We start from the raw sequence: 55308 nt of genomic DNA on the forward strand, positions 1-55308 counted from the left end.
CTGCCCGGTGACCCTCGGCATGCTTTTGGTGATGTGCCGCGAACTGGGTGGCCGAGGTCTGCCACTCACTCAGCATCGCCGGCAAGGCGGCGGCGGCCTTGCTTGCCCCGAGCGCTACTCCGCCCGCGCGGGACTGCGCTTGCGAGTGCGCTGCGGTGAAGGACTCGGCGTGACTGCTCAGCGATTCCGCGGTCACCTGCAACTGGGCCGGGTCGACCCGCAATGCCTTTGCCATGAGATCTACCCCCTAACCACACGATTCTAGGCCCGCGCCGAACCGGTCCGAGACACAAATGCGGCGCGGTACCGTCGACCCCGTGGAGATCCTGCGCACCCCAGACGACCGCTTCGCCGATCTGCCGAGCTATGACTTCGAGCCGCACTACGTCGAGGTCACCGGTGCCGAAGACACCCCAGTACGCATGCACTACGTGGACGAGGGCTCGCCCGACGGGCCGGTTGTTCTGCTGCTGCACGGCGAACCCAGCTGGTCCTATCTCTACCGGCACATGGTGCCCGTCCTCGTCGAGGCGGGGCTGCGTGCGGTCGCCGTCGACCTGGTGGGCTTCGGCCGCAGTGACAAGCCATCGCGGCGCACGGACTACACGTATCAGGCGCATGTGGACTGGGTGCGGGCCGCCATCGACGGGATCGGGCTCACCGATATCACCCTGGTGTGCCAGGACTGGGGTGGGCTGATAGGACTGCGCCTCGTCGGGGAAGAACCCGACCGGTTCAGCCGTGTGGTGGCCGCCAACACGTTCCTGCCGACCGGTGATCGGCCGGCAGGCAAGGCGTTCCTGGCCTGGCAGCAGTTCAGCCAGCAGACGCCGGTGTTCGACGCGGGTGCCATCGTCAACGGTGGCTGCACAACCGCCTTGTCCGAGGACGTCATTGCCGCCTATAACGCACCGTTTCCCGACGAGTCGTTCAAAGAGGGTGCCCGCCAGTTCCCCACGCTGGTGCCCACCAGCCCGGACGACCCCGCCACCCCGGCCAACCGGGCGGCCTGGGAGTCGTTGGGGCGCTTCGAGAAACCCTTCCTCTGCGCGTTCTCCGACTCCGATCCGATAACCCGCGGTGGTGATCGGGTGCTGGCAACGCACGTTCCCGGCGCTCGCGGCCACGAGCCGGTCACCATCACTGATGCCGGGCACTTCCTGCAGGAGGACAAGGGAGCCGAACTGGCTGCGGTCGTGGTGGCCTTCGTCGAACGCACGACATGACCGTCATCGCCATCACCGGCGGGGGCCGCGGCATCGGCGCCGCGACGGCCCGCGCCCTGGCCGCGCGTGGTGCGCGGGTGGCCATCGGTGACATCGACGCGGCGGCGGCCGCGGCGTTGGCCGAGCAGCTGCCCGGCGCCGTCGGCCTGCACCTCGACGTCACCGACCCGGCGTCGTATCGGCGGTTCATCGATGAGGTCGAAGCTGCCCTCGGACCGCTGGACGTCCTCGTCGCCAACGCCGGGGTGATGTGGGTCGGGGCGTTCGACGACGAACCCGTGACCGCGACGCGCCGTCAGATCGCGGTCAACTTGGAAGGTGTCATCACCGGATTCCGGCTCGCCGCCCCGGCGATGCGGCACCGGCGCTCAGGACAGATCGTGGTGGTGGCCTCGGCGGCCAGCAAGCTGGCACCCGCCGGTGAGGCCACCTACGCGGCGACCAAGCACGCGGTCTACGGCTACTGCACCGCCGTGCGGGAGGAACTGCGTGGCACCGGCGTCGACGTCAGCGTGCTGATGCCGACCGTGGTGGCGACTGACCTGGCCGCGGGTACATCGAGCGGCAAGGTGGCGCTGCTGACTCCCGCTCAGGTCGCGGCCGGGGTGCTGAGCCTGATCGACAGCCGCCGACCGGAACTGTTCCTGCCCCGTAAGGCGGGCTTGGCGGCGCTGGCCCTGGCCGTCACACCGGCCCGGTTGCGTGCCGGTCTGCACCGGTTCCTGGTCCCCAACCAGGTCAAGCTCGGCCGACTTGCAGAGCGCCGCGCCTACCAGTCCCGCACCCTTGACGCACCCGACTCGGGGGACTGACTGCCGCTACGTTGGAGCCCGTGACCGTTTCCCGGCAGACCTGACCGGAACCGAACGCGCCGTACTGCTGGTCCTGATGGCACAAGCGCGACCCGTGCCCAACCCCGAAATGATCGCGCTGGGCCCAAAGCTGGAGAAGGCCGGCCGCGACAACCTGAACGCACTCGGGCTCATCGAATCCGACCGCAGCACCGGCAGATTCGTGCATGAGCTCACCGACCGTGGCTGGCGGCTGTGCCGCGACATCCTCACCGCCGGGGCGCCCCCGCGCTCCACCGGACCGGCCAAGACGCTATACACCGTCCTGGCTGCCTTCGACCGCCATCTGACCCGCGCCGATCTCAGCCTCGCCGACGTGTTCGGGATACCGGCACCGACCGTCGACGACCTTGTCCGCACCGCCTACGCGAAGCTGGCTGCGCGACCGGGTGCCTGGGTGGGGTTGACAAGCCTGCGCCACGCGATCGGCATACCCCGCCAGGACCTCGACGCCGCGCTGCACGCGCAGTACCGCACCGGCGCCATCAGCCTGATCCCCGAGGAAAACCAGAAAGTCCTCACCGCCGCCGACCGCGAGGCCGCCGTCCTGATCGGCAACCAGCCCAAGCACCTGATTAGCATCGAGGATTGATGCAGGAGGCAGACCGCGAAGCGCTGGCCGCGCTTCGCCTCACGTGGGCACCGACCAGCGACGACCTGTGGCGCCCGCAGTCTGTCACCCACGTGACCGGCCTCAACGAGCCCGCTGCCGACGACGTCATGGAAGCCTTCGGCGACGCCCTGCGCGACCCGGACAGCGCACCCCTCGGCGTGGCCATCCGTGGTCAGGCGGGCTCCGGCAAGACGCACCTGCTCGGCCAGATACGCGAACGCGTCCAAAACGACGGCGGCTTCTTTTTCGTTGTGGAACTACTCGACGCGGCCAGCTTCTGGGAATCGGTGCGCAGCGGCATCCTGGAAAGCCTGGGCCGTCCGGGCGTCGGTCGCGAGACGCAACTCAAGGATCTGCTGTGGGAGCTGTCCTCCATCGCGCACGTGTCGCGCGCCGAGCGGCGGGCCATCATCGGCGACGACGACCTCGAGCCAGACACCCTCGACCGGTTCGTCGACACGTTGGCCAAGGCACGCCGTGACGTCCGCGACTGCCACCAGACGCTGCGCGCCCTGGTCTTACTGGCCGCGACCGACTTGACCGCCCGCGATATCGGTGATGCGTACCTGCAGGCCAGCGATGAGGACGACGGAGCCGAGGACCGCAGGATGTGGCGGTTGAAGGGGACCAGCCCGTCGGCTCAGCAGTGTGTGCGCGACATCGCCCGCCTCACCGCGTTGGCCGGCCCGGCGGTGCTGGCGCTCGACCAGATCGACACCCTGCTGGCGCAGTCGTCGACACGCACCGGGGATGCTGCCCAGTCGAGTGATGGTGTGCTGGAACAGGTTGCGCACGGTTTGATGACTGTGCGCCAGACTATGCGGCGCACTGTCGCCGTGGTGGCGTGTCTGCCCTCGGCGTGGGAAGCCATCCGGGACAGGGCCACTGCCAGCGTGAGCGATCGGTTCCGAGTCACGACGCCGCTGGCCCCGCTGCCCAATGGCGACCTGGGGCGGGCCATTCTGGAACGCCGGTTCGCTGCCGGTTACAGCTCGGTGGGTTTCACACCGCCGTACCCGAGCTGGCCCATTCTGGCGTCCGCGTTCGACGACGCCGCCGGCTACACCCCGCGCCAGCTGCTGATCCGCGCCGATGCCCATGTGCGCGAACTCCTGCGCCGCGGCGCGATCACCGAACTCGCGCACCTTAGCGACTTGGTCGCACCGATGCCGGAGCCCGCCAAAGAGATTCACGACACCGCTCCGCTCGACCAGAAGTTCGTCGCCTACCGAGCCAGGGCGGTGCCGGCCGCCGCGCTGGACCCCGATGGCGAAGACACCGCCGTTCCGGCGCTTCTGCATGCGACCCTGACCGCCTGGGCGGTCGAACAGGACGACGATCAGTCCTACATTTGCGATCCACCGCCCGGGGCACATGTGATGCTGCATGCCCGGCTGCGCCGGACTCTCGACTCGGCCACCGACGACGAACAACATTGGGCGTTCCGCGCGATCGGCTCGACGAATGCGGTCGCCGCCCAGAACCGGATCAAGAAGGCCGTCAGCGCAACGGGTCTGGGAGCCGGCGGCGATCGGCGCCGGCTGTTCCTGCTGCGCAACACCGCCTGGCCCAGCGGACCGAAGACGGCGGCCGCGGTCGCCGATTTCGAACGTGCCGGGGGACGCACGCTGGCATTGTCGGATGACGACCTGCGCACCATGGCCGCGCTGCAGGATTTGATCCAGGAGGACGACGCCGGTCTGGCGGCCTGGCTGCGCGTGCGCCGGCCCGCACACAGCATCACCGTGTTACGCGAAGCGCTCGGCGGTGACGAACCGGCCAGCGCACCGATCGACGTGGAGCCGACGCCGCAGCCGGAGAACACGACTGCGATGGCGACATCCGACGAGCAGATCCCACTCGGCGTCGACGTCCGCACCGATGCGACCCTGTCGGTCGAGTTGGCCGCGCTGCGCAAACACGTGGCGATCTTCGCGGGCTCCGGCTCGGGTAAGACGGTGCTGATCCGCCGCCTCGTCGAGGAGGCCGCGCTGCGCGGGGTGTCCTCAATTGTGTTGGACCCCAACAACGATCTGTCCCGGCTCGGCAGTTCCTGGCCGGAGCGGCCGGCGGGCTGGCATCCGGCAGACGACCAACGCGCACACGACTATTTCACGAATACCGAAGTGCTCATCTGGACGCCGCGGCGGTCCACCGGCCGTCCGCTAGCCTTTCAGCCGCTGCCCGACTTCGCCAGCGTGCGTGATGACCATGACGAATACCACGACGCCGTCGAGGCCGCGTGTGCGGCGCTGGAGCCCCGCGCGCAGATCGCCGGCTCGACCGCGAAGGCAGCCCGCTCACGTGCGGTACTGCGAGAAGCGTTGCTGGACTACGGCCGTCAGCCTGTTCCTACCCTGAGTGGGTTCATCGACATGCTCGAAGACCTGCCCGACGATGTCAGCGGGCTGGCCGGCGCGGAGAAGATGGCCAGCGAGATTGCGCAGAACCTGCGTGCCGCGATGGTCAACGATCCGATGTTCGGGGGAGCGGGTCAGCCGGTGGACCCGGGTGTGCTGCTCACTCCGTCCCGCGGCTACCGAGCCCGGGTGTCGGTGATCAGCATGATCGGCCTGCAGTCCGACGAGCAGCGCCAAGGTTTCGTCAGCCAGCTGCAAATGGCCTTGTTCGCCTGGATCAAGCGCCATCCGGCTGCCGATCGGCCTTTGGGCGGCCTGTTGGTGATGGACGAGGCGCAGACGCTGGCGCCGGCCAAGGGCGTCACAGCCAGCCTGCGCAGCACGCTGGCGTTGGCGTCGCAGGCGCGTAAGTACGGCCTGGGTCTGATCTTTGCCACGCAGGCACCCAAGAGTCTGCACAACCAAATTCCGGGCAATGCCACCACGCAGTTCTACGGGCTGTTGAACTCGCCGGCCCAGATCGACACTGCCACCGAAATGGCCCGCGCCAAGGGTGGATTGGTGCCCGATATCAGCCGACTTCGGGCCGGGAACTTCTACGTGGCGACTGAGGGGGAGGCGTTCCACAGGATCGCCGCCCCATGGTGTCTGTCGTACCACCCGTCGAGCCCGCCGTCGGCTGAACAGGTGCTGGGACTCGCCCAAAGACGATGAGACCGGTCGTTGCAGGTCGTCGGGGTACTTCAGCCTTTTTCCTGCTGGCCGTTAGCTTTTCGCTATGCCGATGTGACGTCCAGCGACCATATGTACACCGAACCCTGACCGGGCACATAGCTCGGCCTTAAGGTCGGTAGCAAAACTAACTTTCAGACGTCCCTGGACGGCGTCGCGTCTGAAAGGAACCATCCGACATGAGATTTGCGAAAGTCATTTCTGCAGTAGGGATTACCGGAGCGCTCGCGATGGGTGTCGGCACCGGTGTCGCCAGCGCCGACCCGTACTGGGGGCCGCCTGGACCGCATGGCCCCGGATGGAACCGAGGGCCCGGACCCGCAGACTGGCATCACCCCGAATGGGTCGGCTGGAACGACGGTTACCCCGCACCGGGCTGGCGTCCGCCGGACGGCTGGGAACCGCCCGTGGACTGGAACAACCCCGGCGGTTGGGCTCCGCCGGCGGATTTCCACATGCGCTGCGGCGGTCCGCTGTGGAATCTGTTCCACCCGATCCCGTGCTGGTGACCCCTTAGACCTGCTCCTTGTTCTGCCGCTCGCCGTCCGGCGGGCGGCAGAACGCTGCGGCTAGGGATTAACGACGAGTGATGCTTCGGCCCAGTAGCCGCCCATCCCGGAAGGAATGGCGAGTACGCCGATCGTGCGCTCGACCTCACTTTGTCCGGGGCAGATCTGATGGACGGTCATGTCGAATCGTCGTGTCTCGTGGGGGCTGAACCACGGAAGCTTCTGTACGCCCTGGTCACCGCGATCGGTAACCGAGGCTACCGTGTAATGGCATCCCGAGGGCGGCGTCGCGGCAATGATGTTGGCGTTGATTTGCGCATTGTCGGCGTCGGCATCCGGAACGGCGCTGGCGTTGCGCAGTAGCGGCACATTCTTCGGGTCGTGCGTGTTGAGACCGGCGACGATCGATTCGGCTGCCTCCTGCTGACGCTCCGGCGTGTAGTCCTTCATCGTGTTGACGGAGTCATCATCCGCTGATAGATAGAGCGCAATCCCCGCGGCGGCGACAGCCGCAACTATGGAAACGTCGATCAAAGCGGCTCGGCGTGCCGTCGGCCCAGGCATTCCTGTCATTCCCCCGGATCAGTCAGGTACACAAACGCACGCTTAGACAGCGTTTTTCCCGGTTTTCAGGCGCCATTCGCGAAGCTGCTCGGCGATGTGATTCAGTGACGGCTCGTCTCCTTTAGCCACAGCGATGACGAAATCGAAACGATCGTCCTCCGGCGCGGCCAGCCACTCTGCGTTGATCGCGAGAAATGTGCGGCACGCCGTCCATGCCAACCGCTTATTGCCGTCCACCAGCGCGTGATTGCGTGCCAGTGAGTGCATCAACGCCGCCGCCTTGACGAACAGGTCCGGGTAGGCGTCCTCGCCGAAAACGGATGTCCGCGGACGGGCCAACGCGGACTGTAGCAACCCGTAATCGCGAACAACGACCTCGACACCGATGGTGCGTCGGGCGATCTCGAGAAGGTCTTCCAGATCGAGGTACTCGGTCATGCGTCCTTGAGGCGCTCGAGGACGGTGGCTTCTTCGGTGAGGACTCGATCGAGGGCGGCATCGACCTTCGCCTTATGGGATCGCCGGGCGATGTACTCGTCGATCGCGTCCAGGGCCACGGCTTGCATCGACCGCCCTTCTGCGGCGGCTTGTCGACGTAGCGCTTCGGTCTGCTCGTCACTGGTGCGCAGAGTCATGCCCATGGCTTGATGATACCGAAGTGATACCACTCGCGGCGGCAGATTTTCAGCAAGGTTCGGTTGTCGCTCGAAAGTCGCTCAGAGGCGGGCATTCACCACATACCCACCGGGCCACAGACCCGGCCTACCCCTCCGCCGCCACCAACGACCGCAACTTCACCGACGGGTTGTCCCGCTGGAAGCCTTCCAGCCGCCACTTGGTGGAGAACAGCACCAGCAGCACGCCGTCGGTCCGGGTCAACACCTCCGAGGACACCTGCTTGTTCATGAACTCCAGATCCGCAGGGTCCAGCACGCGGGCGACCTGATAAGGCAACGGCTCCAACGTAATCGGCGCGCCGATCTCGGTCGCCATCCGGTGGGTGGCGACCTCGAACTGCATCGGACCGACGGCGGCCAGCACGGGCGCCTGCTCACCGCGGCGGTCCGAGCGCAGCACCTGCACCACGCCCTCTTGCTCCAGCTGCTCGATGCCCTTGCGGAACTGCTTGTGCTTACTGGGATCCTTACCGCGGGCCACCGAGAAGTACTCGGGGGAGAAGCTCGGGATCGGCGGATACTGCACCGGCACATCGACATACAGCGTGTCACCGGGACGCAGTGCCCCTGCGTTGGCCAATCCGATCACATCGCCGGGCCACGCGTTCTCCAGCGTGGAGCGCTGCTGACCGAACACCGACTGCGCGTACTTGGTGACGAACGGCTTGCCGGTTCCGGCGTGGGTCAGCACCTCACCCCGCTCGAATGAGCCCGAGCACACCCGCGCGTAGGCGATCCGGTCCCGGTGCGACGAATCCATCCCCGCCTGCACCTTGAACACGAACGCGCTGAACGGCGCATCCACCGGGCGACGGACACCGTCGACGTCCACCGCGCCATTCGGCGGGGGCGCCAATTCGACCAGCACATCCAGCAGCTGGTTCACGCCAAAGTTCAGCGCCGCCGAGGTGAACAGCACCGGCGACGACTCGCCACCGAGGAACGTCTCGCGGTCGTAATCCGATCCGTCGGCGGACAGCAGCTCCGATTCCTCCACCGCGGTATCCCAGTCATCCCCGGCGGCGTCGTGCGCGTCGGCGGCCGCGATGTGCTCCTCGGGCGCCGCGGTCGCACCACCGGCGGTGCGGGTGAACCGGATGAACTTGTTCGCCCGCCGGTCCATCACCCCCTTGAAATCGCCGGCGATACCGACCGGCCAGGTCAGGGGAGTGGTACGCAGTCCGATGCGCTCGTGGATCTCGTCCATCAACTCCAGCGCGTGCCGCCCGGGCCGGTCCCACTTGTTGATCACGGTGATGATCGGGATGCCCCGGTGCTTACACACCTGGAACAGCTTCAGCGTCTGCGGCTCAAGACCTTTGGCCGCGTCGATCAGCATCACTGCGGCGTCCACGGCCGTCAGCACCCGGTAGGTGTCCTCGGAGAAGTCGGCGTGCCCCGGGGTGTCCAGCAGGTTGATCACACAATCGCGGTACGGGAACTGCAGTGCCGTCGACGTGATGGAGATGCCGCGGGCCTTCTCCATGTCCATCCAGTCCGACACGGTGGATCGACGCCCGGCCTTGCCGTGGATCGCCCCGGCCTCGGTGATCACCCGCGCGTGCAAGGCCAGCGCCTCGGTCAGCGTCGACTTACCCGCGTCAGGGTGGCTGATGACGGCAAACGTGCGACGACGGGCCGCCTCCGCGGCGACGCGGCCGGCGGTACGGGTGTCCAGGGCATTCTCGGTCATAACGCTCTCGATGGTATTTGCCCAGCAAGGGAATCAATAATCGAGCGACTCGACGCGGTTAGCTGAATGACCGGATCACTGCACAACGACGCGATGTTCTGTCACGATACAGCCGTGAAGAAACGGCGTTGGCGGATAATCCTGAGTTTGCTGATTGTGCTCGTGATCGCCGCTGTGGCAACGGCCCCGTGGGCCTTCCGCACCTACGTCGAAGGCGCTCCCGACCCCGCCTTCGCGCTCCAGCCGGGCGCCCAACCGGCCGCCACCGATGTCAACGGCTCCTGGACCGTGCAGCAGGGTTCGCAGGCCGGCTACCGCGCCGAGCAAAAGCTGTTGTGGCAGACGGTGGACGTCAACGGCCGCACCTCCGACATCACCGGTCATGCCGAGGTGACCGAATCCCGGCTGGTCTCCGCGGAATTCACGGTCAACGTGGCATCCATCGCCTCGGCCCACCCCGGCCGCGACGAACGATTCCGCGGCCCCGACGTGATGGACTCCGCAAAGTTCCCCACCGCCCAGGTCACCGTCAGCGCACCGGTCGACCTCACCCCGGTTCCCGACGACGGCCGCGCTGTCGCGGTCGACGTGCCCATCCACCTGACCCTGCACGGTGTCAGCCGCCCCGCGTCCGCGCACACCACCATCGCGCGCAACGGCGACCGGGTCGACGTTGCCGGGGCCATCCCGGTCCGGTTCTACGACTACAACGTGTCCCCACCGAAGCCGTTCGCGTCACTGCTGGCGGTGCAGCCGGTCGCGACCATCGAGTTCCTGGTGCATCTCGCCAAGGCCTGACGCTAGAACCGCAGCCAACCGCGCCTGGCCGGCCTGTGCCGGTCCGCGTATGGCCACGGCTGGTGCCGCTCGGGCACCGCGGCGGCTCGCACCTCTTTGAGCTGCGTGCGCAGGAAGCGTCGCACCTCGTCCAACGCCGGGTCTTCCCAGCGGTTGACCGCCTCGATCGGGTCCTCGGTCAGGTCGTACAGCTCCCACTGATCGTCGAGCACATCGCTGCGGTACCGCTCGCCGCCGCGTCCGCTGAACGCCAGCTGCCGCACCCCGGGCTCGGTCCAGGTCCCCGGATCGTCGAAGGTGCGCACCAGCTTCCACAGTCGACCCTGGTACCGGCGAACCAAGCCCTCGAAGTTGCCTGCCACATCCGCGGGAACCCGGATGCGCAGTGGGGCAGGGGGATTGGCCACCGCGCCGATCGCCCGCGCGGCCGCCGACGCCCCGCTGTCGCCTTCCAACACGTTGTCGCGGGTCAACAGGTACACCGCCCGGTCGTCGTCGGCCGGGCCGCCGTCCACCACGGGCATCAAATTGCGCCCTGGCAGCGGATGCACCTCGCTGAACGTCTCGGCCAATACGTCGGCGACGGCAGGCACGTCGACGCCCGCCGCGCCCAGCAAGGTCGGCACCAGGTCCACATGCGATGTCGGCGCCTCGACCGTCCGCGCCGCCGTTGCGCCGGTGCCGATACGCGCGACCACGAACGGCACCCGGGTGGCCTCGTCGTACAGGTTGAACCACTTCTGGTGCAGCCCGCCATGGGCGCCCAGCAGGTCACCGTGATCCGAGGTGCGCACCAGCACGGCATCGGTCGAGCCTGCGGTGACTGCGCGGCGCACCCGATCCAGGGGTCCGTCCACCTCGGCGTGCAACCGGTAGTACAGGTCGCGGTACTCCTGCGCCTTGCGGCGATAGGTCCGCTCGATGGCGGCGGCCGGTCCGTACCCGGAGTAGTAGGCCTCCCGGAACGCCGCCTGCGCGGCCGGCTTGGACCGCAGATCCTCCTCGGCCGTCGGCGCGGGCGGCACCGGAGGCGGGTCCAGCGGGGACGGTTGCAGGGGTGAACGTCGCGCCCACGCCGGAAACAGCACGATGTCATGCGGATTGACGAAGCTGGCCACCAGCAGGAACGGCCTCAGCGCCGCCGCGTCACCGGCGCGGCGGCGGGCGTACCGGTCGTCCAGCCATGCCACGATCCGGTCGGCGAACAACGGGTCCCGGCGAAAACCGCTGTTGGCCAGTCCCGCCCCGTGCGGCTCGGGGCCCACCCACCCGGAGAACCCGTACGGGCCCAGCGGGTCGGCATCCAGGTAGCGCTGGACCGCGGCCGGGTCCACGACGCCGGCATCATCGTTGGTGGCCAACGGCTTTCCGGTCTTCGGATCGGTCAGGTCGGCATGCGAGATATGCCATTTCCCGTCGTAGTGGGTGTCATAGCCGGCGGCGCGGAACCAGTTTCCCAGCGTCGGCACCTCGCCGCGGCGCAGCCAGCGCAACCTCGAATCGTCGTACCGCTTGCCGATGCCGTCGGTTTGGGTGACCCCGTGCAGATCCGGGTACTGCCCGGTGAACAGGGTGGGCCTGCTCGGCACGCAGGCCAGCGACCCGGTGTAGTGCCGGGTGAAGCGCACCCCGTGTTCGTCGAACCAGCGCCACCCGGCCAGCGTGCGGTGCCGCCACTGCCGCAGCGCGTCGGTCTCGTACGGCGGCGCGGCGCGTTCCTCGTCGGTCATCAGGATCACGATGTCGGGCCGCTCGGTGCTCATCTGTGAATTCTCACATCGGGCGCCCAGCCTGGTGGGGCAGAATTGCCGGATGTCGACACCGCCGCCCGACCCGGCGACCCGACGGATCCCTCGTCCGCCGCGCCCGGAGGGGCCGACGCAGCGGATTCCGCGACCCGACCCAGCGACCGAACGGATGCGGGCCCCCGAACCCGCCACCGAGAAGTTGGCGTTGCCCGGCCCGCCGCCACCGCCGAAGAAACGCAACAAGCAGACCATCGTTCTGGTCGCCGTCATCGTGATCGCCGTACTGGTCGGCAGCCTGGCCGGCGCCGAACTGTACGCCCGATACAAGGCGGCCGACGTGCTGTCCGATATCACCGACTGCCTGGTGCAGGACGGTGCCGACGTGTCGTTCTCGGTGAATCCGCCGTTCCTGTGGCAGTACCTGTCCGGTGACTACACCAAGATCTCGGTGGCCACCGCCGGTAACCGGGTGCAGGAGGCCAAGGGCATGACCGCCGACGTCACGCTCAGCGATATCACGCTCAAAGACTCCGGCGGTTCGAAGGGCACCATCGGCGCGCTCGATGCCACCCTGTCCTGGACGTCGGCCGGGATCAAGGACACGGTGGCCGAGAACCTGCCGGTGGTCGGCAGCCTGGTGACGGCCGTGCGCACCGACGCGGGCGCCGGAACGCTGATCCTGGAAGCCGCCGGCGGCACCACCGTCACCGCGCAGCCCGCGGTCGCCGACGGCAAGCTGAACCTGAACGTCACCGATGTCACCGGCCCGTTCGCCAAGGACACCGTGCAGTCCGCCCTCAACGAGCTGACCACCAAGCTCAACGACAACTACCCGCTCGGTATCAAGGCCGACAGCGTCCAGGTGACCAGCACGGGTGTGGTCGGCAAGTTCTCCAGCCGGGACGCGACGATCCCGTCCGGGCAGACGAATTCCTGTTTCGCCGACCTGTAGGAACGGCTACAGGATCCCGAGGATGTCGTTCTTCAACGCCTCGGCCTCGGTGCCGAACACCGCCTGCACGCCGTTGCCGACCTCGATGACCCCTGCCGCGCCAAGGCTTTTCAGCCGCGCCTGGTCGACCTTGGCCGGGTCGGCCACCTCCATCCGCAGCCGGGTGATGCAGGCGTCGACGTTGACCAGGTTTTCCCGACCGCCGAACGCGGCGATCACCTGCTCGGCTTTCGAGTCGGGCCGAGCATCGGTGCGAGCGTCACCCCCCGCGTCCGTCACGACGGCGGTCGCCGACTCGGCGCCTTCACCCAGGTTGGCCTGCTCCTCGGCCTCGAACTCGGCTTCCGGCTCGCGGCCGGGGGTGCGCATGTTCCACCGCGTGATGGCGAACCGGAACATCAGGTAGTAGACGACGAAGAACACCACGCCCATGCCGATGAGCAGCGGGATGTTCTTCGCCGCCGGCGCGGTGCCATAGAGCAGCAGGTCGATCAGCCCCGCCGAGAACGAGAAACCCAGATGGATATCGAGTAGGTAGGCGATGGCCAGCGACAGGCCGGTCAACACGGCGTGCACGACGTACAGCGGGAACGCCACGAACATGAACGCGAACTCCAGCGGCTCGGTCACGCCGGTGAGAAAGGCCGTCAGTGCCGCGGCCGACAGGATGCCGACGGCCACCTTGCGCTGCTTCTTGTCGGCCACGTGGATCATCGCCAACGCCGCGGCCGGCAACCCGAACATCAGGATCGGGTAGAACCCGGAGGTCAGCAGCCCCGCGCTGGGGTCACCGGCGGCGAACCGGGTCAGCTCACCGGTCACCGTGTTGCCGTCAGGAGTCTGGTAGTCGCCGTAGAGGAACCACACGTACGAGTTGGGGATGTGGTGCAGGCCCAGCGGGATCAGCATGCGATTGGCGAACCCGTAGACGAACGCTCCGAACGCGCCGGCGCCGCCGATGAACTTGCCCAGCCCGGTCAGGCCGGCGTCGAACAGCGGATAGAAGTAGCTCAGCGCGAACCCGATGAACAACGAGGCCAGCGACACCACGATCGGGACGAATCGCCGCCCACCGAAAAAGCCCAGATACGAAGGTAATTGGATGGTGTGGTAGCGATCGAACAGCCAGGCCGTGACCAGGCCCACCACGATCCCGGCGAAGACGCTGTAGTTGATCTGTGCCTGTTCGCCCGATTTGTCCAGCACGCCGGCCAGCACGATCGGCGACATGGTCTTGAACACCGCCTCGACCACCAGATAGCCGACCACGGCGGCCAGGGCGGTGGAGCCGTCCGCTTTGCGTGCGAACCCGATGGCAACGCCAACGGCGAACAGCAGCGGCAGATTTGCGAATACCGCATCGCCGGCGGCACTCATCGCCTTGAAGAACGCGCCGATGACCGGCGCGTCGATCCGCCCCAGCAGGTCGGGTTGGCCCAACCGCAGCAGAATGCCCGCCGCGGGCAACACCGCGATGGGCAGCATGAGGCTCTTGCCGAGCCGCTGCAGTTGCGCAAATCCTGGAACCCGCCTGCTGCGACCGGTTTTCGTCGACTGGCTCATTCGGCGCAGCTTAGACGAGAACCGGCGAAGCCAAGCCCCGGTTGGGCCATCCTCGTAGGGTTGGTAACCATGACGACACATGTGCACGCCCCGGTCGCCGGCCGGGTGGTCGCCCTCGACCAGGTTCCGGACCCGGTGTTCGCCCAGGGGATGGTGGGCCACGGCGCCGCGATCGACCCGCCCCACACCGTCATCGAGGCGCTGGCCCCGGTCACCGGCACGCTGATCAAGCTCATGCCGCACGCCTACATCATCATGACCGACGACAACGTCGGCGTTCTGGTGCATCTCGGCCTGGACACCGTCGCGCTGGGCGGGGAAGGCTTCACCACCCACGCCACCCAGGGCGACGCCGTCACCGCGGGCCAGCTCATCGTCACCTACGACGTGCCCGCCGTCGTCGCCAAGGGGCTCAACCCGATCGTGCCGGTGGTGGTCATGGACGAACGTGAGCCAGGGCGTATCACCCAGCGCACCGACGGCGAAATAGCCAGCGGCGCAGTGCTCTTCGCGGCGGCCAAGTAATGGAAGTCGTCATCGAGGCGGACCCGGCCACACTCGGGACACTGGCCGCCGACGCCATCGGCGCACTGCTCACCGGCAAACCCGATGCGGTGCTCGGCCTGGCCACCGGATCGTCGCCGCTGGTCATCTACGACGAACTGGTCGCGCGCTGCGACGCCGGACAACTCAGCTTTGCCCGGGCCCGCGGATTCACCCTCGACGAGTACGTCGGGCTACCCGCCGAGCATCCGGAGCGGTACCGCAACGTCATCGACACGGTGTTCGTCTCCCGCGTCGACTTCGCCCCCGGCGCGGTCGCCGGACCCGACGGGCTGGCCGGCGATATCCCGGCCGCGTGCGCGGCCTACGAGGCCGCGATCACCGCCGCCGGCGGCGTGGACCTGCAGATCCTCGGCATCGGCACCGACGGTCACATCGGTTTCAACGAGCCGGGCTCATCGTTGGCGTCGCGTACCCGGATCAAGACGCTGACCAGGCAAACCCGTGTCGACAACGCCCGCTTCTTCGACGGCGATGTCGATGCCGTGCCCACTCATTGCCTCACCCAGGGGTTGGCCACCATCATGGCCGCCCGGCACGTCATCCTGATCGCCCGTGGTGCGGCCAAGGCCGAGGCGGTGCATCACCTGGTCGAGGGGTCGGTGTCGGCGATGTGGCCGGCCACCGTCCTGCAGCACCACCCCCATGTGACCGTGCTACTCGACGATGCCGCGGCCCGGCGCCTGCAGCTGTCGGATTACTACCGCGAGGCCTACCGGTCCAAGCCGGCCTGGCAAGGTATCTGAGTGCTGATCGCCGCCGACACCCTGCTCACCGGTACCGATCTGCTGCGGCCGGGCTGGATCGAGACCACCGGCGACACCGTGCGGGCCGTCGGCGCCGGAGCGCCTCCGGCACCGGCCGACCACAGCGCCGCCGTGGTGGTGCCCGGGTTCGTCGACACCCACGTGCACGGCGGCGCCGGCGCCGACTTCTCGGCGGGCACCCTGGCTGCCACCACCGCCGCCGTTGCGCTGCACCGCAGGCACGGCACCACCACGCTGATCGCCTCCCTGGTCACCGCCGCGCCCGAGGACCTGCTGCGTCAGGTCACAGCACTGGCCGACCACACCCACGCCGGACTGATCGACGGGATCCACCTGGAAGGGCCGTGGCTGTCGGTCCAACGCTGCGGAGCCCACGATGCCTCGCTGATGAGGGACCCGGATCCGGTTGAGCTGCAACGCATCCTGGATGCCGGCGCCGGGGCGGTCAGGATGGTGACGCTGGCCCCGGAGCGGGGCGGGGCGCTCGACGCCATCGGCCGGCTGACCGATGCCGGTGTGGTGGCGGCCGTCGGGCACACCGAGGCCGGCTACCGGCAGACCCTGGCCGCGATCGAGGCCGGCGCAATGGTGGGCACCCACCTGTTCAACGCGATGCGCCCGATCGGCCATCGAGCGCCCGGCCCGATCATCGCGCTGCTGGAGGACCCGCGGGTGACCGTCGAACTGATCACCGACGGGGTGCACCTCGACGCGGCGATCTACCGGCACGTCTGCCGGACCACGAACCGCGTCAGCCTGATCACCGATGCGATGGCCGCCGCCGGCAACGCCGACGGCCACTACCGGCTGGGCACGATGTCCGTCGAGGTGGTCGATGGGGTGGCGCGGGTGGCCGGCACCGACACCATCGCGGGCAGCACCGCCACCATGGATGCGGTATTCCGGTTCGCCGTCACGCACAGCGGTCTGGACCGGGACGCCGCGCTGCTCCAGGCGGTTCGCCAGGCGACTATCAACCCGGCACGCGCACTCGGGTTGGCCCGTCCCGGTCTGGTGAAGGGCGCACCCGCGGATGTGGTGATGCTGGATGCCGGCCTCGTGGTGACCGGGACGCTGTACCGGGGTGAGTGGGTGCTCAGCCCTGACGACGGCGCCGCCGCCGATAGCGCCACACCTTGACCGCGAGGTAGACACCGGTGCCGATCAGCACCATGGTGGGACCACCGGGGGTGGTGGCGCCGTCCTCGGAACTCGGGATATGCCGGGGAGTCGGTGGCTGGGGATCGTCGGGTTCGGTCAGCGTCAGCTCCTCGATTGCCGTCGCGGCATCGCTTGCCGAACCGTTCATGCTCATTGCGCCGATCATCCTCATGCCAGTGCCGCCACGCTGGCAACGGCTACGACTGTACAGAGTCTCGGTTACCGGCGCGTAGCGGTGACGCCGCGACAGGCCCGGCGGGCACCGCTCACCACCGCATCCGGCAGGGCATGATGAGACGATGCCCGAACGCAATGTGCTCGGCGGCCCGCTGGAACCCTGTGGTACCGAGCCACTCACCGGCTTCTACCGGGACGGCTGCTGCTCGACCGGTCCCGAGGATCCCGGCCTGCACTCGATCTGCACGGTGGTGACGCGCGAGTTCCTGGAACACCAGCGTTCGATCGGCAACGATCTGTCCACTCCGATGCCCGAATACCGCTTCGCCGGACTGGTGCCCGGTGACCGCTGGTGCGTCACCGCCCGCAATTGGCTACGCGCCTACGAGGACGGGTACGCCGCACCGGTGGTGATGGCCTGCACCCACGAACGCACCCTGGACGTGGTGCCGCTGGAGGCGCTCGCCGAGCACGCCGTCGACGTGCCCGACGACGCCAGCGACCTGTAACCGGCCGCCGACTCAGAGGCGTTCGCGCACCGCCGCCGCCGACTCGGCCGACAACACCCGGGCGGCCAGCGCGCCCGCGTGCGCGGCGTCGACGGCGCGCACCGCCTCCTTGGTCGCCGGAATGGCCGGGGGAGTGACGCTCAGAGCCTCCACCCCGAGCCCCACGAGCAACCCCGCTGCCCGTTCGTCGGCGGCGAATTCGCCGCACACCGAGACGGCGGCCTGCCCGGCGGCACCCCGGCAGGTGGCCGCGATCAACTGCAGCACCCCCGGATCGAAGGTGTCACCGAGCGCGGCCACCGCGTCGTTGTTGCGGTCGGCGGCCATCGTGTACTGGGTCAGATCGTTGGTGCCGATGGAGAAGAAGTCGACGTGCGGCGCGAAGGCGGCGGCCTTCAGCGCGGCGGTGGGTACTTCGACCATCATCCCGACTTTCAGGTCGGCCGGTGGTCGTGGACCCGTGCGGCCCAGGGCATCGTCGAGCAACCGGCGCGCCGCGAACAGTTCGTCGAGGGTGGCGACCATCGGGAACATCACGCTGACCGGGGTGTGCCGGGCCAGCGTGGCGATGGCCAGCAGCTGCTCGGTGAACAGGTCCGGATGTGCCAGCGACATCCGCACGCCCCGCACACCCAGATACGGGTTGCCCTCCGCAGGCAGCGGCAGAAAGTCCAGCGGCTTGTCCCCGCCGACGTCCAGCGTGCGCAGCGTGATCCGGCGCCCCTCAAGGGATTCCGCGATCTTGCGGTAGACCGCGAGTTGCTCTTCGGTGTCGGGGGCCTGCCTGCGACCCAGGAACAGGAACTCGGTGCGGATCAGGCCGGCGAAATCGGCGCCGTGGGCGGCGGCCGCTCTGGCATCGTCCACCGAGCCGAGGTTGGCGCCGACGCCGATGCGCACCCCGTCGCGGGTGACGGCGGGCTCGGCCGACCGGGCGCGGGCCGCTTGCCGGCGTGCGGTGAGTGCGGCGACCTTGGCCTCGAACCCGGCGCGGACCGCGGCGTCGGGGGCGACGATGTACTCACCGCGGTTGCCGTCGACAGCGACCGTGGTGCCCTCGGCGATGTCGAGCACCGGGGGGCCGGCCCCGACGACCACCGGGATACCCTTGGCGCGCAACAGGATCACGTTATGTGCCTGCGGGCTGCCGAAGGCCAGCAGCACCGCCGCCACCCGGGCCGGATCGAGTTCGGCGGCTTCGGCGGGGCTCAGATCGGCGGCCACCAGCACCCCGCTGACCTGTTGCGCGGTGGCGGCACTGCCCAGCAGTACCCGCAACACCTGATCGCCGACGGCCTGCACGTCGGCGGCGCGGGCCTGCAGGTACGGGTCGGCCAGCGCGCTGAACTCGGCCGCCAGCTCGGTGACCGCCGCCGACCACGCGGCGGCGGCGTTGTGGCCCTGATCGATGCGCTGCTGGGTGGCGCCGAGTAGGGCGTCGTCGTCGAGCAGCAACAGGTGGGCATCGAAGATGCCGGCTTCGGTCTCACCGACATCGCGCGCGGTCCTGGCCCGCACCGTCGTGACGACCCGGCGTACCTCGGCGATGGCAGCGTGCAGCCGCCGCCGCTCCGCCGCCGGGCTCTCGCCGGGGCCGTCCGGCACCACGATATCGCCGGTCCTGGCCGAGCGGGCCGGTCCGATGCCGAGTCCTGGGCCCGCGCCGATCGGCCGGTTGCGAACCGGCTCCGAGGTTACTTCGCTTGGCGCGCCAACGGTTTCGTCGAAATCACGGGCGGCCAGCGCAAGGATGTGTTCCAACGTCTCGGCGGCCTGGCTGCCCGATACCCGCACCTGCACCTGGTCACCACTGCGCACCCCCAGCGTGGCGATCTTGGACAGGCTGGCGGCATCCACCCATGCCGAGTCGGTGCGCGGATTGCGGATACGCGCCCGCGCATCGCGACGGCGCACCTCCTGGGCCAGCCGGGCGGCCGGGCGGGCGTGCAAGCCGTGCGGGTTGGCGACCACGAAGCTGCCCGACAGCTCGTCGGCGGTGTCGGCGCCGGCGGCCTCCGGCGCGGGGGTGGCGGGGCCGAGGTGGGCGATCTTGGCGGTCAGCGCGCCGGACGCTTCGGCGGCGATCTCGGCGGCCGACGCATCACCGGCGGCCGCGACGGCGGCTACCACCAGTCCTTCGACGAGCGGGGCGGGGCACAACACCACCCGCTCGCGCACCTCGTCGTCGAGCAGTTCCAGGGCGAGTTCGGCGGACAGCACCGCGCTGCCCAGGTCCATCAACACCACGGTGCCGTCCCCGGTGTCGGCGTCGGTGACGGCGTCGACGATGTCGGCGGCGTCGGTGCCGAAGGTGGTGTCGTCCAGACCCGCCGCGACGGCGATCCGGATCTCCTTGCCGTGCACCATCTCCTGGGCCAGGGCAACGGCGGCGCGGGCCAGTGGGCGGCTGTGCGAGACGACGACGAGCCCGACCGTCATGTGCCCACCACCGTCGCCGCCGCGGCCATCAACAGCGCCGCGGACGCCGCGCCGGGATCGATATGCCCGACGCTACGCTGCCCGAGGTAGCTGGCCCGGCCCTTGCGGGCCACCATGGATTCGGTCCCGTCTCGGCCCTTTTCGGCCGCGGCGGCCGCGGCGGCCAGATCACCACCGGATTCCAGCGCCTCCAGCGCCGGCGCCAACGCGTCGAACATCGTCTTGTCCCCGAGTTCGGCGCGACCGCGCTGCACGACACCCTCCACGCCGGCGCGCAATGCGGCGGCGAATCCCTGGTCCCAGGCCGGGCCCATCCGCAAGAAGAAGGTGCCATACAGCGGCCCGCTGGCCCCGCCGACCGATTTCACCAGGGTCATGCCGACCTGCTTGCACGCCGCCGGCGCATCGGCCGGCGGTGCCTCGTCGAGGGCGGCGACCACCGCGGTCATGCCGCGGTCCATGTTGATGCCGTGGTCGGCGTCCCCGATCGCGGCATCGAGATCGCTGAGGTGCTGCGCGTTCTCGGCGATCAGTCGCGCGAATTCGCGCACCCAGGATTGGAATTGGGCCAGATCCATGCTCAGCATCCTCTCCGCAGCGCCGGGGTGTTGACGGGGTGATCCCACAGGCGCAGCAGTTCGTCGTCGGCCCGCAGCAAGGTCACCGAGCAGCCGGCCATGTCCAGGCTGGTGATGTAGGGCCCCACCAGCGACCGGGCGATCCGCACACCCGCCTTGTCCAGAATGGCCGCGAACTCCGCGTACATGACGTACAACTCGATCAGCGGGGTGGCGCCCATACTGTTGACGAACAGGATGACACCGTCCTCGGAGGCGAAGTCGAGGTCGGCCAGGACGGGCTCGGCCATCTGCTCGGCGATGGCGCGGGCGGGCTGCATCGGGATGCGCTGCCTACCCGGTTCGCCGTGGATGCCGATGCCGATCTCGATGTCGGTGTCGGGCAGGTCGAAGGTCGGATGCCCGACGGCGGGCACGGTGCACGATGTCAGCGCCACACCCATGCTGCGGGATGCCGCGTTCACCCGGCGGGCCACCTCGGCGACCTCGGCCAGCGGTCGGCCCAGGTCCGCTGCGGCCCCGGCGATCTTCTCCACCAAGACGGTGGCCCCGACCCCGCGCCGGCCTGCGGTGTAGGTGCTGTCCTGCACCGCGACGTCATCGTCGACGATCACCGACTCGACGGTGACACCTTCGGCGGCGGCGAGTTCGGCAGCCATCTCGAAGTTCATCACGTCGCCGGTGTAGTTCTTCACGATGTGCAGCACACCGGCACCGCCATCGACGGTCTTGGTGGCCTCCAGCATCTGATCGGGCACCGGGGAGGTGAAAACCTCACCGGCGCAGGCTGCGTCGAGCATGCCCCGGCCGACGAAGCCGCCGTGCAGCGGCTCGTGCCCCGAACCGCCGCCGGAGAGCAGGCCGACCTTGCCGGCCACCGGGGCATCGGCGCGGTAGATGATCCGGTTGGCGTGATCGACGCGCAGCTCCGGATGGGCGAGGGCGATGCCGCGCAGGGCTTCGGCGATGACATCGGCGGGATCGTTGATGAGTTTCTTCATGCTGGGGTCCTCAGGCGGCTGCGTTGGTAGGGGTGGACGGGCTGGCCACCGGCGCTGGGATGGCGTCGGCGCGGGTACGCGAGATGGCGACGTAACCGAGCGCGGCGAGTGCACCGGCGAGCAGTTCGGCGGCGACATAGACCGGCAGCTGGTGCCAGGCGACCGAGCCGCCGGCCAGCTGCTGGACGAGCATCGGGCCGAAGGTGCGGGCGGGGTTGATCGAGGCGCCGGTGGTCGGGGCGACCGGAATGATCGCCGCGAACACCACCAAACCGATGGCGACACCGGCGAAACCGGCCGGGGCCTTGCGGTGTATCACGCCGAAGACGGTGAACACGAGAATGAACGTACCCACGAACTCGGCGAAAAACGCCTGTACCGCACTTGTCTGCGCGGAATAGGTGGCGATGCCCAGCCCGGCGTCGCGGGCGGAGGTGCCCAGCACCCCGAGGATCGCGGCGGCACCGGCGGTGGCGCCCACCACCTGGGCCGCGATGTAGGCGGGTACTCGCGACCACGGGAACTGGCCGGTCACCGCCAGTCCGATCGTCACGGCGGGGTTGATGTGGTTGCCGGAGATGTGACCGAGGGCGTAGACGGTGGCGACCACGACGGTGCCGAAGGCCAGCGAAATCATGCCGAGATCGGCCATGGTGAACGGTGCGTCCCCGTTCACGATGATGGTGGCCGGGACCGCGCCGACACCGATGAAGACCAGGAAGGCCGTGCCGAGCGTTTCGGCCGCCAGTTTCTGCCAGAGCGAGGGCTCGTCCATATCGCGTTCTCCCTTGAACGATGGCAGCTGATCGCTGCGACTATCTCGGACGTCATTCGATAATGTCGAATGTGATGTGGACCATACGCTTATGCTTCGTGGTGCACAAGAGGTCTGACCACGGACGAGAGGGGCCGCGATGATCCAGGCGGTGGATCGAGCGTTGCGCATTCTCACGGTCCTGCAGGGTGGGCGCCGGATGAGCCTGGGAGAGATTGCCACCGCCATCGAACTGGCACCCTCGACGGTGCACGGCCTGGTCCGCACCCTGCTGGCGCACGGCATGGTGCAACAAGAGGTCGACTCGGGCCGCTACCGGCTGGGGCCGGCCACCCTGAAGCTGGGCAACGTGTACCTGGAAAGCCTGGAACTGCGCTCCCGCGTAGCCATCTGGGCCGAAGGGTTGGCCCGGCGCACCGGATGCGCGGTGCGCACCGGCGTGCTGTTGTTCGACGAGGTGGTGGTGGTCGCGCATGAACCGCGACCGGACGGCACCCGGCAGATGCCGGAGGTCGGCATCGTCATCCCCGCCCATGCCAGTGCACTCGGCAAGGGGCTGCTGGCATTCCAAAACGACTACACGCCAAAGAATTTGCGGAGCATGACGGGGGAGACCGTCACCGATGCCGATGTGCTCGCCGACCAGCTTGCGCAGACCCGTCGGACCGGTATCGCGACCGAGGTCGAGGAAGCGGTGCTCGGTGAATGCGTGACTGCCGCCGTGGTTTTCGACTCCTCTGCGGACGCGATCGGGGCGATCGGCCTGGTGGTCCCCACCGGTCGCTGGCCACTGCAACCGGCCGATGTCGACGCGCTGCGCGATACCGCCCGCACGGTCTCGCGTGAACTAGGCGCGCCGGTGTGGCCGCCGCGCGGTTAACCCGAGCGCCCGCCCCGGGACGCCACGAAGCGCAGCAACACCGGGTCGGTGGAGGTGAAGCGGTCTACCTCCTCGCCGCCGGCGTAGCTCACCTGAACAACGCGGGGTTGGGTAGGCTCGGGCCTCAAATGATCGAGACTGACGAGGCGCTGCCCATCCTGCCGCGCGAGTTGACCACGATTACCGACGAGGTCCGCGCCGTCGCTGCCCCGCCGATCCCGCAGATTGCCGAGCCGTACGGGGTCCGGCTGGCCGACCCGGACGCCGACGCCGAGCTGATCTCGCGGTGGATGAATCAGCCGCACCTGGTGCAGGCCTGGGAGTACGACTGGCCGCCGGAACGTTGGCGGCTGTACCTCAAGGCCCAGCTCGCCGGCTCGTTCTCCCGCCCGCTGGTCGCAAGCCGCGATGGCGAGGATGTCGGCTATATCGAAATCTATCGGGCGGCAAAGGATTCCATTGCCACGTGCTATGACGCCGACCCGTACGACCTGGGCCTGCATGCCGCCATCGCCGATATCAACCTGGTGAACCGGGGCATCGCCGCGCTGCTGCTGCCCACGCTGCTGGTCGATCTGTTCGCCGGCGAGCCGCAGTGCCGGCGGGTGATGTTCGACCCGGATCACCGCAACATCGCTGCGCGCCGGCTGGTCGAGTACGGCGGATGCACTTTTCTTGGCGAGCATCAGATGTCGAATCGCCGGATGGCGCTCTACGCGTTCCCTCGCACCCCGGACGATATCCCGTCGCACCGATAGGGTCAGTGAGCCGGCACCGCTGACCGCCTAGCCTCACCCGCCGTGCGCGGCCAAGTCCGTCGCACCGCGCCGGCGGCCACCGTCGATGCTCACCAGGGCCGGAACCAATTCGCTGGTGACCAGCCCGTGCCGGCCGGTCACCTCGTCGACGATCTCGAAGCACGCCGCGATGCGTGCCGGAGTATCCACCACCACCGTGGTCACCGGTACCCGGCGGCTGAGCTGAAACAGCTTGTCGCCGTACGGTTCGTGATCACCGTGGAAACCCCAGACGCCGCGCAGCACGGTGACTCCGCTGACAACCCGGCGGTCTCGAAGTCGGGCCACCAGCGCCCGGTGCACCGGCACCTCGCCGTGCGGTGCCATGGTGTTCTCCGCGGTGTGGATCATCAGCTTCTGGTACAGCGGCCGTCCTGCGGCGTCGGTCGCCGGCAGCGGTTCCGGCGTCGCGAGCAGCCGACCGTCGCGCTTGCACACCTGGGCCCGCTCCACCGTCATGGTCGCGCCGGGCACCAGCCGCTGCAGCTCGGGCGCGGCGGCGGCCACCTGGTCTCCGGTGCCGGGGGCGATGATCATCACCGGCACATCGGTGTTGGTGCTGAAAAAGCGGGCCCGCCTGCGCTGGCCGCCCGCGGTACCGTCCACGCCGAGGAACGCGGCCGCCCCGGCGAAACCGTGCGCGTGCAGGATGTCGCAGACGGCACGATGGGACCCGGTGCGCTTGACGTACACGGTCAGCTTGGCGTGCTCGGGTGGCGGTGCGCCCACCAACTGTGCCCGCTCCAGCGTGACGATGCCCCGGCTGATCATCGACACGGCCTGCTCGGTCAGCCCGGTGATGCGTTCGGCGCGGTCCACGGCAGCCACGGCCACCGGCAGGTCTTCTGACAGCGACAGCGTCAGGTCGCTGCGCAATTCGTGGCGCGGACCGTAACCGGCACTACCGCGCAGCACCACGCTGGTAGCCACCCGGTGCATTCCGAACAGGTCCAGTAGTTCGTCGGCGACGAACCGGCGCCGGCCCCGTAACCGCTCCCCGAAATACGCGGTGAGCTTCAGGTACTCGGTGCTCACAGCGCGGCTCCCATCGTTTGGCCCAGCCACGCCGCCGCCAGCCCGAGTGCCATGCTGATCACGATATTGGTGGCGGCCGGCCACATCTGGCGTTCCTCGGCGAGACGCTGGGTCTCCAACATCCACGTCGAGAACGTGGTGTACGCGCCGACGAACGCGGTGCCCGCCAGCAGGGCGGCGTGCGGGCTGAGGGCGAGCCCGCCGATGAAACCGAGCAGCCAGGCGCCGCTGATGTTGACCACCAGCGTCCCCACCGGAAACGGCCTTGACACCCGTTGCTGCACACGTTTGTCCACCACGAACCGGCAGACCGCGCCGACGCCGCCGATCAACGCGACACCGATCCAGAGTGCGACGACGCTCATCGGACCCGCGCCCGCCGTACCAGCGCGGTGGTCACGTGCATCGCGAGCAGTCCGACCGCGATGCTGGCCACCGTATAGGCGGCGGCCAGCGCGTAGAACCGGTGCTCCAGCATCGCCACCGTTTCCACTTGCATGGTCGAGAACGTGGTGAGGCCACCGCACAACCCGGTGCCCAACAACGGCCGCCGGTAGGCCGATGTCGGCAACCGCTCCAGCAGCCGGGTGGTGAAGAAGGCCAGCAGCACGGTGCCGATGATGTTGACGATGAACGTCGGCCACGGCCAGTGCCCGGGCGGCACCGTCAGTACATGACCAAGCCCCGCCCGGGCCAGCGTGCCCAAGGCGCCACCGGCGAACACGGCCGCCAGTTCGCGTCGGTCGAAGCCAGTCATGCCGCTCAGTATGTCGCCCGCCGCTCGGAACGTTATGTTGGGCACACCATGACTGCTGTGCGGATCTGTGTACTGGGCCCGATCCGTGCCTGGGTTCAGGGTGCGCCGGCGGACAGGAGCGAAGCGACCGGGGAATTCAGGCCGGTCGACCTCGGCGGTCCCAAGCAGCGCGCCGTGCTGGCCCGGCTGGTGCTGGCGCACGGTCAGGTGGTGTCGGTGGACCGACTGATCGAGGACCTCTGGGAAGGCGAACCGCCACCGAAAGCGTTGGCCGCGCTGCAGGCCTACATATCTCATCTGCGCCGGGTGCTCGAACCAGGACGGCAACGCCGCGCCGCGGCGCAGGTGATCGTCAGTGCCGCACCAGGTTACTGCCTGCGGCTACCCGAGGATGCCGTCGACGTTTGGGCGCTGGAAGCCAAAACCGTTGCCGCCGAGTCACGATCGGACCAGTTGCAGGATGCCCTCGCCGGGTGGGTCGGCGACCCGTACGCCGAGGTGGCCGACACCTTCTGGGCGGCGCCTGAGGTCGCCCGGCTGACGGAGCTGCGACTGTCGGCCATGGAGTCCTATGCCGGCGCCCAGGCCGCGCTGGGGCAGCACGCCGTCGTGGTCCGGCTGCTGGAACCGCACGCCCGCGACCACCCGGACCGGGAGACGGCCGCATGTCTGTTGGCCTCCGCGCACTACCGCGCCGGACGACAGGTCGCCGCGCTGGACGTGTTGCGTCGCACTCGCGAATACCTGACCGGTGAACTCGGTCTCGAACCCGGCCGCGCCCTGCGCGACCTGGAGCGTGACATCCTGCGCCAAGCCGATCACCTCGAGCCGATCGCCGTGGCTCCCGTCGTGCTGCCGGCCGCCGCGACGCCGGCGCCGACGATGTCCCGGACCCGTGGGCGCGCAGGCGAACTCGCCGCGATCGCCTCGGCTGCCACGGCGGCCTGCCGGGAGGGACTGAAGGTGGTGTGGATCGGCGGTGAGGCCGGGGCGGGCAAGACCACGTTGGCCGACGCCGCCGCGGCCGCCCTGCACCGGTCAGGGTGGCTGGTGACACTCGGGCGGTGCCCCGAGGTCGACGGTGCGCCGGCGGGCTGGGCCTGGACGGAGGTGCTCGGCACGTTCCGCTCCGGGTTGGACCCCACCGAGGCCGCGGCACTGGCACCGCTGTTGCACGACGCGGCCGCAACAGCGCCGGAAGGTGGGGCCTTCTGGCTGGCGCACACCCTTGCCCGCGTCCTGGGCCGGGCCGCGTCCGGTCAGCCGCTGGTCGTCGTGCTCGACGATCTGCACCGCACCGACGGCCTGACGCTGGAACTGCTGCGCCTGGTGTCCGACCGGCTCGGGGCCCAGCCGGTGCTCGCGGTGGGCACGTACCGCCCGTCGGAATCCGGCGCCGAACTCGAGATGGCGCGCGCGGCACTCGCCAATGTCACGGCAGCGCATCTGCATCTCGCCGGACTCGACGACGCGGCGCTTGTCGAACTCGCCGCCGACTGCGGTCTGCCCGCGATGACGGCCGAAACCCTGAAACTGTTGCGGGACAGGACGGATGGCAATCCGCTGTTCGTGCGGGAGATGGCCCGCCTGATGGCCGCCGAGGGCCCCGCTGCCGCGTACGAAGGTGTCCCGGCCGGCGTACGCGATGTGGTGCGCCGCCGGCTGGCGCGGCTGCCCGGGCAGACCGCCACTGCGCTGCGCCAGGCCGCGGTACTCGGCCGGGAGGTCGAATTGGACCTGCTGGAAGAGCTGGCGCACAGCGGCGACGAACTGCTCGACGCGCTGGAACCCGCGGTGTTGGCCGGCTTGCTCGATGAGCCGGCGCCGGGCCGAATCAGGTTCGCGCACAGTCTGATCCGTGACACCCTCTACGACGACACCTCGTTACTGCGTCGTACCCGACTGCACGCCGCGGCGCTGGACATGCTGCGCGGCCGCGGCGCGGACGCCGCCACGCTGGCCTATCACGCGGTGGCCGCTGCCACCGCCGAAACTGCCGATTCAGCAGCAGTTTTCGCGACCGCCGCCGCTCGTGAGGCCGACGCCATGGGTGCGCCGGGCGAGGCCGCGCGGCAATGGCGGGCCGCGGTACGGATGCTCGAGCTGGCCGACGCGGAACCGGCCCGCGCTGTCCCGGCGCGCTGCGGACTGATCTCTGCCTTGGCACGCGCCGGTGACGCCATCTCGGCGCGCGAGGAGTTGAACCGGACCGTCACCCTTGCCGCCGCCGACGACGCCCTGCTGGTGCAGGCGATGACCGCGCTGGACAGCCCGCTGGTGTGGCGGTTGCGCACCGGTGACCACATCGATCCGGTGATCGTCGATCCGCTGCGTCGGTTGCTGACCCTCGACCATCCGCCGCACCTGCGGGCGCGGCTACTGATCACGTTGTTCAAAGAGGTGGAGGGCGCCGACCACGCGACGGCGATGGCGGCCAGCGCCGAGGCCCTCACCTTGACCCGTGCACTGTACGAGCAGGACCCCGACGCGCACGCCCGGTTGCTGTGCGCCGCCCTGAACGTGCGGGCTTTTGCTTGTCTGGGACCGGATCTGGCCGACGAACGCGACACCGTGTTCGCCGAATTCCTGCGCACCGCACAGGACTGCGGTGCCGTCGACTATCAGGCCGTGGGGCACTGGCTGCTGTTCTTGGCGGCGTCCGGTCGATCCGATCTGGCCACCGCACTGCACCACGTCGACCAGGCGGTGGCCCGGGCGGCCACCGGCCAGCTGGCCTACCTGCTTGGCGTGCTGGACGCCTACTCCGCGCAGCTGACGGTGTTGGCCGGACGTCCGGACGAGGGCGAGGCCCGGTATCTGGCCGCCGGGGCCAAGCTGGCCGAACACGGGGTGGCCAACGGTGTGCTGGTCGGTCTGGTGGGCCGGGTCAGCGCCGCGCTGACCCGGGGCGATCTCGGGCCGATGGCCGACGAACTGTTGGTGCTGCACCGCACGGTGTCCGCGACCATGGCCGAGGGAACGGTGCTGGCCCTGATGGCGGTGGGTCGAACGGCCGAAGCGCAGGAGGTCTGGTCGCAGCGTGTCCCGCTCGAGCGCTCCTATTACTGGGTGGCGATGGCCACCTTGCGGGTGCATGCCGCGGTGCGGATCGGTGACCTGGCGGTGGCTCGCGCGGTGGCCGAGGAGCTCAGGCCCTACAGCGGGCGGATGGCCGGGCTGGACAACGGCACGTTGTTGACCGGTCCGGTCGACGCGGCGCTGGCCGCCCTGGCCGACGCGGATGGCGACGCCGATGCGGCGGCCCGCTATCGGGCCGCCGCGGCGGAGCTGACGCGCCGGCTGGCCGCCGAGGCTGCCGCCCTGCTCTAAGCGAAAACCCGTCGCTCGAAGCGGTTGTGCCGGCGCATCATCAGCTTGATGAAGGCGATCAGCAGCGGGTTGGCCGCGGCCGCGGCCGCCGCAAACTCCTCCGCGGTCGCCACGTTCATGACGCGCGGTCCGTCGAACGACATCTTGCCCGCCCGCTGCGCGGCCTTCTCGACGACCGCCCAGTCGGCCACCGACACGTGGTCGCGGATCACCGCGAACACCGTGCGCTCCTCATCGGCGATGTGCTCACACACCAGCTGGTGCAGGTCGGCCAGGGCGGCCGCCAGCGGCGCCGCCGTGGCCGCCCCTGGCGTCTTCCGGAAGGCGGTCGACAGCGCCCGGATGCGATCGAGCCGGGGGTCCAACGCCGCATGGTCGTCTATCAGCTCGGACAGATCGACGAAGCTGCCCGCCGACGCCGTGACGATCGGCCACAGCACGTCGTCCTCCACGGTGTGGTGATGGTGGATGGAATCGCACAGCAGCCGGATGTAACGGTCGACGTCGTCGGGGTGGGCGCAGGTGTGCCTGCCTTGGGCGACGGCGTCCAGCAGCGCGGCCAACCGCCCGATGTCGGTGCTCATCGCGCGGTGGGCCATCGTGATACCGGACAGATCGGGGACGGCGGTCTGTTGGGCTGATCGTGCGGAACTGTTCATGTCGGATACGTTGTCGCGCCGCACTTGTGACACACTTGCGGCAGGCTTGCGGCAAGTACGCAAGAATCGTGGGCATGGCTGCCAATCCACGTGCCGGTACCCCGGCCGACCCGTCCGACCTGATCGACATCGCACACGTGGTGACGGCGTACTACACCGTCGTGCCCGACCCCGACGATGTCGCCCAGCAGGTGGTGTTCGGGACGTCCGGGCACCGCGGCTCCAGTCTGGACGGGGCGTTCAACGAGGCGCACATCGTGGCCACCACCCAAGCCATCGTGGAATATCGCGCCGCGCAGGGCACCACCGGACCGCTGTTCGTCGGCCGTGACACGCACGCCTTGAGTGAACCGGCGTGGGCGTCGGCGCTGGAGGTACTGGCCGCCAATGACGTGGTCGCGATGATCGACACCGCCGACCGCTACACGCCGACCCCGGCCGTCAGCCACGCCATCCTGACCTTCAACCGCGGGCGGGAGGGCGACCTCGCCGACGGGATCGTCGTCACCCCGTCGCACAACCCGCCCCGCGACGGCGGCTTCAAATACAACCCACCCAACGGCGGACCGGCCGATACCGATGCCACCGGATGGATCGCCAAGCGCGCCAACGAGATCTTGCGCGGCGGCCTCAAGGATGTGAAACGGGTGCCCCTGGCGCGCGCGCTGCACAGCGCGCAGCGACACGACTATCTGAACGCCTATGTCGAGGACCTGCCGAATGTGGTGGATCTGCATGCCATCCGCACGCAGGGTATCCGGATCGGCGCCGATCCGCTGGGCGGGGCGAGTGTGGACTACTGGGGTGCGATCGCCGAGCGGTACCAACTGGATCTGACGGTGGTCAATCCGCTCGTCGACGCCACCTGGCGGTTCATGACGCTGGACACCGACGGCAAGATCCGGATGGACTGCAGCTCGCCCAACGCGATGGCCTCACTGATCGCCAACCGGGACAAGTATCAGATCGCCACCGGCAACGACGCGGACTCCGACCGGCACGGCATCGTCACCCCCGACGGTGGGCTGCTCAACCCGAACCATTTTCTGGCGGTGGCCATCGACTACCTGTACACCCACCGGTCGGGCTGGTCCGCGGACACCGCCGTCGGCAAGACGGCGGTGAGTTCCTCGATCATCGACCGGGTGGTGGCAGGCCTTGGCCGCAAGCTGGTCGAGGTGCCCGTCGGCTTCAAGTGGTTCGTCGACGGATTGATCAGCGGCTCAATCGGATTCGGTGGCGAGGAGAGCGCCGGGGCATCGTTCCTGCGCACCGACGGTGCCACCTGGACGACCGACAAGGACGGCATCATCCTGGCGCTGCTGGCCTCGGAGATCCTGGCGATCACCGGGTCCACCCCGTCGCAGCGGTACACCGAGCTGGCCGACAAGTACGGGGCGCCGACCTACGCGCGCATCGACGCCCCCGCCGACCGGGAGCAGAAGGCGCGGCTGGCCAAGCTGTCGGCCGAACAGGTCACCGCGACCGAGTTGGCCGGTGAGCCGATCACCGCCAAGCTCACTGCCGCACCCGGTAACGGCGCAGCGCTCGGCGGGCTCAAGGTCACCACCGAGAACGCATGGTTCGCCGCGCGGCCGTCGGGTACCGAGGACGTCTACAAGATCTATGCGGAGTCGTTCAAGGGAGCCGAGCATCTTGCCGAGGTGCAGCAAGCGGCCAAGGAGTTGGTGAATACAGTCATCGGGTGAGTTCTTCGGAGGGCGACTGCGGACGCGAGGAGCAAATCGAGCACTGTACGGCGCCCCAGAAGCCAAAGCTGCCCGCTGAGGTCTGGGTACTGATCACCGCCAACGCGGTGATCGCCCTCGGGTACGGCGTGGTCGCGCCGGTGCTGCCGCAGTACGCCCGCGACTTCGGCGTCAGCATCAGTGCCGCGACGTTCGTCATCACCGCTTTCGCGTTGATGAGGCTGTGCGCGGCGCCGGCATCCGGCATCTTCGTGCAGAGGCTGGGGGAGCGGCGGGTCTACCTGACCGGCCTGCTGATCGTTGCGGTGTCCACGGGAGCGTGCGCGTTCGCGCAGACGTATTGGCAACTGCTGGTGTTCCGCTCGCTGGGCGGGTTCGGGTCGGCGATGTTCACGGTGTCCTCGCTCGGGCTGATGATCCGGATTTCCCCGCAGGATGCCCGCGGCCGGGTGGCCGGCATGTTCTCCAGCGCATTCCTGGTCGGTTCGGTCGGCGGCCCGGTGCTGGGTGCGCTGACCGCGGGGCTGGGGTTGTCCGCGCCGTTCGCGATCTACGGGGTGGCGCTGCTGGTGGCCGCCGCGGTGGTCTGGGTCAGCCTGCGGCATTCGCCGCTGGCGGCGCCCGCCGAGCGGGACGGGCCGACGGTGACGGTGCGCATGGTGCTGCGCAATCGGGCCTACCTGGCGGCGATGTTCTCCAACTTCGCCACAGGCTGGTCGGTGTTCGGGTTGCGCGTCGCCTTGGTGCCGCTGTTCGTCACCGAGGTGCTCGACCGGGGGCCGCGGATGGCGGGGCTGGCGCTGGCGGTGTTCGCGGTCGGCAATGTCGCGGCGGTGATCCCCAGCGGGCACCTGTCCGACCGGGTGGGCCGCCGGGTGCCGTTGATCACCGGTCTGGCGGTGTCCGGGGTGGCCACCCTGCTGGTCGGGCTCACGTCGTCGTTGACGTTGTTCATGGCGGCCGCGTTCGTCGCCGGAGCGGCCGCCGGGGTGTTCACCTCACCACAGCAGGCCGCGGTGGCCGATATCGTCGGCAGCAAGGCCCGGGCCGGCACCGCGGTGGCCGTCTACCAGATGATGTCCGACGTCGGCTCGATCATCGGATCCCTGGCCGTCGGGCAGATCGCCCAGTACGTGTCGTTCGGCTCGGCGTTCGTGATCAGCGGTGTCATCCTGCTGGTCGCGGCGCTGGGGTGGGTCTTCGCGCCCGAGACCCGCGGGATGGCCGCCCAGGAGCACACCCCGGCCCGTCCGTTGGGCCCGGAGGCGGGTGGCGAGCTCCCGTGACCAGCGGTTTTGAACCAGGGGTACGAGTGGTGTACTTTCGGTGAGCACAAGTTACGGGGCTATGGCGCAGTTGGTAGCGCACCACACTGGCAGTGTGGGGGTCAGGGGTTCGAATCCCCTTAGCTCCACTCCTGGAAAACCCGCTCCGGCCTCGGCCGGAGCGGGTTTTTTCGTGAGCGTCGTCGCGAATGTCGGCCCCGGAAAGCTCGTGCCGAGCTCGGCGGGATCAGATTCGGCGAGAGGCCTTCGCGTCTGCGATAGAGGGCCTGCCGGGTGCGCACCGCACCGGTGATCGAGATCGATGCGGCTACGCAATGCCTGAAGAGGTTAGGCCGCCGCGGACAGCGCGGCGACGCTCGCCGCTGCGGTGGCGGCCGTCTGCCGTTCGGCGGTGATGAGCGTAAAGGTACTGGCCTGCCAGGCCCGCATGAATGTGTCGAGTGGCACCGCAAGTCCCTGTCCCTCGCGGGGGGCGCTGTCGTTCAAGTACACCGTGTTTCTGTCGAGGTCGACCGCGAGCACGATGACGCTGTGATTGCTTTGCTGGATACCGCTCAACGGAGTCAAGTCATAGCCCAAGTACTTGCGCAGGTATCCGTTGTAGAGCGTGGTGTTGTGGATGGAGACGATTGCGCCCTGGCCGTCGCTGAGCGCCGCTTCGAGATCGTCGAGTGCCAACGCGCCCTGACTCTTCGTGTACTGCGTCATGTCGGCGTTGAGACCGTACATGTTGAGTAGCTTGACCGCGTCGACGTTGTTGGTGCCGTAATGCCCGCCGGTCTTTCCGTCGCCGTCGCCGACGAAGATGGTCTGGTTGGCGTAGGTGTCGCTGGCCGTGGAACGGGCCAGATTCAGGATGGCTTCTTCGGTGGGCATCGAGCCGGTGAGCTGACCGACCACCCCCGCAATGGCCATCAATGAGCAGGAAGCCTTCTGTCCCTGATAGATCCAGTAGGGCAGGTTGGCGGCGTAGTTCCCGAACTGGGTTTCGTTGGGGGCCGGCGGACCGGTGACGGTGTTGGTCAGCGGACCGATCCCCAGGGCACTGGCCAGGTCATTGCCGAAGTCGGTGAGGTTGCCGGCGATTCCTTGGATCTGATGGACCACCAATGCGGTGACATTGACAGCGAAACCGCCGAGCGCACTGCCCAGCTGGTCGAGCCTGGGCAGCGACCACACCAGCCGCGTCGGCGCCGATGGGGGCACCACCACCGGAGTTCTGGGTGTGGCGTTGAGTGCAGCGCTGATCAGCCGATAACTCTTGCTCTGCCAGGCGGATTGGAAGTCATCGAGGCTCATCGTCATGTCCTGCCCGTCGGCGAGCGTCGGGTCGTTGAGCCGCACGGTCCCGTTGGCGGTGTCGACTCCCAACACCACCACCGACTTCCAATACGTACCGCTGAGGCCGGTGGCGGGGCCATTGATGACCGCCATCATGACCTTTCCCGGGTCTTGCAGGTTTTCAGCCAAGTCGTTGAGCGCCTTCGAGAAATCGCCGTTGGGGTAGTACGTGCTGATGACACGGACCCCCTTGTCTTGCAGAAGCTCGAGGCTGTCGTTGAGCCAGACCGTGTTGCCGGGCTCGTACATCTTCTGACCGTTGTTGAACTGGCTGTCAGTGTTCTGCGCCGTGTTGATGAATCCCGCCAGATTGACGACGGTCCCGGTCAATTGCGCGTAGGCCATGGCGATGGTGGCCAGGGCCGCAGTGTTGATATCGCTCGACGTCCAGTACTGCGCGTCAGCGTTGGGTGTGCCATACGAACCGGGCGCGGTGATGACTTGTTCGTGGATGCCGAAGATGCGTGCCAGATCGGCGCTGAGTTGGGCCAGATTTCGTTGTACACCGGCGATCTGATTGACCACGATCTGCGCGATGTTGGCGGCGAAGTTCTGCACCTGGGCGATGACATGTTGCGGCGTCGGCAGCCCCCACGATGGGGTAGCGGAAGCGGAGGGGCTCAGGGTCATCGAGCTGGCAGTGGACAATGCACGCGGCGTGCCTGGCTGCGCTGACGCGCTCGCCGCGGCGGTCGATGGATGAGCCGCGACGGCTGCTTTCGTCACCGGCGGGGCAGTGGACGACGAGGGACTGGACGACGAAGGACTGGACGTCGGCGGATTGGATGTGGAGACGCTCGCCGAGGGTCCGGTAGTCGGGGATCCGCCGGTGGTGCCCGATCCTGAGATCGGTGCCGGTTCCGACGAGGTGGGCGCCGTAGTGTCCGTCGACGTCGGAGCCGCCCCTCCGTCGCTGGTGCTCGGTGATGATGACGACACGGGCGTGGTCACATCCGAGCCACTGGTCGCGCCAGTGGTTGGCGCAGATGTTGCTGCGGACGAATCGGTGTCCGGGTCCGTGGAACTGGCTGAGCCAGGTGCTGAGGACCCGGTGCCGGGTGGATCGGGATTCGACGCCGTTGCAGCAGTGGCGGCGCTCTCACTCTGGTCTTGGCCCGAGGCCGCCTTCTGAGGCGATGACGATGACGTGGGTGCGGAGTCCGTCGACGACGAACTCGCGCCGGTCGAAGCGGTGGTCACCCCGCCGCTGACCTTGGTCGGCGGGGACGTCGAAGAGGCTCCCGCGCCCGCCGCACTGCGGCTGTTGGGGTCCTCAGCTGACGGATGCTTTCTGGTGGGCCGCGCGCCGGCTTTGCTGGCATCGCCGGCGGGCGAGCTACCAGCAGCTGAGCTGCTCGCGGCGGAGGATGAACTGCTCACCGTGCCGTGGGAGCCGCTCGAGGACGTGCTTGACGAGCCTGCCGAAGACGGTTCCGAACCTGTACCACTGTCTGCAGTGGCCAGAGTCGCTGCACCGAGCGCGCCGACGCTCATTCCTAGAGCTATCACGGTTGCGCTCAACCACATCCGCGCAACGTGCCCACGCCGAGGTGCCGCCTCGCAATGGCGATCCGATGTGCCCATGCCTGCCCCCGTCGACGGCTCGCCCGATCTCGTCAGTAGCCGTCGAAGAAATTGACGCCCATGAAAATCGCGCTGAGGCGCAAGCTTAGGTCAGCTCTGCAGATGCCGCTGGCTAATCACTTCACTTGTCCGTGGATGCGCCCGCCATGCAAACCACGTCTTTGTATGGCATGAGCCAGGTGAACCCTTGGTGGCCACCCCCACCGTCGCTGAACGTCCTGTGCTGGGTTGTACTCGATCGAGTCTGATGTCAACGTCGGCTGAAGTTGCAGCGGACCATCATCTCCAGTCCCACTTCGTCCCCACTTGTGTGGTGGTGGATGTAACCGATCTTGGCGACACCGAGCGCCGCTCTGGAGAGCGCGTGGGCTGACAGGTCGTGGAGGGGATCACCGTTCAGCGCGCCTTCGACGATGATCCTGACTCGCACCGAGACAAGGCCGCGGCACAGCGATACGACCAATGGCGCACCGACTTGACGGGAAACCGATATCAGAGAACCGCAGGCGATCGAAACGGCCCGCGCGAGACCGTCGGTGCTCGCGTCCGACAGTCCAGCGGGGCCGCCGAAAGCGCGCACAACTACATCGATCAACGGCAAATTGAGTGTGTGCCCAGCGAAATTGAGTTCGAGTGACTCGGTCCACGGCGGTGCCGGTTTGGTGGTCATCGCCGCCGCAGAGGTGCGGGCATCGATCGATCCTGCTGTGCCACGGTTGCGTTGCCGCCCTCTCTCGTGCAGCGGACTCCTAAGTCTTGCTGTGTATTGGCCAGCGCAAACTTTCCGTGTGCGCCGCTGAGATGACACCGTCGGCCCAACAGGTAGGTGCCGCGGCTGTCGCCGCTCGAGCGCTCCGTGCGAGAACGAGTACTGCTATCTCTTTGGATGTCGTACTGGGGACCACGAGAAGCCTTGCGCTGCAGACCTTTCCCATGAGCGAGATGAGGCGCGGACGGCGAGAACCTGTCACCGGTCCCTCGCCCGTCGCGATGGCGTGGAGTGCAGCGGCGCCTTCGCCCGCTCGCCAGTTGATTGCAATGTCGGCGATGGTGCCGAGCCTGGGCTCCAGTGCAGACACCAACTCGACGAGTTCGCCGGCTACGGCGCTGCCTCGCGGCCACCACGCACCATCGATACCCGACCCGAGGTTCGTGGCGAGTGTGAGCCGCACCGCACGCGGTGTTCGGCGTCCGACCTGTGTCATCGGCCGCCAAACTGTCGTCCGAGCCCTGGTGGGTCTTGCTGGTCGGAGAAGTCGAGCCTGGTCAGGTCAACGCAACCAGTACTGGCCGCTGTGACAACGGTCTGGCAAGGGTGAGAAAAGATCTCTGCGTTCATCGCCTGACTAGCTCCACGTCGCTGACAGTGCTGCCGGCACAAGGGATAAAGCATCGTTTCGCCCGATCTCGGCGGCGGCTGTGGGCAGCGTGAACGAGAGCGTAAACCGCACGGGGTGGGCTGCTGTGTAAGCGAAGCTTTGGTGGCGGTGCGCTCGACTGCACATCGTTATCCGCAGGCGTGAACGAGTCTCCCTCAGCACCGCCATCATGTAGTCCAACCGCGCAGCGCATTGTGGCGAGGGCTTCCGGTGGACCGGTTGTCGGTGGCACCACCAGCAGGATAATGCGAGCACCATGCACACCCTGCACTTCGATGGTGGCGGGTGGCTGGTGCCGATAGCCGTCCAGGCGCACCAAGTCGTCGTGCACATACACCTTACGGGGCTCGACGACCCATTCACCGATCCGGTAGATGACTCGGCTGATCGAACCGAGTCGCGGTGTCAAGGCCTCCAGTAGATGCGGCAGTTCCGTAACGAGGTCATCGCTGGCTGGCCACCAAGCGCCATCGACGAAGCCGGATGTTGGAGACTTGGGCTTGAGCATCAACCGCGAACGCGGCTGCTCGTCAGCGGAATCGGAATGGTTGATATCGAGAAGGACATGTTGCTGCGTCACACGGACGCTCCTGTCTTTGGCTCGGAAGAAGCCACAAAGTTCCAGATCTGCGATGACACGGTGTTCGAAAGCGCCTCGTGTGCAAAGGACCGCCGATACGACGACCATACCCTGTCGGCCCGGTACACGACAGCCGGCGATGTGTGCAAGTCACCGGATCATTGGGTAAGCGTGGTCTGACTCAGGTCAACCCTCGGTGGCCGCCCGCCAACGCTGAACGTCCTGTACTGGGTGATAATCGAGTCTGGAAAGCGATATCGCATGCGATATCGCTTTCGGAAGGGGACCGCCCCGAGTCCTGCCGGGCGACATCCGGACATGTCAGGCGCTGCTGCGCCCTTCCGTGCTTGGAGACAAGGACTTTCACGCAGGCGGTGCCGTGGTCCGCAGAATCGGCCAACAGATTTCGGTGGCGGTGAATGCCGTGGGAGCGGACGGTGTTCCGCCGATGTAGTGCTCGCGGATCGCGCCCTGGTGGCTGATCAGGTGCTCGTTGACGTGGGTCCCCAGCGCTCCGTAACTGCGGTCGATACCTTCGTCGTGGCCGCCGGGGTGCGTGAGCACCGCGTACTCGGCCGCGGGCAGCACCTCGGCGTGGACGCCCTTCGGCGGGTCCGAGGATGGCGGCGCTGCGATGAACAGCTTGGCCTCGCCGCGCGCTTCGAGAAACAGGGCTCGGTCGTAGAGGCCCCCCAGCACGACCGCGGCACGGGCGCTTGCTGCTGTGGCGACCGCGTCATACAACGCCCTCAGCGCGGCGGCGAACCAGCCGTCGATCTCCGAGGCGTCGATGACGGAGCCGACGGACCACACGGCCAGCGCTGGCTCCTGGCGCACCTCCACCTCGGCGGGGGTGCGCCCGGGAGAGAGCAACTCGCGCAGCGCGCTCACCGTCTCGCGCGTCTGCTGCAGCTGCATTTCCATCTGTTCGAGATGCGTCGTGATGATCGCGGCGCGGTCCGCCGCGTCGTCGGTGCTCAGCAGCGCTTTGATGTCGGGAATGGACATGCCGAGCGATCGGAACCGGCGGATGATGTGCGCATGATCGACCTGGCCCGTGTCGTAGAACCGGTAGCCGGTGTGGGAGTCGATGTGGGCCGGTTCCAGGATGCCGATGTCGTGGTAGTGCCGTAGCGCCTTCCTGCTCAGGCTGGTCATCACCGCGAAGTCACCGATCGACACCCGTGCGCCCATCGCGTCCTCCTCTGTCCTCGGCCGCGCGTGAAGCGGTGAAGCCATCCTGCAGTCTCCCCCTGGGGCAAGGTCAACATTGCGGCACGCGCTTGACCTTCCCGTTGGGGGAAACCCCATCGTGGGGCCATGACCACCACCGAATGGGATGCACTCCCAGACGCCGTAAAAACCTTCATGGCTGCACTCGACGTTCGAGACGTCGGCCGGGCGCTCGCCACGCTCACTCCCGGTGCCGTGGTGACCGACGAAGGCCACGACTACACGGGGCATGACGAGATCGGGACCTGGATGGCCACCGCGGCCACCGAGTACACCTACACCACGGCATTCACCGGGTCGACCAGCACCGACGTCGGCGTGGACCTCACGCAGCATCTGGAGGGCAACTTCCCCGGCGGGGTCGCCGACTTGAACTACCGGTTCACCCTCGGCGGCGGCTTGATCAGCCGGGTGGTGATCGAGCCATGACCAAGCGCTGGCTCGTCACCGGGGGGACGCCCGGTGGCTTCGGAGTGGCGTTCGCGGAGGCGGCGCTCGAGACGGGCGGTCGCGTGGTGCTGACGTCCCGGCGTCCGGCAGAGCTGGCATCGTGGGCCGACGAATACGGCGACCGCGTCCTCGTCATCCCGCTCGACGTGACCGACGCCGTGCAGGTCTCGCGGGCGGTGCGGGTGGCCGAGGAGCACTTCGGCGGCATCGATGTGCTGGTCAACAACGCCGGCCGCGGGTGGTTCGGATCGATAGAGGGAATGGACGAGTCGTCAGTGCGGGCGATGTTCGAGCTGAACTTCTTCGCGGTGCTGTCGGTGACGCGTGCGGTGCTGCCGGGGATGCGTGCCCGCGGCGACGGATGGATCGTCAACGTGTCGTCGGTGGCCGGGCTGGTGGCGGCGACCGGATTCGGTTACTACAGCGCGACAAAGTTCGCCATCGAAGCGGTCACCGAGACGCTGCGTGCGGAGGTCGCCGGACAGGGCATCTCGGTGCTGGCGGTCGAGCCGGGCGCTTTTCGCACCAACGCCTACGCCGGCTTTGCCGATGAACCTGTCACGGAGCCGATTCCGGAGTATCACGCCATGCTGGAGCGGGTCCGCGCCACCTTTGTCGAGATGGACGGTGTGCAGCCCGGCGATCCGCACCGCGGGGCGCGGGCGGTGATCGCGGCCATGGCGCAGGACCAGCCTCCTCGGCGACTGGTGCTGGGCAACAGTGGATTCGACGCCGTGACGGCCACGCTCGAAGGGGCGCTTGCCGACATTCGGGCGAACGAGTCCCTGTCCCGCAGCGCAGACTTTCCCACCGGGTAGGACTTGCGTAGAACCCGACTGGGAACCGTATTGGACGCACGATGTTTGGGGATATTCGGTTGCTTCAGCGCTGCGCGTCGCCTTGACTGAAGAGATGCACGAGGGGGAGAAGCTACTATTGCTCGGTGCCGCGTCGCGGCGGCAGCCGGTGCGATCACCGGAACTACGCGGGTGGGAAGCGCTACGCCACAGCGCGTTTGGCTCCATATGGAGCCGGCATTGCGCTCATGTCGAGGTTGCCGGTGGCGCGGCGTGGGTGCTGCGCGCGGAGGCCACACGGTAGCCACCCCCACTGGTCGCGTGGGACCGCCTATGGCGGCGCCGGCATGAACTCTGATTATGGTTGCGATTTCACGGAATTGGAGATTTCAGCCCGCTCGGCGGCATGAACGGCGGGCACCCAGGTTTTCTACAGGTTATTTGCCTGTTGCGCACCGCTGGCGCCATATATGTGCGTAACCTGGGTGAATCTGCGACGCTGCGAGCTTCGCTGACCTCGCCTCACATCAGCACCACATGCCGGGGTTCGTGGCCGTTGCGGAGGAAGGGCGCAATGAAACGGCTGGTAGACGCATTGACCACCTCGGTGGATCCGGCGTCACTGATGTGTCGCGTCGCCGAGCAAGCGTGTGCCTTCATGGTCAATGCCGACGGTGCTGCAATCAACCTGCTTCGTGCCTCCGACAATGCCTTTGTGACCGTTTCCGCCAGCGGCGTCCTATCGCCTGCTCTGGGCTTCGTCATCGCCATGGACCACAGTTTGCAGGGCGTTGCGGCGCAGGAAAAGCGACCGCATCTGGTGGACGACGCGTTGATCGACACCCGGTTGGCTCCGAAAGTGCGGGCACTCAACAAGCAGTGGGGCACCCGGTCATGGGCGGTGATTCCGTTGATACGCAACGGTGCAGCGATGGGTTCTCTGATGCTGGCTGCCAGAGCGCGGGCTGCTTTCACCGCGAAGGACATCGGCCCGATGGTTGTCGTCAGCGACTTCGTTTCGGCCTTGATCAGCAGCCAGTCCGAACTCTCGACGCTGCTGACCCATGCGATGAACGATGACCACAAGCATGCGCAGGGCGCCTTCCCGGCTCGATTCGTCGCATCGCTCATGGTGCCGGAGGCGGTCGAGGCCGAAAGCCACCAGATCCGACTGGACGAGCTGCTCGCGCACCCGGAAGCTCTTCGAGTAGCGTTCCAGCCCATCGTGCACCTGACGAGTCGCAAAACCATCGCCTACGAAGGGTTGGCACGGTTTCCCACCTTGTCGGAGTTGACTCCGGCGCAATGGTTCGGCACGGCGCGGCGCCTGGGGCGAGGTCTCGACCTGGAAGAAGCTGCGCTGCACGCGGTATTGGCCGGCGCGGGCAACATCCAGGCTGATTGTCCGATCGCGGTCAACCTCAGTCCGACCGCGGTGCTCGAAGAACGAATTCAGGACTTCTTGATAGCCCAAGACCGTAAGCTGATCATCGAGATCACCGAACATGAGCCGTTTCCCGATGACCTCGCCGTGGGGCTGAAGCGCCTGCGTGAGCGGGGGATGAGCCTGGCTGTCGACGATGCCGGTGCCGGTTATGCCAGCTTTACCCAACTGCTGCGACTTCGTCCCGACATCATCAAGATCGACGGTGAGTTGACCGCCGACATCGACAACGATCCCGCGAAGCGGGCGATCGCCACCGCGCTCACCTCCCTGGGTGCTGAGATGGGCGCGCAAATCGTCGCCGAAGCAGTGGAGACGACCGGTCAGCTCCAGACCCTGATTCATCTCGGTGTCGAGTACGGCCAGGGCTTCGGCCTCGGTCGGCCAGAACACGCGCAGAAGTCCTGCCGGCGCAGATTGTCGTGATTCGAGTGTCGGCACATCCGATACCTAGACAGTCGCCGGTGGCGTCCAGAATTCGTTCATCGGCTGGGCGTACGCGTCGTTCGCGGTGAGCGTCGGCAAGCCGAGGGAATCCTCGATGGTGCGCAGCAGGCTGTAGTGGTTGGCGTAGCCGTCGACCGTGAAGTTGCCGGTTCGCATCCCAGCCGTCACCGCGCCCGGTGACGGGATGACGATCGTCACCACATGGTTGCCCTCGTTGGCGAAGCCGAGGGAGAGGTTGTTGCTGTCTTCGTCGAAGGTGAGGAAGATCGCGCTCTTCTGAGTGGAGTCTTGCCAGACAGTCGAATTCACGATTGTCGAGACGGTGTCCCGGATGAACGCGTCGCCCGCCTTGATGTTGTACTGGCGGTTGGTCAGCAGGCTGGCGACATAACTGAGGACGCCGCCCACCGAATTGACCGGGCCCTCCATATTGTTGGCTTCGTTAGCGGCGAACCAGACGAAGTTGGGCGTGGTATCAGCCGATTTCAAGTCCTTGTCCAGTTGGGTCAGCGGGAACAGGTGCGCCGCGGCCCGGGCCGGATCGTCGTAGATGTCGTGGTAGGCGAGGAAGGGCAGTTGGTCGGGCGCATAGTCGGCGGTTTCCACGTACGGGCCGGCCGCAGACATGCCCTGCGCGTACCCGGCCCATGTCTTTTTGGCGGTCTCGATGTTGTCGGCCAGGTTGTGCTGGTCGATGCAATCGGTCGGGCAGTTGTAGTTGAAGCCGAAATCCGAGCCCCCGAGGATCGGGTAGTAGTTGGGGTCGCTGGGGTGAGTCAGCGCGTAGTAGGCGGTTGCCGCACCGTAGGTGTCGAGGAGGCTGTTGATGTACGGGGCGTTCGGACTTCCGACGACGTCGCGATAACCCTTGTTTTCCATGTACACCATGAAGACGTGGTCCAGCGCGCCGACGGTGGACGCCGGGTGAGCGGGCGGCGCGGGTGCGGGCAGTGCGGCGCCGACGGTGAACGACAGGTCGTCGGCGTAGGCGTTGTTGTAGCCCAGCGCCGCGGGGTTCGAATCCTTGAGCGTGACGACGACCCGCGCCGAGCGGGCGCCGACCGGGATGACGCCCGACGTATCCCGCGCGAGCAAGCCGGTCTGCAACCACCGATCAAGCGCCGTGACGGGGCCGATCTTGCCGGTGCCCAAGGGGGTTCCGTCGTCGGCCAGGAACTGCTCGGTGATCGACGCCGCAGACGGGTCGGTCGATGCGCCGCCCAGCCGCCCGCTGAGCGTGAACGGCACCGCACCGGCGTCGATGCTCGGCGCCGCCGCTGCGAGGTCCACGGTTTGCGACAGTGTCGACGTGCCCACGTTGCCGCCGCCGAAGAACTGGGTGTCGGTGGGTGAGGGCCGCACGCTGGGGTAGCTGCCCCACACCGGGCCCGGCGTCGACAGGGGCCAGGCTGTGCGGCGCTTCGCGCCGTATTCGATGACCGTCGGGGTGCCGGTTACCGACCAGCCGGGAATGGTCACCGAACTCGTGCCGGACAGCGACGGATCACCGACTTCGGCGCTCGGGTTCACCAACAGGTTGGGACTGGTCACCGACCAGGCAGGCGTGACGTGAGGTGGGAAGAGATTCTGTTCGACCTCTTTGCGCACCCACGCCAGCACCGTCCACACCACGGGGGACTGCGGGGGAACGTGCGACGGCAGCGTCGAAACCAGCGGTCCCAGGGCCGCCTTGATGAGTTGCTTGGCGGCGGTGACCACGGCACCGACCAGCGTGGGCGGATGCGACGGTGCCACCGCCGGCGTGGCCGTCGGCGCCGCGGTGGCCGATATCGCCACCGCCAGATGGGTGGTGGGCGCGGGTGCCGACGCGGGCGTGATGTCGGCGGGGCCGGGATCGGCCGGTGGCTTGGTGGCCTTCTTGAGCGGGTGCGTCGACGAGGTGGTGGTGGTCTGGGCCGGCACCGGCTTCTTCGGGGGCGGATCGGCAACGGCGGGGCGATGTTTGTGTGTCGCGGCAGTGTGGGCCACGGCGGTGGGCGTCGTGGCGTCCGGGGACGCCGGGGTTGCGGACGGCGCCGGGGTTCTGGAGAGTGAAGCATCCGCGGCCGGCGCGGAGTCAGAGACACCCGGGCTCGTGGATGGCGGCTCGGCCGACGCGACCCAGTCCGGCATCGTCACGCCGACGCCCACGCCGAGAAATACCGCCAGTGCCCCGACTCTGCCGATGTACCGTGAGCAGTTCATCGAGGCTCCCTTCGCAAGGGCCGGACCGCGTGACCACCCCGGAATGTGACGTCAGGCTAGTCCCCTGGGGTTGCGGTACGGAGGCATATCAGCGGGTTGATATTCGATGCGGCGCCGGTGCGCACCTGCGCGTCCCAGCCTTTAAGGTTGAGCCGCAATCCTGCACCTTGGCGTGGCACCGCCGCCACGCCGCCTCGACCATGGATCGGCGGAGATCATCAGCATCCTCATCCGCGAGGTGGGCACCCACCTCGACGTGGACATCACCGAGCCGGCCGCCCTGGAGTTCCAGATCGCCGTGGCCCCACACCCGGGCGCTGAGGTGTCGGAGTCACTGACGTTCGTCTTGAACGGGCAAACAGTCTTCGCCACCGAGATCACCGGCGTGCACGGCAATCGCATCCACAAACTGGACGTCGGGGTGGGCAGTCTCACCGTCGACTACGCCGCGACCATCACCGGCCGGGGCCACCCCGCTCCGGTCACCGACTATGACCTGTCGCAGTACCTGCGACCGAGCCGCTACGCCGAATCGGACAAGTTCTTCGGTTTCGCCGGGTACGAGTTCGGCCGATACACCGACACCGCCATGCTGTTGGAGGCCATTTCGTCGTGGGTGGGGGCGCGGTTGCGCTACGTGCCGGGCAGCAGCGATCCCATCGACGGGGCCGAGGACACCCTGCTGGCCGGTGCGGGCGTATGCCGCGACTACGCGCACCTTGTCGTCGCGCTACTGCGGGCCGTCAATGTCCCGGCGCGCCTCGTCGCGGCGTATGCGCCGGGCTGTGTACCCATGGACTTCCACGCGGTCGCCGAAGCCTTCGTGAACGGTCACTGGTACGTCGTCGACGCGACCTACCTGGCGCCGCGTCAAACGTTGGTCCGCATCGCTACCGGACGCGACGCCGCGGACACGGCCTTCCTCGACAATCACGGCGGCTCCATCACACTCAGCAACATGGTCGTCACCGCGTCCACCAATCAGCCGCTGCCGTTCGACGCGCACGACGAACTGATCTCGCTCAGTTGATCTCCACCCCGGTCAGTTCCTCCGACACCGTCCTCAAGCGTGCGGCGGTTTCGTTGTCGCGCAGCCGCTTCCGCAGTGCCTGTGCGCCGGGCGGGCCGTCACCCGGTCGTCGGTGATGAGCAGCTGTTGTCGGTGATCGGCGCGGCGACGAGGGTGTGAGCTCGGCACGCATGGGTACACCCCGGCCATGGGGATCACGAAAGAAGACGTGAGTGCACTGTTGGCGGCCGACGATGACGCGAAGCTGGTGTTGGTCGAAGGGCGCACCGAGATTGTCGCCGGCTCATCCAGCGAGGGCCTGGAGGTGATCTCGCGAGCGGACCTGGTGGTCCGGATGGGCAACGCGGAGCCGTCCGAGCGTGAACTGGCCGAGCAGGCGGCCGCCCTGCAGACCGCGGTATCCGAGCTCGGTGGGTGATCCCGCGCACCGAACGTTGCTGCCGCTGACGATCTCACGTGATTAGAAGGCGGCACTGCCGGGTATACGCGTGTTGTCGCTGTCGTCAATAACCAAGGAGCCCACGGTGATCGTCCTCGGCATCATCCTCATCGCGATCGGCTATCTGTTGCCGGTCCCCGCAGTCATTGCCACCATCGGCTGGATCGTCCTGGTCGTCGGCTTGGTGCTGCTGGTGCTCGGCCAGGTCGGGCGCCCCGTCGGCGGGCGCAAAGTCTGGTACTAGCGTCCGATCCGGCATATCGACCCGGTACCCCCGAGCCCCGGCCCGGGGGTACTGGCTTGTCGGAAGGGTTAGCGCTCAACGGATTTGGCGGCCACCGGGCTCTACCGACCAGACCAGGCCGATGACGTCGTCCACCGCGACGGTCCCCGCTGCCGCGTCACCGGTGCACAACACGCCACGCTCGACGTGCGCTTGCACATGGGCGCAGTACACCCGCGAATCGGCCGAATGCGTGCGGTTGTCGCCCATCACCCACAATCTGCCCGCAGGCACCGTGACCGGGCCGAAGGCGCTGCCCAAGCAGGGCAAGAGCGCTGGATCCACTTCCAGCGCCGTCTTGTCCAGATAGGGCTGGGCGATCGGGCGGCCGTCCACCGTGACCCCGGTCTCCATCCGGCATTCGACGGTTTGCCCGCCCACTGCGATGACCCGCGTGACGATCGCGTGGTCATCTGGTGCGCCGAGGCCGAACACCGCCAGCGCATCCTGCGCCCAGCGCAGCACTGGATTGGCGGATCGGGGCGACGGGTAACCGACGTCCCACTGGGCCGGGGCGCGCAACACCACGACATCACCGGGCCGGGGCGGGCGACTGCGGAACGCGAGTTTGTTGACGACGACCCGATCGTCGGCCTGCACCGTCGGCGCCATCGCGACCGACGGTATCCGGTACTCCTGTCCGATGAATGCGAGGACCAGCGCCCATGCCGTGAGCGCCAGCGCCACGAGGAGCGTCCCGGCAATCACCATCACACGCAGGATCGGCCTCCTGCGCGCGATCGTTGTCCGCGAACCCGACATGGACGCCGTGCCCCCTTACTCGTAAGTGGTGCCGCTCAGCGTAGGCGTGACATTCGCCGCCGACCGATCTGCCTGATCGGCCGGCTGCATCCGGGAGTCAATGTGGTCGCGGGTTAGGTTAGCCTGCACTGCATGGGAGTTGTGCAGGGTGCCGTCACCGAGGTCAGCCAAATCGGTCCTCGTATCCGGCGGGTGGTCTTCGAGGTCCCGGAAATCGCAGCGCTTGGACTGCCGGCCGTCGGCGATGCCGCCGTCGGTATCTACTTCCCGTCGCTCGGGCCCGCCGATCCGGACGCCGAGACCGACGGACGCAACTACACCGTGCGCCACGCCGACGGCCGGCACCTCACCTGCGATTTCGTCCTGCACGAAACAGGCCTGGCCACCTGCTGGGTACGGCGCGCCACCCCCGGCCAGCGGGTCCAACTGGACCACGCACGCAGCTGGTACCGGCCCGAGCCGGCCAGCGTCTGGCAGCTGCTGGTCGCCGACCTGTCCGGACTCCCCGCGCTGGCCCGGATTCTGGAGGAACTACCCCAGGGCGCTGCCGCCACCGCGATTGTCGAGGTCGCCGACGAGGACGACCTTGCCTATCTGCCTGCCCGGCCCGACATCCCGCGAATCGTCACCATCGGTAGCGGCAACGGTCACGCGCCAAGCGCACTACCGGACCTGGTTCGTGCCTATCGCCACCCTGACGGCCGGGGATACTGCTGGTTCGCCGGGGAGGCGCAGGCCACCCGCGTGGTTCGCAAGCATCTGCGCGGTGCGTGTGGCTGGGTGGCCGACCAATACGACATCGTCGGGTACTGGCGGTTCGACTCCGAAACATGGGACCGCAGATACGCGGCGGTCAGCGCGGAGGTGGAGGCGACCTATGAGCGGGCACTCGCCGCGGGCAAGGGCCCGAAGATCGCCGCCGAGGAGTACGACCTCGCACTCGAACGCGCCGGCCTGTAGGCACGGCACCCATGGCGATCTCTACCGCCGAGCCTGACCTCGCCGCATCGGCGCGGCGCCGTCTGACCGGCTTGCTGACCTGTGTCGCGGTCCTCGTGGTGGCGTGCGTGCTCAGTCTGGCCGTCGGCACCCAGACCGTGAGTCTGACGACGGTCTGGCAGGCCGTCACCGACTACAGCGACACCGGCAACGAATGGATCGTCCACGAACTGCGCATCCCGCGCACGGTCCTCGGCATCGTCGTCGGCGTGGCGCTGGGCCTCAGTGGTGCGCTCATCCAGGGCATCACCCGTAATCCGCTGGCGGACAGCCAAATCCTGGGCATCGAGTCGGTAGCGGGTCTCTTCGTGGTGTCGGCGATCGCGTTGCTGGGTTTCCATTCGCTGTCGAGCTACATCTGGTTCGCCTTCCTCGGTGCCTTCGTGGCGATGCTGGCCGTCTACGCGGTGGCCGCGTCGGGACGGATGACGGCCACACCCGTGCGGATGCTGCTGGCCGGCGTCGCCGTGGGCGCCGTGGCCGACGGGGTCTCGTTCTCCATCCGGTTGCACTACCCGCGCGCCTTCGACTCGATGCGGTTCTGGGATGCCGGTGCCCTCGACGGCAGGTCGCTGGACGTCGCGGTGACCGTGGCGCCGTTCGTGGTGCTCGGGGCGGTGCTATGCCTGTATGTCAGTCGGGGGCTCAACGCCGTAGCGCTCGGGGACGATCTGGCGGTGGCCATGGGAGGCAACGTCGTTCGCACCCGGATGTTGGGCCTGCTGGGGGTGACGTTGCTGGCCGGCGCGGCCACCGCCGCGGCCGGGCCGATCGGGTTCGTCGGACTGATGGTGCCGCACGCGGTGCGGTGGTTCACCGGGCCGGACTGGCGATGGATCTGCGCCTACTGCGTGTTCGCGGCACCGGCGCTGCTTCTCGTGGCCGATGTGCTCGGCCGAGTGGTGGTAGCCCCGGGCGAGCTGCCCGCCGGGATCGTCACCGCCTTCATCGGGGCGCCGGTCCTGATCTGGCTGGTTCGCCGGACCAAGGCGACCGCGCTGTGAACCGGCTCCAGCCCGTCGATTTCGGCCGCAGGCAGCTGGTGCTGCGCCGTGAACCGGCGTTGTCACTGCGGGCTTCGTGGCGCAGCATCGCGGTGCTGACGGCGCTGGGGGTCGGTGCGCTGATCCTCGCGGTGCTGGCGCTGGGCGTAGGCGAGTACCCCGTGTCACCCGCCGAGGTGATCGATGTGCTGATCGGTCGGGAGCAGGGTTTTGTCAGTGTGCTCGTCCTACAGTGGCGATTGCCCAGGATCGTGCTCGCATTGGTGATCGGTGCGGCACTGGGCATGTCGGGGGCCATCTTCCAGGCTTTGACCCGCAATCCGCTGGGCAGCCCCGACGTGATCGGGTTCAATTTCGGGGCCTATACCGGCGCACTGGTGGCCATCGGCGCGTTCGGCGGCGGGTACTACCTCACCGCGCTCGGCGGGGTGATTGGTGGCCTGCTGACTGCCGTGGTGGTGTACCTGTTGGCCTACCGACACGGGGTGGCCGGGTTCCGGCTCATCATCGTCGGTATCGGTGCGGGCGCCATGCTGAGCTCGCTGAACCAATGGATCATCCTCAAGATCAAACTGCACCAGGCGATCACGGCGGCGATCTGGCAGCAAGGCACCCTCAGCGGGCTGCACTGGGAACAAGCGATCCCCGTGCTGGTGTGCGTCGCGGTCGTCGTCGCCATCCTGGTGCCGATCGGGCCGCAACTGCCGATCCTGCAGATGGGTGACGACGCCGCGGGCGGACTCGGCGTGCGACCGGAGCGGGCCAGACTGGTCTACTTCGGCGTCGGCGTCCTGCTCATCGCGGTGGCCACCGCCGCTGCCGGACCCATCTCGTTCGTCGCGCTGGCGGCACCCCAACTGGCCCGCCGGGTCGCGGGGACCCCGGGCGTCGGGATCATCTCCTCGGCGGTGATGGGTGCGTTCCTGTTGCTGTCCAGCGATCTCATCGCACTGAGAATCTTTGCCCCGGCCGAACTTCCGGTGGGGGCGGTCACCGTGGTGGCCGGCGGGGTGTATCTGATCTGGCTGCTGGTCGTGCAGGCCAGGAAGGGATAGTGACATGACCGAGTTGGGTGCGCGTGATCTGTCGCTGGGATACGGCGACCGCCGCATTGTGGACGGGTTGACGGTCGACATCGCCGAGGGCGCCATCACCGCGATTGTCGGCCCGAACGCCTGCGGCAAGTCGACGTTATTGCGTGGCCTGGCGCGCCTGCTGCGTCCGGCCGGGGGACAGGTGATCCTCGACGGCGCCGATATCACGGGCTTGCGGACCAAAGATGTTGCCCGGAAGCTGGGACTGCTGCCGCAATCCTCCATCGCACCGGAAGGCATCACGGTGGCGGATCTGGTGGCGCGGGGCCGCTTTCCGCATCAACGGGTCCTGCGGCAGTACTCGCAGCAGGACCAGCAGGCCGTCACCGAGGCCATGGCTGCCACCGGTGTCACCGCGATCGCGGGCCGGCCGGTGGACGAACTGTCCGGTGGCCAGCGTCAACGGGTGTGGGTGTCGATGGTGTTGGCGCAAGAGACACCGTTGATCCTGCTCGACGAGCCGACGACCTATCTGGACATCGCCCACCAGATCGAACTGCTGGACCTGTTCGTGGAGTTGAACGCCACCCAGGCCCGAACCATCATCGCGGTGTTGCACGACCTCAACCATGCCTGCCGGTTCGCGGACCGGATCATCGCGATGAAGGCGGGGGAGATTGTGGCCCAAGGGGATCCGCCCGCGGTGATCACCGCTGACTTGGTCGAGGATGTCTATGGCCTGAAGTGCCAGATCATCGACGACCCCCAGACGGGGACGCCGCTGGTGATACCCCGGGCGTCCGCTCGCGACAGGGCGCGGGCGGACGCCCGGAGTGGCGGTTAAGAGTTCGACAAGTCGGCGACCGGCTTGCCGGTCAGCGCGTTGCTCAGCTGCGGCGTCAGCACATTCAGCGCGTAGAGCAGTGCCTCGGGCCCGCTGTAGGTGAGGGCGCCGCTGAGCGTGGAATCCGAGCCGGCGTACAGGGTGCGTCCGTCCTGAACCACCTTGAGCCTGCTGAACGCGGGCGAACCGGCGACCTGTTCCTTGGTGAGACCGTTGACGAACAGCACGTCACCTTCGAGCAGGGAGAGCTTCTCGTCGGAGACATCACCGGTGTCATGCTGGGCCTTGAATCCGAGGGCGTCGAACAGCTGACGGCGTGGATCGCCGGCCGGGAGCAGGTACTGCGAGTTCAGCTCGGTGGTGTAGTCCGCGACCAGCGTCTTGCCGGCGAATTCGGGATGCGAGGTTTTGATCTCGCTGATCTTGGAGTTGACCTTGTCGACCAACCCCTGCGCTTCCGTCTCCTTGCCCAGGGCCTTGCCGATCGTCAGAAGCTGCACATCCCAGGGGGTTTCCTCGTCGGGATACTTGTCGGACTGCACCACGGTCGGCGCGATCTGCGACAACTGGTCGTAGGTTTTCTTGTCGATGGTTTCGTAGATCGCGAAGATGACGTCCGGCTTTGCCTTGGCAATGGCCTCGAAGTTGATCTCGTCACCGGGGATCACCGGCACGCCCTTGCCGTCGGTGGCGGTCTTCACCCAGGGGAAGTCGTTGTAATTGTCGAAGAAGCTGCGGGTACCGACAGGTACGACGCCGAGGGCCAGCACATCGTCCTGGTCATTCCAGCCGACGGTGACCACGCGTTGCGCATTGGCGGGCACCTTGGTTTCGCCGAACTTGTGTGCAATCGCGATGGTTTGTGCCCCGACCGACGTGCTCGCGGCGGCGGAGTCGTTCTTGGCAGTGGACCCGCCGCAGCCGGCGAGGAGGGCGGCGGTGACCAAGAGTGCACACGTGCGACCCAGGATGGAACCAACATTTGTAAGCGGCATTAGGTTAGGTTAACCTACGCTTCGCGCCTGACGGTGGGTTGGGTGCGAACTAACTTAACAACCGCTGGAGGGACATATGTTCCGAACCATGCTGGGGGGCAAGGTGCATCGCGCTACTGTCACCCAGGCTGACCTGCACTACGTCGGATCGATCACCATCGACGAGGACCTGATGCGAGCTGCGGACATTCTCGAAGGCGAGCAAGTCGACGTCGTCGACATCACCAACGGTGCGCGGCTGACCACCTATGCCATCACCGGCGCCGCCGGCTCCGGAATCATCGGGATCAACGGGGCCGCAGCGCATCTGATCAACCCTGGTGATCTCGTGATCATCATGTCGTTCCGAACGCTGGATGAGCGCCAGATTCCCGATCATCAACCGCGGGTGGTGCACGTCGACGGCCACAATTGCATCGTGGGCCAAGGTTGCGACCCGTCCGAACCGGTACCGGGTGCGATCGACCAGATGGCGGGCGCCTGATGTCGATGTCTGCAGGGAATGGTGATTCTGGCAACGGCGTAGGCCGCGTTCTCGACGTGGTCGGCGTGGGTTTTGGCCCGTCGAACCTTGGGTTGGCAATCGCGATCGAGGAATACAACCACGACCGCGGGGCGCGTCCGGCCATAGCCGCCGAGTTCATCGAGGCGAAGCCGGAATTCGGCTGGCACACCGGCATGCTCATCCCGGGCACGACGATGCAGATTTCCTTCCTCAAAGACCTGGCCAGCCAGCGCAATGTGCGCAGCCGGTACACGTTCTTGAGCTATCTGACCGAACGTGGACGGCTCAACGACTTCATCAACCACCAGACGTTCTTTCCGACCCGCCTGGAATTTCACGACTACCTGGAATGGGCCGCCGCGCGGGTCGCCGCCACGGTGCACTACGGGATGCGTGCGGTGCGGGTACGCGACGAGGGGGACTGGCTGGCAATCGATATCGAGCGAAGCGACGGGAAGATGGGCCGGGGCGAGCGAAGCGACGGGAAATTGGGCGCCTGCACATTACGGGCTCGCACCGTGGTGCTCGCGGGTGGTCTGCAGGCGCAGTTGCCGGTCGGTGTGACGGAGACGCCTCGGCAGTTCCACAACCACGAGCTGCTGACCAAGCTGCCCGCGGTGCCGTCCACGGGCAACAACCGTTTCGTCGTGGTCGGTGCCGGGCAGAGCGCCGCCGAGGTCACCGACTACTTGCACGTCACCTATCCCGATGCGGAAGTTCACGGGGTGTTCGCCAAGTACGGATACAGTCCGGCCGACGACAGCCCTTACGCCAACCGCGTTTTCGACCCCGCAGCGGTCGATGACTTCTACACTGCGGAGCCGACGGTTCGGCAGCGGTTGATCGACTACCACCGCGCCACCAACTACTCCTGCGTCGACCTGCCGCTGATCGAGGAGTTGTACGCCCGCGAGTACGCCGAGCGGGTGGCGGGCAAGCGCCGGCTGTTCTTCCGCGGCGCCTCCAGCGTGCAGAATGCCGTCGAGCACGAGTCGGGAGTGCGCGTGACCATCGAGCACCATCCGACCCGTGTGGTCGAGGTGCTGGAGTGCGATGCAGTGGTCTATGCGACCGGGTTCATCCCCATGCCGCTGCCCGACATTCTCGGTGACCTCTACGAGGCCGGTGAATTCGGCGTGAATCTGCCCGAGCTGACCCGTGACTACCGGCTGCGGACGGCCCGGGAGATCGCCGGTGCGATCTACCTACAGGGCGGCACCGAACACACGCACGGGCTCAGCTCGTCGCTGTTGTCGAACGTCGCCGTACGCAGCGGTGAGATCGTCGAATCCATCGCACAGCGGGTGGGGGTGAACAGCCAGACCCACGAACTGGTCGGTCGACACTGAAAGGCATACTGCCGTAGCGGGGTTGGGTGACCAACCCCGCTACCTGGCGTTCATGGGCGGTCGGTCAGGTACCCGCCGCCGCGGCCGAAGTACTCCAGCGCGGCCAGCTCGGTTCCGTCGTCGAGGCGCACGCGCTGGATCACCAGGCCGGGTCCTTCGCCGCGATGGGCGTCGGCGCCGGTCACGATTACCATGCCGTCACCTTCGGCGATGAACACGCGGCCGGGCGTTCCGCCGTAGCGGTACCGCGACACCGTGGCCTTGAGCACCCGGACGCGCTCGCCGCGGTAGTAGGTGACGGCATTCGGGTACGGATCGGACAATGCCCGCACGAAGCGGTCCAATTCGGCTGCAGACCAACGCCAGTCGATGATGCTGTCGCGGGCCGAGCGCTTATGGAAGAACGTGCGGTCGTCCAGGTTCTGGGGTGTCCAGGTGGCTGTGCCGCGCTCGATGAGGTCCAGCGCCTCGATCAGCACCTCGGGGATGAGGTTGATGGTGGCCCGTACCAGCTCGGTGCCGGTATCCGCCGGCCCGATCGGGATCGCCCGCTGTAGCACGATGTCGCCGGTGTCCAAGCCGTCGTCCATCCGATGCGCGGTGAGGCCAACCTCGTTGGCGCCGCTGATCATCGCCCAGATCACCGGCGAGAACCCGGTGAACCGCGGCAGCATCGAGTCGTGCAGATTCAGCGTGCCGTGCGGAGGCAGATCGAACAACTCACGGGGCAGCCACGTGCGCCAATTGTTGGCCACCATGATGTCGGGCTCCGCTTCGCGGACCCGGTCGATCAGCGCATCGTCCGGTCGCTGGGCCAAATGGACCGGGATTCCGTGGTCGCGGGCCAGATCCTCGACGGAATCCGCCCAAATCGACTCATACGGTTGGTCGCTGGGTGGGTGGGTGACTGCCAGCACGACTTCGTGGGGTGATTTGATGAGTGCCTCCAGGGTCTTGTATCCCCAGGTCTGGTACCCGAACATTGCTACCCGCATGTCTCACCTTCTGTATCTGGCTGTCTTTGGCAAGCCTAACCTTGGTAGTGTGTCCACGTTCGGGCGGGCGTGCCAGAGGTACGTCGACCGCCACGTCACTGCTGAGGAGACTTTGTGCCGGGCAACCCCTTTGACGACGAGACCGCGACGTTCTACGTGCTGGTCAACGACGAAGAGCAGCATTCGTTGTGGCCCACGTTCAAACAGGTGCCTGGCGGGTGGACCATCGCGTTCGGTGCAGACGGCCAGACCAGCCGTCAGGCCTGTTTGGATTACGTCGAGCAGAACTGGACGGACATGCGGCCAAAGAGCCTTCGGCTGCGGATGGCCGCCGCCAGCGGCCCGGCGTCGGGTGACGCGTCATCGTAGCGACCGAGCCGGCGGAACGGACTCGCACCGGCGCTGCCATCCTGTGGCGCACCGTCACCCGTAACGCCCGATTACTCACCAGCGGATCGCTGCTCATCTGCGGTCACCAGGTGTGCGAGGCGATGGTGCCGGTGCTCATCGGTGTGGTCATCGACCGGGCCGTGAAACCCGGCGACCTCACCCAGCTCTTCATCTGGATCGGGGCGCTCGCAGCGTTGTTCGTCGCACTGACCGTCGGCTACCGGCTCGGCGCGCGGCATCTGATGCGCGCGATCGCCACCGAGGGCCACCAGTTGCGTGTCGACCTGGCCCACCGGATCCTGCACCCGCAGCGGCTGCGCACCAGCCAACGCACCGGTGAGCTGCTGTCGATCGCCAGCACCGACGCCGACAACACGTCGTATCTGCTGGACTACATCCCGCGCATCGCCGGTGCGATCACCGCCATCGTGGTGTGCGCAACGGTGTTGCTCACCATCGACATCCCGCTCGGGCTGGCCGTTCTGCTCGGCACCCCGCTGATCTTGTTC

The 55308-nt window shown here is 67.6% G+C and carries 57 protein-coding genes and 1 tRNA gene (2 of these 58 only partly in view); 33 read left to right on the forward strand and 25 right to left on the reverse strand.

Annotation, left to right across the window (positions count from 1 at the left end; genetic code table 11):
- On the reverse strand, positions 1-235 hold the 5' portion of the coding sequence (locus SBI67_RS20675) for an ESX-1 secretion-associated protein (protein ID WP_318982355.1). It extends 71 nt beyond the left edge of the window; 235 of the gene's 306 nt are visible here — the first part of the coding sequence; it begins with the start codon at positions 233-235; its stop codon lies beyond the left edge, outside the window.
- A gap of 82 nt (positions 236-317) precedes the next feature.
- Here SBI67_RS20675 and SBI67_RS20680 point away from each other — a divergent pair, with 82 nt between their 5' ends.
- The 5 genes from SBI67_RS20680 to SBI67_RS20700 all read left to right on the forward strand — a co-directional run bounded on the left by SBI67_RS20680 (position 318) and on the right by SBI67_RS20700 (position 6291).
- The gene (locus tag SBI67_RS20680) at positions 318-1226 is read left to right on the forward strand and encodes a haloalkane dehalogenase (protein ID WP_318982356.1); all 909 of its coding nucleotides are present in this window, start codon (positions 318-320) and stop codon (positions 1224-1226) included.
- Complete coding sequence (locus SBI67_RS20685) at positions 1223-2038, forward strand: SDR family NAD(P)-dependent oxidoreductase (RefSeq protein ID WP_318982357.1); 816 nt, start codon at positions 1223-1225, stop codon at positions 2036-2038. Before SBI67_RS20680 ends, SBI67_RS20685 begins: the two co-directional genes overlap by 4 nt.
- A 76-nt stretch (positions 2039-2114) precedes the next feature.
- Positions 2115-2669: a hypothetical protein gene (locus SBI67_RS20690; RefSeq protein WP_318982358.1), complete on the forward strand. Its 555-nt coding sequence runs from the start codon at positions 2115-2117 to the stop codon at positions 2667-2669.
- Positions 2669-5764 (forward strand): helicase HerA domain-containing protein, encoded by a 3096-nt coding sequence (locus SBI67_RS20695; RefSeq protein ID WP_318982359.1) that lies wholly within the window; start codon positions 2669-2671, stop codon positions 5762-5764. The genes SBI67_RS20690 and SBI67_RS20695 overlap by 1 nt, the downstream gene beginning before the upstream one ends.
- Positions 5765-5961: 197 nt before the next feature.
- Complete coding sequence (locus SBI67_RS20700; RefSeq protein ID WP_318982360.1) at positions 5962-6291, forward strand: hypothetical protein; 330 nt, start codon at positions 5962-5964, stop codon at positions 6289-6291.
- Between the two features lie 60 nt (positions 6292-6351).
- On the opposite strand, the gene SBI67_RS20705 is transcribed toward SBI67_RS20700, so the two are convergent.
- The 4 genes from SBI67_RS20705 to SBI67_RS20720 form a co-directional block, all read right to left on the reverse strand.
- Positions 6352-6825: a hypothetical protein gene (locus tag SBI67_RS20705; protein ID WP_318982361.1), complete on the reverse strand. Its 474-nt coding sequence runs from the start codon at positions 6823-6825 to the stop codon at positions 6352-6354.
- Positions 6826-6897: 72 nt separating this feature from the next.
- Positions 6898-7293 (reverse strand): type II toxin-antitoxin system death-on-curing family toxin, encoded by a 396-nt coding sequence (locus SBI67_RS20710; protein WP_318982362.1) that lies wholly within the window; start codon positions 7291-7293, stop codon positions 6898-6900.
- On the reverse strand, positions 7290-7496 hold the full coding sequence (locus SBI67_RS20715; protein ID WP_318982363.1) for a FitA-like ribbon-helix-helix domain-containing protein: 207 nt from the start codon (positions 7494-7496) through the stop codon (positions 7290-7292). Before SBI67_RS20715 ends, SBI67_RS20710 begins: the two co-directional genes overlap by 4 nt.
- A 121-nt stretch (positions 7497-7617) precedes the next feature.
- A complete protein-coding gene (locus SBI67_RS20720; RefSeq protein ID WP_318982364.1) occupies positions 7618-9225 on the reverse strand; it encodes a peptide chain release factor 3 in 1608 nt (535 codons plus the stop codon).
- Between the two features lie 156 nt (positions 9226-9381).
- Between SBI67_RS20720 and SBI67_RS20725 the strand changes: the two genes are divergently transcribed.
- Entirely contained in the window at positions 9382-10023 is a 642-nt protein-coding gene (locus SBI67_RS20725; RefSeq protein ID WP_318982594.1) for a YceI family protein, read from the forward strand.
- Positions 10024-10025: 2 nt separating this feature from the next.
- On the opposite strand, the gene SBI67_RS20730 is transcribed toward SBI67_RS20725, so the two are convergent.
- Entirely contained in the window at positions 10026-11786 is a 1761-nt protein-coding gene (locus SBI67_RS20730; RefSeq protein ID WP_318982365.1) for a sulfatase-like hydrolase/transferase, read from the reverse strand.
- Between the two features lie 49 nt (positions 11787-11835).
- Between SBI67_RS20730 and SBI67_RS20735 the strand changes: the two genes are divergently transcribed.
- On the forward strand, positions 11836-12723 hold the full coding sequence (locus SBI67_RS20735; RefSeq protein WP_318982366.1) for an LmeA family phospholipid-binding protein: 888 nt from the start codon (positions 11836-11838) through the stop codon (positions 12721-12723).
- Positions 12724-12729: 6 nt separating this feature from the next.
- On the opposite strand, the gene SBI67_RS20745 is transcribed toward SBI67_RS20735, so the two are convergent.
- The gene (locus SBI67_RS20745; protein ID WP_413232537.1) at positions 12730-14286 is read right to left on the reverse strand and encodes a PTS transporter subunit EIIC; all 1557 of its coding nucleotides are present in this window, start codon (positions 14284-14286) and stop codon (positions 12730-12732) included.
- A gap of 69 nt (positions 14287-14355) precedes the next feature.
- Between SBI67_RS20745 and SBI67_RS20750 the strand changes: the two genes are divergently transcribed.
- Genes SBI67_RS20750 through SBI67_RS20760 form a run of 3 tightly spaced genes read left to right on the forward strand, consistent with a single transcriptional unit; the run spans position 14356 to position 16757 of the window.
- Positions 14356-14811 (forward strand): PTS sugar transporter subunit IIA, encoded by a 456-nt coding sequence (locus SBI67_RS20750; protein ID WP_318982367.1) that lies wholly within the window; start codon positions 14356-14358, stop codon positions 14809-14811.
- Positions 14811-15596, forward strand: coding sequence for a glucosamine-6-phosphate deaminase (gene nagB, locus SBI67_RS20755; protein WP_318982368.1), 786 nt, complete (start codon positions 14811-14813; stop codon positions 15594-15596). Before SBI67_RS20750 ends, nagB begins: the two co-directional genes overlap by 1 nt.
- Positions 15597-16757 (forward strand): N-acetylglucosamine-6-phosphate deacetylase, encoded by a 1161-nt coding sequence (locus tag SBI67_RS20760; protein ID WP_318982369.1) that lies wholly within the window; start codon positions 15597-15599, stop codon positions 16755-16757.
- On the opposite strand, the gene SBI67_RS20765 is transcribed toward SBI67_RS20760, so the two are convergent.
- Positions 16714-16932: a hypothetical protein gene (locus SBI67_RS20765; RefSeq protein WP_318982370.1), complete on the reverse strand. Its 219-nt coding sequence runs from the start codon at positions 16930-16932 to the stop codon at positions 16714-16716. The genes SBI67_RS20760 and SBI67_RS20765 overlap by 44 nt on opposite strands.
- Positions 16933-17077: 145 nt before the next feature.
- Between SBI67_RS20765 and SBI67_RS20770 the strand changes: the two genes are divergently transcribed.
- Complete coding sequence (locus SBI67_RS20770) at positions 17078-17464, forward strand: DUF2237 family protein (RefSeq protein ID WP_318982371.1); 387 nt, start codon at positions 17078-17080, stop codon at positions 17462-17464.
- A gap of 12 nt (positions 17465-17476) precedes the next feature.
- Here the strand turns inward: SBI67_RS20770 and ptsP are convergent, their stop codons facing one another.
- Genes ptsP through SBI67_RS20790 form a run of 4 tightly spaced genes read right to left on the reverse strand, consistent with a single transcriptional unit; the run spans position 17477 to position 22257 of the window.
- Entirely contained in the window at positions 17477-19903 is a 2427-nt protein-coding gene (gene ptsP / locus SBI67_RS20775) for a phosphoenolpyruvate--protein phosphotransferase (protein WP_318982372.1), read from the reverse strand.
- Positions 19900-20481: a dihydroxyacetone kinase subunit DhaL gene (gene dhaL, locus SBI67_RS20780; protein WP_318982373.1), complete on the reverse strand. Its 582-nt coding sequence runs from the start codon at positions 20479-20481 to the stop codon at positions 19900-19902. The genes ptsP and dhaL overlap by 4 nt, the downstream gene beginning before the upstream one ends.
- 2 nt (positions 20482-20483) lie before the next feature.
- Positions 20484-21482, reverse strand: coding sequence for a dihydroxyacetone kinase subunit DhaK (dhaK, locus tag SBI67_RS20785; protein ID WP_318982374.1), 999 nt, complete (start codon positions 21480-21482; stop codon positions 20484-20486).
- A gap of 10 nt (positions 21483-21492) precedes the next feature.
- A complete protein-coding gene (locus SBI67_RS20790) occupies positions 21493-22257 on the reverse strand; it encodes an MIP/aquaporin family protein (protein ID WP_318982375.1) in 765 nt (254 codons plus the stop codon).
- 139 nt (positions 22258-22396) lie between these two features.
- Here SBI67_RS20790 and SBI67_RS20795 point away from each other — a divergent pair, with 139 nt between their 5' ends.
- The gene (locus SBI67_RS20795; protein WP_318982376.1) at positions 22397-23137 is read left to right on the forward strand and encodes an IclR family transcriptional regulator; all 741 of its coding nucleotides are present in this window, start codon (positions 22397-22399) and stop codon (positions 23135-23137) included.
- A gap of 128 nt (positions 23138-23265) precedes the next feature.
- Positions 23266-23895, forward strand: a complete 630-nt coding sequence (locus SBI67_RS20800) for a GNAT family N-acetyltransferase (protein WP_318982377.1) — start codon at positions 23266-23268, stop codon at positions 23893-23895.
- Between the two features lie 33 nt (positions 23896-23928).
- Here the strand turns inward: SBI67_RS20800 and SBI67_RS20805 are convergent, their stop codons facing one another.
- The 3 genes from SBI67_RS20805 to crcB (SBI67_RS20815) are packed head-to-tail and all read right to left on the reverse strand — an operon-like array spanning position 23929 to position 25726.
- On the reverse strand, positions 23929-24969 hold the full coding sequence (locus SBI67_RS20805) for a DUF190 domain-containing protein (protein WP_318982378.1): 1041 nt from the start codon (positions 24967-24969) through the stop codon (positions 23929-23931).
- Entirely contained in the window at positions 24966-25334 is a 369-nt protein-coding gene (gene crcB / locus SBI67_RS20810; RefSeq protein WP_318982379.1) for a fluoride efflux transporter CrcB, read from the reverse strand. Before crcB (SBI67_RS20810) ends, SBI67_RS20805 begins: the two co-directional genes overlap by 4 nt.
- Positions 25331-25726, reverse strand: a complete 396-nt coding sequence (gene crcB / locus SBI67_RS20815) for a fluoride efflux transporter CrcB (RefSeq protein ID WP_318982380.1) — start codon at positions 25724-25726, stop codon at positions 25331-25333. The genes crcB (SBI67_RS20810) and crcB (SBI67_RS20815) overlap by 4 nt, the downstream gene beginning before the upstream one ends.
- 48 nt (positions 25727-25774) lie before the next feature.
- Between crcB (SBI67_RS20815) and SBI67_RS20820 the strand changes: the two genes are divergently transcribed.
- On the forward strand, positions 25775-29056 hold the full coding sequence (locus tag SBI67_RS20820; RefSeq protein ID WP_318982381.1) for an ATP-binding protein: 3282 nt from the start codon (positions 25775-25777) through the stop codon (positions 29054-29056).
- Here the strand turns inward: SBI67_RS20820 and SBI67_RS20825 are convergent.
- Positions 29053-29715, reverse strand: a complete 663-nt coding sequence (locus SBI67_RS20825; RefSeq protein ID WP_318982382.1) for a hemerythrin domain-containing protein — start codon at positions 29713-29715, stop codon at positions 29053-29055. The genes SBI67_RS20820 and SBI67_RS20825 overlap by 4 nt on opposite strands.
- 74 nt (positions 29716-29789) lie before the next feature.
- Here SBI67_RS20825 and pgm point away from each other — a divergent pair, with 74 nt between their 5' ends.
- From pgm to SBI67_RS20840, 3 genes are all read left to right on the forward strand, one after another.
- On the forward strand, positions 29790-31424 hold the full coding sequence (gene pgm, locus SBI67_RS20830) for a phosphoglucomutase (alpha-D-glucose-1,6-bisphosphate-dependent) (protein ID WP_318982383.1): 1635 nt from the start codon (positions 29790-29792) through the stop codon (positions 31422-31424).
- Positions 31421-32710: an MFS transporter gene (locus SBI67_RS20835; protein WP_318982384.1), complete on the forward strand. Its 1290-nt coding sequence runs from the start codon at positions 31421-31423 to the stop codon at positions 32708-32710. Before pgm ends, SBI67_RS20835 begins: the two co-directional genes overlap by 4 nt.
- Before the next feature lie 55 nt (positions 32711-32765).
- A tRNA-Ala gene (locus SBI67_RS20840) sits at positions 32766-32838 on the forward strand.
- Between the two features lie 199 nt (positions 32839-33037).
- On the opposite strand, the gene SBI67_RS20845 is transcribed toward SBI67_RS20840, so the two are convergent.
- On the reverse strand, positions 33038-34681 hold the full coding sequence (locus SBI67_RS20845) for a C39 family peptidase (RefSeq protein WP_318982385.1): 1644 nt from the start codon (positions 34679-34681) through the stop codon (positions 33038-33040).
- Between the two features lie 106 nt (positions 34682-34787).
- Between SBI67_RS20845 and SBI67_RS20850 the strand changes: the two genes are divergently transcribed.
- Positions 34788-35183: a hypothetical protein gene (locus tag SBI67_RS20850; protein ID WP_318982386.1), complete on the forward strand. Its 396-nt coding sequence runs from the start codon at positions 34788-34790 to the stop codon at positions 35181-35183.
- 15 nt (positions 35184-35198) lie between these two features.
- The gene (locus tag SBI67_RS20855; protein ID WP_318982387.1) at positions 35199-35690 is read left to right on the forward strand and encodes a hypothetical protein; all 492 of its coding nucleotides are present in this window, start codon (positions 35199-35201) and stop codon (positions 35688-35690) included.
- 195 nt (positions 35691-35885) lie between these two features.
- On the opposite strand, the gene SBI67_RS20860 is transcribed toward SBI67_RS20855, so the two are convergent.
- From SBI67_RS20860 to SBI67_RS20870, 4 genes are all read right to left on the reverse strand, one after another.
- On the reverse strand, positions 35886-36305 hold the full coding sequence (locus SBI67_RS20860; protein WP_266046925.1) for a hypothetical protein: 420 nt from the start codon (positions 36303-36305) through the stop codon (positions 35886-35888).
- A 79-nt stretch (positions 36306-36384) separates the two neighbouring features.
- Complete coding sequence (locus SBI67_RS29155) at positions 36385-36840, reverse strand: DUF5994 family protein (RefSeq protein ID WP_413232538.1); 456 nt, start codon at positions 36838-36840, stop codon at positions 36385-36387.
- 130 nt (positions 36841-36970) lie between these two features.
- Positions 36971-37594 (reverse strand): DUF5994 family protein, encoded by a 624-nt coding sequence (locus tag SBI67_RS20865; protein WP_266046926.1) that lies wholly within the window; start codon positions 37592-37594, stop codon positions 36971-36973.
- 363 nt (positions 37595-37957) lie between these two features.
- Positions 37958-38788: a MerR family transcriptional regulator gene (locus SBI67_RS20870; protein WP_318982388.1), complete on the reverse strand. Its 831-nt coding sequence runs from the start codon at positions 38786-38788 to the stop codon at positions 37958-37960.
- 126 nt (positions 38789-38914) lie between these two features.
- Here SBI67_RS20870 and SBI67_RS20875 point away from each other — a divergent pair, with 126 nt between their 5' ends.
- From SBI67_RS20875 to SBI67_RS20885, 3 genes are all read left to right on the forward strand, one after another.
- Positions 38915-39256, forward strand: coding sequence for a nuclear transport factor 2 family protein (locus SBI67_RS20875; protein WP_318982389.1), 342 nt, complete (start codon positions 38915-38917; stop codon positions 39254-39256).
- Positions 39253-40095 carry an SDR family NAD(P)-dependent oxidoreductase gene (locus tag SBI67_RS20880; protein WP_318982390.1) on the forward strand — a complete coding sequence of 281 codons (843 nt, stop codon included), beginning with the start codon at positions 39253-39255 and terminating at the stop codon, positions 40093-40095. Before SBI67_RS20875 ends, SBI67_RS20880 begins: the two co-directional genes overlap by 4 nt.
- A gap of 553 nt (positions 40096-40648) precedes the next feature.
- Positions 40649-41944 carry a sensor domain-containing phosphodiesterase gene (locus SBI67_RS20885; RefSeq protein ID WP_318982391.1) on the forward strand — a complete coding sequence of 432 codons (1296 nt, stop codon included), beginning with the start codon at positions 40649-40651 and terminating at the stop codon, positions 41942-41944.
- 24 nt (positions 41945-41968) lie between these two features.
- Here the strand turns inward: SBI67_RS20885 and SBI67_RS20890 are convergent, their stop codons facing one another.
- Positions 41969-44170: an alkaline phosphatase family protein gene (locus SBI67_RS20890; RefSeq protein WP_318982392.1), complete on the reverse strand. Its 2202-nt coding sequence runs from the start codon at positions 44168-44170 to the stop codon at positions 41969-41971.
- 238 nt (positions 44171-44408) lie between these two features.
- Between SBI67_RS20890 and SBI67_RS20895 the strand changes: the two genes are divergently transcribed.
- The 3 genes from SBI67_RS20895 (at position 44409) to SBI67_RS20905 (ending at position 45883) form a co-directional block, all read left to right on the forward strand.
- Positions 44409-45200 carry a transglutaminase-like domain-containing protein gene (locus tag SBI67_RS20895; protein WP_318982595.1) on the forward strand — a complete coding sequence of 264 codons (792 nt, stop codon included), beginning with the start codon at positions 44409-44411 and terminating at the stop codon, positions 45198-45200.
- 187 nt (positions 45201-45387) lie between these two features.
- Positions 45388-45618: a hypothetical protein gene (locus tag SBI67_RS20900; RefSeq protein ID WP_318982393.1), complete on the forward strand. Its 231-nt coding sequence runs from the start codon at positions 45388-45390 to the stop codon at positions 45616-45618.
- Between the two features lie 106 nt (positions 45619-45724).
- Entirely contained in the window at positions 45725-45883 is a 159-nt protein-coding gene (locus tag SBI67_RS20905; RefSeq protein ID WP_266046933.1) for a DUF6131 family protein, read from the forward strand.
- Between the two features lie 75 nt (positions 45884-45958).
- Here SBI67_RS20905 and lepB read toward each other — a convergent pair whose 3' ends face one another.
- Positions 45959-46633, reverse strand: coding sequence for a signal peptidase I (lepB, locus tag SBI67_RS20910; RefSeq protein WP_318982394.1), 675 nt, complete (start codon positions 46631-46633; stop codon positions 45959-45961).
- Between the two features lie 183 nt (positions 46634-46816).
- Between lepB and SBI67_RS20915 the strand changes: the two genes are divergently transcribed.
- Genes SBI67_RS20915 through SBI67_RS20930 form a run of 4 tightly spaced genes read left to right on the forward strand, consistent with a single transcriptional unit; the run spans position 46817 to position 50565 of the window.
- Positions 46817-47644, forward strand: coding sequence for a siderophore-interacting protein (locus tag SBI67_RS20915; protein WP_318982395.1), 828 nt, complete (start codon positions 46817-46819; stop codon positions 47642-47644).
- Between the two features lie 11 nt (positions 47645-47655).
- On the forward strand, positions 47656-48687 hold the full coding sequence (locus SBI67_RS20920) for a FecCD family ABC transporter permease (protein ID WP_318982396.1): 1032 nt from the start codon (positions 47656-47658) through the stop codon (positions 48685-48687).
- Positions 48684-49742 (forward strand): FecCD family ABC transporter permease, encoded by a 1059-nt coding sequence (locus SBI67_RS20925; protein WP_318982397.1) that lies wholly within the window; start codon positions 48684-48686, stop codon positions 49740-49742. Before SBI67_RS20920 ends, SBI67_RS20925 begins: the two co-directional genes overlap by 4 nt.
- A 4-nt stretch (positions 49743-49746) precedes the next feature.
- Positions 49747-50565, forward strand: coding sequence for an ABC transporter ATP-binding protein (locus tag SBI67_RS20930; RefSeq protein ID WP_318982398.1), 819 nt, complete (start codon positions 49747-49749; stop codon positions 50563-50565).
- Here the strand turns inward: SBI67_RS20930 and SBI67_RS20935 are convergent.
- On the reverse strand, positions 50562-51512 hold the full coding sequence (locus SBI67_RS20935) for an iron-siderophore ABC transporter substrate-binding protein (protein WP_318982399.1): 951 nt from the start codon (positions 51510-51512) through the stop codon (positions 50562-50564). The genes SBI67_RS20930 and SBI67_RS20935 overlap by 4 nt on opposite strands.
- A gap of 124 nt (positions 51513-51636) precedes the next feature.
- On the opposite strand from SBI67_RS20935, the gene panD reads away from it, so the two are divergent.
- A complete protein-coding gene (panD, locus tag SBI67_RS20940) occupies positions 51637-52044 on the forward strand; it encodes an aspartate 1-decarboxylase (protein ID WP_318982400.1) in 408 nt (135 codons plus the stop codon).
- Positions 52044-53414 carry a lysine N(6)-hydroxylase/L-ornithine N(5)-oxygenase family protein gene (locus SBI67_RS20945; RefSeq protein ID WP_318982401.1) on the forward strand — a complete coding sequence of 457 codons (1371 nt, stop codon included), beginning with the start codon at positions 52044-52046 and terminating at the stop codon, positions 53412-53414. Before panD ends, SBI67_RS20945 begins: the two co-directional genes overlap by 1 nt.
- Positions 53415-53464: 50 nt before the next feature.
- On the opposite strand, the gene SBI67_RS20950 is transcribed toward SBI67_RS20945, so the two are convergent.
- Positions 53465-54409 (reverse strand): methionyl-tRNA formyltransferase, encoded by a 945-nt coding sequence (locus SBI67_RS20950; RefSeq protein ID WP_318982402.1) that lies wholly within the window; start codon positions 54407-54409, stop codon positions 53465-53467.
- Positions 54410-54523: 114 nt separating this feature from the next.
- On the opposite strand from SBI67_RS20950, the gene SBI67_RS20955 reads away from it, so the two are divergent.
- Both SBI67_RS20955 and SBI67_RS20960 read left to right on the forward strand, forming a co-directional pair.
- The gene (locus tag SBI67_RS20955; RefSeq protein ID WP_318982403.1) at positions 54524-54778 is read left to right on the forward strand and encodes an MbtH family protein; all 255 of its coding nucleotides are present in this window, start codon (positions 54524-54526) and stop codon (positions 54776-54778) included.
- Positions 54772-55308, forward strand: the 5' portion of a protein-coding gene (locus SBI67_RS20960) for an ABC transporter ATP-binding protein (RefSeq protein ID WP_318982596.1). It continues 1185 nt past the right edge of the window; 537 of the gene's 1722 nt are visible here — the first part of the coding sequence; it begins with the start codon at positions 54772-54774; the stop codon falls past the right edge of the window. The genes SBI67_RS20955 and SBI67_RS20960 overlap by 7 nt, the downstream gene beginning before the upstream one ends.

Source organism: Mycolicibacterium chengduense (genome assembly GCF_033741155.1).
In the GTDB taxonomy this organism is placed as follows: domain Bacteria; phylum Actinomycetota; class Actinomycetes; order Mycobacteriales; family Mycobacteriaceae; genus Mycobacterium.

What these genes read in the sequence shown, in the direction of transcription:
- SBI67_RS20685 (WP_318982357.1), top strand. Translation starts at nt 1,223, where the DNA reads ATGACCGTCATCGCCATCACCGGCGGGGGCCGCGGCATCGGCGCCGCG.
- SBI67_RS20690 (WP_318982358.1), top strand. Translation starts at nt 2,115, where the DNA reads ATGGCACAAGCGCGACCCGTGCCCAACCCCGAAATGATCGCGCTGGGC.
- SBI67_RS20695 (WP_318982359.1), top strand. Translation starts at nt 2,669, where the DNA reads ATGCAGGAGGCAGACCGCGAAGCGCTGGCCGCGCTTCGCCTCACGTGG.
- SBI67_RS20700 (WP_318982360.1), top strand. Translation starts at nt 5,962, where the DNA reads ATGAGATTTGCGAAAGTCATTTCTGCAGTAGGGATTACCGGAGCGCTC.
- SBI67_RS20710 (WP_318982362.1), bottom strand. Translation starts at nt 7,293, where the DNA reads ATGACCGAGTACCTCGATCTGGAAGACCTTCTCGAGATCGCCCGACGC.
- SBI67_RS20715 (WP_318982363.1), bottom strand. Translation starts at nt 7,496, where the DNA reads ATGGGCATGACTCTGCGCACCAGTGACGAGCAGACCGAAGCGCTACGT.
- SBI67_RS20720 (WP_318982364.1), bottom strand. Translation starts at nt 9,225, where the DNA reads ATGACCGAGAATGCCCTGGACACCCGTACCGCCGGCCGCGTCGCCGCG.
- SBI67_RS20730 (WP_318982365.1), bottom strand. Translation starts at nt 11,786, where the DNA reads ATGAGCACCGAGCGGCCCGACATCGTGATCCTGATGACCGACGAGGAA.
- SBI67_RS20735 (WP_318982366.1), top strand. Translation starts at nt 11,836, where the DNA reads ATGTCGACACCGCCGCCCGACCCGGCGACCCGACGGATCCCTCGTCCG.
- SBI67_RS20745 (WP_413232537.1), bottom strand. Translation starts at nt 14,286, where the DNA reads ATGAGCCAGTCGACGAAAACCGGTCGCAGCAGGCGGGTTCCAGGATTT.
- SBI67_RS20750 (WP_318982367.1), top strand. Translation starts at nt 14,356, where the DNA reads ATGACGACACATGTGCACGCCCCGGTCGCCGGCCGGGTGGTCGCCCTC.
- nagB (WP_318982368.1), top strand. Translation starts at nt 14,811, where the DNA reads ATGGAAGTCGTCATCGAGGCGGACCCGGCCACACTCGGGACACTGGCC.
- SBI67_RS20765 (WP_318982370.1), bottom strand. Translation starts at nt 16,932, where the DNA reads ATGAGCATGAACGGTTCGGCAAGCGATGCCGCGACGGCAATCGAGGAG.
- SBI67_RS20770 (WP_318982371.1), top strand. Translation starts at nt 17,078, where the DNA reads ATGCCCGAACGCAATGTGCTCGGCGGCCCGCTGGAACCCTGTGGTACC.
- ptsP (WP_318982372.1), bottom strand. Translation starts at nt 19,903, where the DNA reads ATGACGGTCGGGCTCGTCGTCGTCTCGCACAGCCGCCCACTGGCCCGC.
- dhaL (WP_318982373.1), bottom strand. Translation starts at nt 20,481, where the DNA reads ATGGATCTGGCCCAATTCCAATCCTGGGTGCGCGAATTCGCGCGACTG.
- dhaK (WP_318982374.1), bottom strand. Translation starts at nt 21,482, where the DNA reads ATGAAGAAACTCATCAACGATCCCGCCGATGTCATCGCCGAAGCCCTG.
- SBI67_RS20790 (WP_318982375.1), bottom strand. Translation starts at nt 22,257, where the DNA reads ATGGACGAGCCCTCGCTCTGGCAGAAACTGGCGGCCGAAACGCTCGGC.
- SBI67_RS20795 (WP_318982376.1), top strand. Translation starts at nt 22,397, where the DNA reads ATGATCCAGGCGGTGGATCGAGCGTTGCGCATTCTCACGGTCCTGCAG.
- SBI67_RS20800 (WP_318982377.1), top strand. Translation starts at nt 23,266, where the DNA reads ATGATCGAGACTGACGAGGCGCTGCCCATCCTGCCGCGCGAGTTGACC.
- crcB (WP_318982379.1), bottom strand. Translation starts at nt 25,334, where the DNA reads ATGAGCGTCGTCGCACTCTGGATCGGTGTCGCGTTGATCGGCGGCGTC.
- crcB (WP_318982380.1), bottom strand. Translation starts at nt 25,726, where the DNA reads ATGACTGGCTTCGACCGACGCGAACTGGCGGCCGTGTTCGCCGGTGGC.
- SBI67_RS20820 (WP_318982381.1), top strand. Translation starts at nt 25,775, where the DNA reads ATGACTGCTGTGCGGATCTGTGTACTGGGCCCGATCCGTGCCTGGGTT.
- SBI67_RS20825 (WP_318982382.1), bottom strand. Translation starts at nt 29,715, where the DNA reads ATGAACAGTTCCGCACGATCAGCCCAACAGACCGCCGTCCCCGATCTG.
- pgm (WP_318982383.1), top strand. Translation starts at nt 29,790, where the DNA reads ATGGCTGCCAATCCACGTGCCGGTACCCCGGCCGACCCGTCCGACCTG.
- SBI67_RS20845 (WP_318982385.1), bottom strand. Translation starts at nt 34,681, where the DNA reads ATGACCCTGAGCCCCTCCGCTTCCGCTACCCCATCGTGGGGGCTGCCG.
- SBI67_RS20860 (WP_266046925.1), bottom strand. Translation starts at nt 36,305, where the DNA reads ATGACCACCAAACCGGCACCGCCGTGGACCGAGTCACTCGAACTCAAT.
- SBI67_RS29155 (WP_413232538.1), bottom strand. Translation starts at nt 36,840, where the DNA reads ATGACACAGGTCGGACGCCGAACACCGCGTGCGGTGCGGCTCACACTC.
- SBI67_RS20870 (WP_318982388.1), bottom strand. Translation starts at nt 38,788, where the DNA reads ATGGGCGCACGGGTGTCGATCGGTGACTTCGCGGTGATGACCAGCCTG.
- SBI67_RS20875 (WP_318982389.1), top strand. Translation starts at nt 38,915, where the DNA reads ATGACCACCACCGAATGGGATGCACTCCCAGACGCCGTAAAAACCTTC.
- SBI67_RS20880 (WP_318982390.1), top strand. Translation starts at nt 39,253, where the DNA reads ATGACCAAGCGCTGGCTCGTCACCGGGGGGACGCCCGGTGGCTTCGGA.
- SBI67_RS20885 (WP_318982391.1), top strand. Translation starts at nt 40,649, where the DNA reads ATGAAACGGCTGGTAGACGCATTGACCACCTCGGTGGATCCGGCGTCA.
- SBI67_RS20890 (WP_318982392.1), bottom strand. Translation starts at nt 44,170, where the DNA reads ATGAACTGCTCACGGTACATCGGCAGAGTCGGGGCACTGGCGGTATTT.
- SBI67_RS20900 (WP_318982393.1), top strand. Translation starts at nt 45,388, where the DNA reads ATGGGGATCACGAAAGAAGACGTGAGTGCACTGTTGGCGGCCGACGAT.
- lepB (WP_318982394.1), bottom strand. Translation starts at nt 46,633, where the DNA reads ATGGTGATTGCCGGGACGCTCCTCGTGGCGCTGGCGCTCACGGCATGG.
- SBI67_RS20915 (WP_318982395.1), top strand. Translation starts at nt 46,817, where the DNA reads ATGGGAGTTGTGCAGGGTGCCGTCACCGAGGTCAGCCAAATCGGTCCT.
- SBI67_RS20920 (WP_318982396.1), top strand. Translation starts at nt 47,656, where the DNA reads ATGGCGATCTCTACCGCCGAGCCTGACCTCGCCGCATCGGCGCGGCGC.
- SBI67_RS20930 (WP_318982398.1), top strand. Translation starts at nt 49,747, where the DNA reads ATGACCGAGTTGGGTGCGCGTGATCTGTCGCTGGGATACGGCGACCGC.
- panD (WP_318982400.1), top strand. Translation starts at nt 51,637, where the DNA reads ATGTTCCGAACCATGCTGGGGGGCAAGGTGCATCGCGCTACTGTCACC.
- SBI67_RS20945 (WP_318982401.1), top strand. Translation starts at nt 52,044, where the DNA reads ATGTCGATGTCTGCAGGGAATGGTGATTCTGGCAACGGCGTAGGCCGC.
- SBI67_RS20950 (WP_318982402.1), bottom strand. Translation starts at nt 54,409, where the DNA reads ATGCGGGTAGCAATGTTCGGGTACCAGACCTGGGGATACAAGACCCTG.